This is a genomic window from Salinispora oceanensis (assembly GCF_000383575.1).
Lineage (GTDB): Bacteria > Actinomycetota > Actinomycetes > Mycobacteriales > Micromonosporaceae > Micromonospora > Micromonospora oceanensis.
Map to the genome: position 1 here is coordinate 2,354,900 of NZ_KB911579.1, position 56,504 is coordinate 2,411,403.

Genomic DNA, 56,504 nt, shown 5'->3' on the forward strand with positions numbered 1-56,504 from the left:
CCGCCCCCGGCTGCTGATCGCCGACGAGCCGACCACCGCGCTGGACGTCACCATCCAGGCGCAGATCCTGGAGCTGCTCAAGGAGTTGGTCCACGACTCCGGCACCGCGCTTGTCATGATCACCCACGATCTGGGGGTGGTCGCCGGCATGTGTGACAGCATCAACGTGCTGTACGCGGGCCGGGTGGTCGAGACCGCCCGTCGACGTCCCCTCTTCCGGGAACCACGGCACCCGTACACCTCGGGTCTGCTCGGTTCGGTGCCCCGCCTGGACAGCGGGCGCGGCGAGCCGCTGAACCCGATCCCCGGCTCGGTACGCGACGTGTTGTCCTGGTCGGAGGGCTGTGCGTTCGCTCCGCGCTGCTCCCGGCGGGTGGACGCCTGCCTCGATGAGACGCCGCCGGTGGTGCGCACCCACGACGGCCGTAGCTACCGCTGTGTCGACCCGGTGCCGCTGCCCGGCGCCGTCCCGGCCCAGGCCGGTCCGGCCGACCAGCCCGAGGCGTCGAGCCCGGAGCCCAACGAGGAGAAGACCCGTGACTGACAACGACATCCTCGTTGAGGTCCGTGACCTGAAGGTGCACTTTCCGATCAAGCGGGGGGTGCTCTTCGATCGCACGATCGGCCACGTAAAGGCGGTCGACGGGGTCGACCTACGGATCCCGCGCGGTCAGACGTACGGCCTGGTGGGCGAGTCCGGGTGCGGGAAGTCGACGCTCGGCCGGGCGCTGCTCCAGCTGACCCCGCCCACCGGTGGTGAGGTCGTCTTCGACGATGTCGAGCTGACCACGCTGCCGCCGGCCCGGCTGCGCGCCATGCGCCGTCGGATGCAGATGATTTTCCAGGACCCGATGTCCAGTCTGGATCCCCGGCAGAACGTCGAGTCGATCCTCACCGAGGGTTTGCAGACCCACGGCATCGGCGGCAACCGGGACGAGCGACGCGCGATCATCGGGGAGGCGCTCGACAAGGTGGGGCTGCCCCGGTGGGCGCTGTCCCGCTATCCGCACGAGTTCTCCGGCGGGCAGCGGCAGCGGATCGGTATCGCCCGGGCGGTGGTCCTCGGTCCGGAGCTGATCGTCGCCGACGAGCCGGTGTCCGCCCTGGACGTGTCGATCCAGGCGCAGGTGGTCAACCTCCTCGACGAACTGCAGGAGAGCCTCGGCCTCACCTACCTGGTGATCGCGCACGACCTGGCCGTCGTCCGGCACATCTCCGACATCGTCGGCGTCATGTACCTCGGCGCCTTGGTGGAGGAGGCCCCGAGCGACCGGCTCTACACCGAGCCGCTGCACCCGTACACCCGGGCGCTCATGTCGGCGGTGCCGGTGCCGGACCCGGATGTGGAGGACCGCCGGGAGCGGATCCTGCTCGCCGGTGACCTGCCGTCGCCGGCCAACCCGCCGGCGGGCTGCCGGTTCCACACCCGTTGCCCGTGGGCCCAGCCGACGCGCTGCGCCGACGAACGGCCGGTGCTGCGTGAGATCGGCGGCAGCCGGGTGGCCTGCCACTGGGCCGAGCGGATCGCCAGCGGGGAACTTCGTCCGAACCAGGAAGGGGCGGGAGCCATCCGGGGGTCCGCGGGTGGCGAAGCCCCGGAGCCGGTGTCGATCCCGACCTCGACCGCGAAGGCGGACTCCGCCGACGGCTGAGCCGGCGTAGCCGGGCGCGGACAGCAGCCAGGACCGGCTGCTGTCCGCGCCCGGCTCAGCTTTTCGGGCGGCCGAGCAGTGTCCGCGGCCCGGCTCAGCTCTCGGGCGGTGGAGCGGGTTCTGTGCCCCGGCTCAGCCGTCGGGGCGGTCGAGCAGGGCGACGGCGATCGCGTGTACCGCATCGAGGCCGGCTGGGTCGGGCAGCGTCACCCGCCCGCCGGTCACGACGTACCACTCGTCGGCCTCGCGGTACTGCACCCGCAGGGTGACCTGGCCGTCGAGGTACTCGGTGCGGAGCGTCAGCTCGCCGGTGACCACGCCGACCTCGTCGGTCATCACCCCGCCCGGCCCGGGGACGATCGCCGCGGTACGGACCCCCGACCCGCCGTCAGCTCGCATCCCGGCGCCGGGAGTGCCGCCGGCTGGGGCGCCGGTGGTCTCCGCGCTCATTCCAGCGCCGGGTACCGCGGCGCTGGCGGCGCCGTCGGCCGTCATCCCGGCGCTGCCCGGGATGGGCCCGTCGGTGGCGGCAGTCGCGTCGCGCCCGGCTCCCGGGATTCGGTTCGGGGCCGGGTCCGTCCCGGTGCCGGTCATGATTGGCTCCCCCCGGTGCAGCCCGCCAACATGTCGGCCAGCGCGGTCTTCTCGTCGGTGTTCACCGACAACTGCCAGTGGTGCTTCACCGTGACCCAGCTTTCGGCGTAGCGGCACCAGTACGACCGGTTCGCCGGCCGCCACTGGGATGGATCCTGATCGCCCTTCGACCGGTTGGCGGTGCGGGAAACCGCGAAGAGGTGCGGCAGCCGGGTGTCGTTGGCGAAGTCCCCCCGTTTCGCGTCGGTCCACCGGTCAGCCCCGGATCGCCAGGCGTTAGCCAGCGGCACCATGTGGTCCACATCCACCTCGGAGGGGTCGGTGAGAACCTTCCCGTCGTAGACGCTCTCCCAGCGCCCACCGACCACGTTGCAGCCGGAGAGCTTGATGCCCTCCCCGTCTCGCGCGAGCACGGTGTCCCGGACATCGCAGTTTTTGCCGGTGCCCCGCCAGTGGGGGAAGCGGTCGCGGCTGTAGCCCTTCATCGATCCAGCACTGGCCACGGTCAGCTCGGCCAGCTTCGCCATGACATTCCCGTCGTCGCTGGTGGGCGACGGGTCGGGCGTGGTGGCCGGGACGCAGCCGGTCAGGCCGAGCGCCAGCACTGCCGCGAGCAGCGGTCCGGATCTGGTGCGAAGAGACGACACCTCTTTAGCTTCGCGCTTTCCGGCGGTCTCGCCCAGTACCTCGCCGGGCGGTTTCGGCGTTTCGTAGCCGCTTCGAGATCGAGTCGCGGCAACCTTGGGGCCATGACATCACCCTCCCTTCGGCTGGGTACCCCGGCGGGGGCCGGTACGCTGCTCGCCGCGGTACTCGCCTCCGGCATGGTCTTCCTCGACGGCACCGTGGTCAACGTGGCGCTTCCCCGCCTCGGTGAGGACCTCGACGCCACCGTGTCTGATCTGCAGTGGACGGTCAATGGCTACCTGCTGATGCTCGCCGCGTTCGTGTTGCTCGGTGGCGCACTCGGGGATCGCTTCGGCCGGCGGCGGGTCTTCCTGCTCGGGGTGGTCTGGTTCACCGTGGCCTCGGTGCTGTGCGGGTTGGCCCAGGACACCGGGCAGCTCATCGCGGCCCGGCTCCTGCAGGGTGCCGGAGCGGCCCTGCTCACCCCCGGGTCCCTCTCGGTCCTGCAGGCCAGCTTCCACCCGGATGACCGCGGGCGGGCCATCGGCGCCTGGGCCGGCTTCTCCGGCGTCTCCACCGCGCTCGGCCCCTTCGTCGGCGGCTGGCTGATCGACGAGTTCTCCTGGCGGTGGATCTTCTTCCTCAATGTGCCGCTGGCCGCGGTGGTGCTGCTGGCCGCCCTGCGCTGGGTGCCGGAGAGTCGGGACGAGAACGTCTCGCGTACCAGAACCGCGGGGTCGGGTCGGCGGCGGTTCGACGTGCTCGGCACGGTGCTGGGGGCAGTAGCCCTGGCCGGGATCACGTTTGCGCTGATCGATGCCCCGGCGCGGGGTGCGACGTCGGTTGCGGTCTTGCTCGCCGCCGCGGCCGGGGTGCTCGGTTCGGTGGCCTTCGTGCTGGTCGAACGGCGTCGGGGGGACACCGCGATGCTGCCGACCGGGCTGTTCACCAGCCGGATCTTCTCCGTGCTGAACGTCTTCACCGTGGTGATCTACGCGGCGCTCGGTGGGTTCACCTTCTTCGTCGCCGTCTTTCTCCAGAACGTGGCGGGCTGGTCGGCCCTGGCCACCGGAGTCGCCCTGCTGCCGGTGACCGTGCTGCTGCTGGTCGGCTCACCGATCGCCGGTGACCTGGCGACCCGGATCGGGCCACGGCTGCCGTTGACCGTGGGTCCGGTGGTGTCCGCGGCCGGGCTGCTCCTGCTCCGTGCGGTCGGCGCGGAGGCGTCGTACTGGCGGGACGTGCTGCCGGGGGTGTTTCTCTTCGGGCTTGGCCTGACCCTGGTGGTGGCGCCGTTGACGGCCTCGGTGTTGGCCGCCGTCGCGGACCGCTTCGCCGGCGTGGCGAGTGGCTTCAACAATGCCGCCTCGCGCGCCGGGGGGCTGCTCGCCGTGGCCGCCCTGCCGCTGCTGGTCGGCCTCTCCGGCACCGACTACGAACGGCCGGACGAGTTGACCGCCGCCTACCGGGGAGCGCTGGCCTGGTGTGCCGCGCTGCTGGTGGTGGGGGCGGTGCTGGCTGTGGTCTTCGTACGCCGTCCGCGTCAGGCGCCACCACCGTCGCAGCCTTGCCAGTCGCTGCCGGCCGCGACCGGGCCGGAGCGGGGTACGGGGGCCGCTTCCTGACGGCTCCGGGGGCGGCCGATCGAGGTCGGCCGGTACGGCCGGCAGCCGGTAGGTGTCCGGGTTGACCTCGGGTGGAGGCCAACCCGGACCGGGCCCCGCTGCCTCAGTGGGCGCGGTTGACGGCGCTGGTCACCGCGCTGATGGTGGCGGTGACGATGTTGGCGTCCACCCCGACGCCCCAGACCGTACGGCCATCCACCTCGCACTCCACGTACGCGGCCGCCTGGGCGTCACCGCCGGAGGAGAGGGCGTGTTCGTGGTAGTCGAGGACGCGTACGTTGACGCCGAGGGACTGCAGCGCGTTGACGTACGCGTCCACTGGGCCGTTGCCGATGGCGCTCACGGCGCGTTGCCCGTCGCCGTGCCCGACCAGCGCCTCGAACTCGACCTTGCCGTCCACTGTGCCGAGCGTGTAGTCGCTCAAGGTGACCGTGGGGTTTGCCTGGTGGTCGAGCAGGTACTGCCCGGCGAAGATCTCCCACATGGTCTGCGGGTCGACCTCGCCGCCGTTGTCGTCGGTGACCTGCTGGACCACGCCGGAGAACTCGATCTGGAGCCGGCGGGGCAGGTCGAGCTGGTGCTCGGTCTTCATGACGTACGCGACGCCGCCCTTGCCGGACTGCGAGTTGACCCGGATGACGGCCTCGTAGGTGCGCCCCAGGTCCTTCGGGTCGATCGGCAGGTACGGTACCGCCCACGGGTGCTGCTCGACCGGGATCCCGGCGGTGTTGGCGGAGGCCGTGAGGGCGTCGAATCCCTTGTTGATCGCGTCCTGGTGGGAGCCGGAGAAGGCGGTGTAGACCAGGTCGCCGGCGTACGGGTGGCGCTCGTGCACGGGTAGCTGGTTGCAGTACTCGACGGCGCGTTTGATCTCGTCGATGTTCGAGAAGTCGATCATGGGATCGATGCCCTGGGAGAAGAGGTTCAGGCCCAGGGTGACCAGGTCCACGTTGCCGGTGCGCTCGCCGTTACCGAAGAGGCAGCCCTCGATTCGGTCCGCACCGGCCAGCAGGCCCAGCTCGGCGGCGGCCACTCCGGTGCCCCGGTCGTTGTGCGGGTGCAGGCTGAGCACCAGGCTGTCCCGGCGAGGCAGGTGCCGGTGCATCCACTCGATCGAGTCGGCGTAGACGTTCGGCATCGCCATCTCGACGGTGGCCGGCAGGTTGACGATCAGCCGGTGGTCCGGGGTCGGGTCGAGCACCTCGATCACCTTCGCGCAGATCTCCACGGCGTAGTCCAGCTCCGTGCCGGTGTACGACTCGGGGGAGTACTCGTAGTGGATGTCGGTGTCCGGGGTGTGGATCTCCGCGTACTTCTGGCAGAGCCGGGCACCGGTGGTGGCGATGTCGGTGATGCCGTCGCGGTCCAGCCCGAAGACGACCTGGCGTTGCAGCGTCGAGGTCGAGTTGTAGAAGTGCACGATCGCCCGCTTCGCGCCGCGCAGCGCCGTAAAGGTGCGGTCGATCAGGTGTTCCCGGCACTGGGTCAGCACCTGGATGGTGACATCGTCGGGGATCAGGTCCTGCTCGATGAGCTGCCGGACGAAGTCGTAGTCGGACTGGCTGGCCGAGGGGAAGCCGACCTCGATCTCTTTGTAGCCCAGCTGTACCAGGAGCTGGAACATCCGGCGCTTGCGCTCGGGGGACATCGGGTCGATCAGGGCCTGGTTACCGTCTCGCAGGTCGACGGCGCACCAGCGCGGCGCGGTCTCGACGTGCCGGGTGGGCCAGTGGCGGTCCGGTAGGTCGGTGCGGAACTGACGTTGGTAGGGCTGGTAGCGGTGGTGCGGCATCCGGCTGGGGCGTTGCCGGGCGATGGGGTCGGCCTCAGCGGCGGGGGTGCCGGCAGGGTTGGTCATGCGGAGTGCCTCCGTGGTCATGTGACGTCAGCAGTCGAGGTCGGCGAGGCGCCGAGGATCGGGTCGGAGCGGGCGGCGCGGTTCGACCCCGCGGCGAGGTGCCGGCCGTCAGGCCTCGCCGCGGCGACCAAGGAGAAGCAACGCCTGCCACATGACGACGTCACCCTACGTGGCGGGGGATGGATCTGGGAAGGATCGCCCGGACTGTGAGATGGGGGTCGCAGCCGCGGCGACCAGCAGCAGGTCGGCGACGGGGCGACGCCGCCGGAGGCTGGTCTCTGCCACGACCAGGTCGGCGGGGAGGTCGAGGGGGTTGCCGAGCCGGCCGATCGCGACCACCACGGCGGGCCGGAGGTCGGCGGGAAGCTCGAGTTCGCTGGTGAGGCCGGCCCGGTCCAGCTCGCGTAGCTGGCGGACGTGCAGCCCGAGCGCGGTCGCCTGCGTGGTCAGCTGCGCCACGGCTTGCCCCAGGTCGTAGGCGGGCTCCGCGGCCGGTTCGGTGGCGGGCGCGAGGTGCGCGGCGAGTAGTAGCAGCGAGGCGCGCCCCGCCCACCGCTGGTCCCGCTCCGGCAGGTTGACCATGATCCGCTTCCACGTCTCGTCGTCCCGGTGGCCGAGGGCGAAGCGCCATGGTTGCCGGTTCGCCGCCGAGGGCGCCCACCGGGCTGCCTCCAGGAGGAGGTCGAGCTCAGCCGGGTCGAGCTCGGCGTCGGGGTCGAAGGACCGGGGGCTCCACCGGAAGGCGATCAGCGGGGTGAGGTCGGTCATAGGAAGAACCATCCCCTATGAGGCTTTTGTCCACTTGGTTGGGGGCAGGCAAATGTGGGAAAAGGCACCCGTAACGGCTCGCTGTGCGGAGCGTTACCGCGCTCGGGGCCGGATGCTGGGATCACCCGATCCGATCGAGTGGTCCGCCGGATACCCTGAGGGCGTCTTGACCTGACGCCGCCGGCTCCGTCGGCGGCGTCGGCACGCTCAGGGTCACTGGGAGGGAGTGCGCCGTCGTGGCACTCGTGGTGCAGAAGTACGGCGGATCCTCCGTCGACAACGCCGAGCGGATCAAGCGGGTGGCCGAGCGGATCGTCGCCGCCCGCAAGGCCGGTGACGACGTGGTGGTGGTCGTCTCCGCCATGGGCGACACCACCGACGAGTTGACCGATCTCGCCAACCAGGTCAGTCCGCTGCCGCCCGGTCGGGAGCTGGACATGCTGCTCACCGCCGGGGAGCGCATCTCGATGGCGCTGCTCGCGATGGCGATCCACAACCTGGGGTACGAAGCGCGGTCGTTCACCGGCTCGCAGGCCGGGGTCATCACCACCTCGGTGCATGGTCGGGCGCGGATCATCGATGTCACGCCGGGGCGGCTCAAGGGCGCCCTTGACGAGGGTGCGGTGGTCATCGTCGCCGGCTTCCAGGGCGTGTCGCAGGACACCAAGGACGTCACCACCCTGGGGCGGGGTGGTTCGGACACCACCGCCGTGGCGCTCGCCGCCGCGCTCAACGCCGATGTGTGCGAGATCTACAGCGACGTTGACGGCGTCTTCAGCGCTGATCCGCGGATCGTGCCGGACGCCCGGCACATCCGACAGATCACCTACGAGGAGATGCTGGAGCTCGCCGCCTGCGGCGCCAAGATTCTGGCTCTGCGCGCCGTGGAGTACGCCCGCCGGGCGGAGTTGCCGGTCCACGTCCGTTCGTCATACTCGACCAGCACCGGCACGATGGTCACCGGATCGATGGAGGACCTTCCCGTGGAACAGGCGTTGATCACTGGAGTCGCCCACGACCGCAGCGAAGCCAAGATCACGATAGTCGGGGTGCCCGACGAGCCGGGTGCCGCCGCGCGGATCTTCGACACCGTCGCCGGTGCGGAGATCAACATAGACATGATCGTGCAGAACGTCTCCACCGAGGGCACCGGCCGGACGGACATCTCGTTCACCCTGCCCAAGACCGATGGCCCCACCGCCATGGCCGCCCTCAGCAAGATTCAGGACAGCGTCAAGTTCAAGGGGCTGCTCTACGACGACCACGTGGGCAAGGTCTCGCTGATCGGTGCCGGGATGCGTTCTCACCCGGGCGTGGCGGCCGGCTTCTTCGCCGCCCTCGGCCAGGCCGGCGTGAATATTGAGATGATCTCCACGTCGGAGATCCGGGTGTCGGTGGTGTGCCGCGACACCGACCTGGACAATGCCGTGCGCGCCATCCACGACGCCTTCGAGCTCGGTGGTGACACCGAGGCGGTCGTGTACGCGGGGACGGGGCGGTAGCCCGTGGCGTCGGAGCCCACCCTGGCTGTGGTCGGGGCGACGGGCGCGGTCGGCACCATCCTGTGCGAGCTGCTCACCGGCCGTCGGAACGTCTGGGGTGAGATCCGACTCGTCGCCTCCGCCCGGTCAGTTGGGCAGACGGTGGGTTGCCGAGGCGAGGAGCTGACCGTACAGGCGCTCACCCCGGAGGTCTTCGACGGCGTTGACGTCGCGATATTCGACGTTCCGGACGCGGTCTCGGCCCAGTGGGCGCCGACCGCGGTCGACCGGGGGGCCATCGTGGTGGACAACACCGCCGCGTTTCGCACCGAACGCGACGTTCCGCTGGTCGTCCCCGAGATCAACCCGGAGCAGGTCCGGAACCGGCCGAGGGGCATCGTCGCCAACGCGACCTGCACGACCCTCGCCATGATCGTCGCGGTGGCGCCGCTGCACCGCGAGTACGGCCTGCGGGAGCTGGTGCTCTCGTCCTACCAGGCGGTCTCCGATGTCGGGCCGGCCGGGGTGGACACCCTGTACCGCCAGCTCGTCAAGATCGTCGGAGACCGAGGACTCGGTTCCCGCCCCGGAGATGTCCGGCAGGCGGTCGGGGACGATCTTGGTCCCTTCCCCGCACCCCTCGCGCTGAACGTGGTGCCCTGGGCCGGGGTACCCACCGACGGCGGCTGGTCCTCCGAAGAAGTGACCCTGCGTAATGACTCGCGCAAGATCCTTGACCTGCCCGATCTGAAGGTCACCGCCACCTGCGTCCGGGTACCCGTCGTCACCGGGCACTCGGTGGCGGTGCACGCCGTCTTCGGCACCGAGGTGGACGCCGAAGGGGCCAGTGAGGTGCTGCGCAACGCGCCCGGTGTGATCCTGGTCGACGAACCGGCGGCCGGCGAGTTCCCGATGCCGATCGACGCCGTCGGCACCGACCCGTCCTGGGTCGGCCGCCTCCGCCGGGCCCTGGATGACCCCCGCGCGCTCGACTTCTTCGTGACCGGGGACAACCTCCGCAAGGGTGCCGCCCTGAACGCGGCGCAGATCGCCGAACTCCTGGCCGGCGAGCTGACGCAGCGTTGACGTTCAGGCGGCGGCCAGGCGTACGCCGTCGCGGCCCTCCCGCTTCACCCGGTAGAGCGCCTGGTCGGCGCGGTGCAGGGCGTGGCCGGCGGGCTCGTCCGGGTACGGGAGGGCGACGCCCACGCTGATGGTGCGGCCGATCCGGCGTGCCGCCGCAGTGAGGCGTTCGGCGACCCGGACCGCCTCCTCGGGACGGTTCACCTCGATCACCGCCGCGAATTCGTCGCCACCGGTCCGGTACAGCTCGTCGCCCTGGCGCAGCGCGCCCTCCAACGCCCGTGCTAGCCCCACCAGCAGCCGGTCACCGGCCTGGTGGCCGTACGTGTCGTTGACGGTCTTGAAGCCGTCCACGTCGATCGCGAGCAGGGCGGTACGCCCGGGGGTGGCCGCCGCGATCCGCTCCCCGAACGGCCCGGTGTGCCGCAACCCGGTCAACGGGTCGGAGCTGGCCCGCTCGCGGAGCCGAGTCACGGTCCGGAGCCGGTTCAGGGCGCTTCCGGTCTGGCCGGCGAGCAATTCCAGCAGGTTGACGGTAGTCGGGTCGGGACGGAGCCGCCGCGCGTCGGCGACCAGCAGGAGCCCGGCGTCGTCGGCTGTGCCGACCGGCACCGTCACCAGCGTGCGCACGCCGGCCCGGGTCAGTGGAGTGTGGTCGTCGGTCGCCGACGGTTCGGTCTCACCGAGGGTGTAACCGGCACCGTAGCGGTGGGCCAGGTCGACCATCCGCGCCAGCGCCGCCGGACCGGCCGCGGAGAGCGCGGAGCGGACCCGGGCCTCCAGCTCGTCGGGGCGGGTGGTCGGCGCGCACAGCCGGGGCCCCCGCTGCCCGGCGAGTACCAGAACTGCGGTGGAGAGCGTCGACCCGTCCCGCGCTGCCGTGGTGGCCGCGTGGCGCAGTTCCCGCTCGGTGTCGGCGGCGGCCAGTGCGCTGGCGTGCCGCAACAGCTTCTCGCTGCGGGTCTCCGCCGGCGGACCGCCGAGTGCCACGATCCGCGCGCCGAGCTGTTCCGCGAGGCGTCCGGCGGTGTCCCGCCACGCCGTCAGGTCCGCTGGTTGACTCCAGAGCAGGTCGAGGACGCCGACCGGCCGGCCCGCCGGGCCCGGCACCGGTACGCAGACCTCGCTGGTGGCGTCGGGACGGACCGGGAGGCGATCCGGCTCCGCGCCGAGATCGGTGATGACCGCGGGGTGACCGGTGGTGTGCACCCGACCGACGACGCCGGTAGCCGGCGGGACGGTCGAGAAGACCTGCCACGACCCGGTGGCCGCGAGGCAGCGGAGCCGGTCGTGGACCTCCAACAGCACCGAGATCGTGGCCGGGGTGGACCGGGCCAGGGCGGCGATCGTCGCCTGGCACGCTTCGGTGACGGTCGTCGCCGTTGCCAGGCGGGCCGTGCCGTCACAGATGACTCGATCGTGATCCACTCGTGTGTTGTCCCGGGTCGGAGGTGACCGGCCGCTGCCGGTGCCGCGTTCCAGGGTAGCCAGCCGGTCACGGCGCCCCGGTGCCCTCGGTCCGCCGTGCCGGCGGGCTACCCACTGTTGCCGAAGCTGTGGTGCGCCGCCCGGTCGACTGGGGGCGAGAGCGATGAGAGGCTGTCATCGGTGCTGGTGGCGGTACCCGTCGCCGCCGGTGTCCGAATCCTGCCGATGGCGCGAAATGGTGGGCGCGCCTAGCCCGAATGTTCCGCGCCGGTTCCACGAGGAGTTCCTTTGTCCATCCCTGGGATGCGTCGGGCCGCGATCGGCCTGACCGCACTCGCTGTGGCCGCCTTCGGCGCGGTCGCGACCACCCCCGAAGCGGCGGACGCCGGGCGGAAGCCGGTCGACGTCACGCTGCTCGCGCTGAACGACTTCCATGGTCATCTGGAACCGCCCGGTGGGTCCAGTGGCACGATCGAGGACCAGCCGGCCGGCGGAGTCGAGTACCTGGCGACCCACCTGGCCGAGCTCCGGAAGGCCAGCAAGAAGAAGAACACCATCACGGTCGCCGCCGGGGACCTGATCGGTGCCTCCCCGCTGCTGTCGGCGGCCTTCCACGACGAGCCGACCATTGAGGCGTTGTCGCTGGCCGGGCTCGACTACGCGAGCGTCGGCAACCACGAGTTCGACGAGGGCTCCGACGAGCTGCTGCGGATTCAGCACGGCGGCTGCCACCCGGTCGACGGCTGCGCCGACGGCACCCCGTACCGGGGCGCTGACTTCCAGTACCTCGCCGCGAACTCCTTCGTGACCGAGACCGGCGAGCCGCTGCTGCCCCCGTACGCCATTCACCGGGTGCAGGGCGTCAAGATCGGTTTCATCGGAATGACCCTCGAGGGCACGCCGGACATCGTCAGCCCGGACGGCGTCGCCGGCCTGACCTTCGCCGACGAGGCGCAGACCGCCAACCGGTACGCGCGGGAACTGCGCCGCAAGGGCGTGGAGACCATCGTGGTGCTGCTGCACGAGGGCGGTAACCAGGCCGGTGCCGGTGGCATCAACGACTGCGTCGACTTCACCGGCCCGGTGGTCGACATCGTCAACCGGATGGACCGGTCCATTGACGTGGTCGTCAGCGGGCACACCCACCAGGCGTACAACTGCGAGGTCAACAACAAGCTGGTGACCAGCGCCAGCTCGTACGGCCGGCTGATCACCGACATCGACCTGAAGATCGACCGGCGGACCGGGGACGTGCTGCGGGCCTCCGCCGAGAACCTGGTGGTTACCCGGGACGTCGCCGAGGACCCGGCCCAGACCGCGCTGATCGACCGCTACCAGACCGTCCTCGGCCCGGTCGCCGGCCGGGAGGTCGGCGAGACCACCGAGGCGATCACCCGGACCCAGGAGACCCTCTTCGACACCGTTCGCGGGGAGTCCCCGCTCGGGAACCTGATCGCCGACGCCCAGCTCTGGGCCACCGAGGGGGACCAGAACTCCGTCGCCGCGTTCATGAACCCGGGCGGTGTCCGGGCCGACCTCGACGCCGGCCCGGTCACCTACGAGGAGGCGTTCACCGCGCAGCCGTTCACCAACAACCTGGTGGCCCTCGACCTCACCGGCGAGCAGCTCTACTGCCTGCTGGAGCAGCAGTTCGTTAACGAGCGGGTGCTCTACCCGTCGGCCACGGTCCGGTACGTCGTCGATCCGGCTGGCAGCACCGCCCCGGCGGGTGACCCCTGCGCCGGTACGCGCGTGGTCCGCGGCAGCCTGACCTTCGCCGACGTGCCGGTGGAGACCGACGGCACCTACCGGGTCACGGTGAACAACTTCCTGGCCGGCGGGGGTGACGGCTTCTCCGTCCTCACCGACGGCACCAACCCGGTCACCGGCCAGATCGACCTGGACGCGCTGGTGGCGTACCTGACCGAGACCTCGCCGGTCTCCGCCCCGGCACTGGACCGGATCCGTACCACCGGGGAGCCCGGCCGCTGACGCCCCGCTTTCCCGCGCGGACGGGCCCCGGGAACACCGGGGCCCGTCCTCGTCTCTGCCCTTGGGCCACCCCCGGTCAGGGTGTTGTGGTGGCGAGTCGGTGGTTGAGGGCGGTGTGCCGGCGGCCGGCGCCGACGGTGCGGACCGCGGCGGCGAGGGCCCGGCGGGAGCCGACCAGGACGACGAGCTGTTTGGCGCGGGTGACCGCGGTGTAGAGCAGGTTGCGTTGCAGCATCATCCAGGCACTGGTGGTCAGCGGGATGACGACCGCCGGGTATTCGGAGCCCTGCGAGCGGTGGATGGTCATGGCGTAGGCGTGCGCCAGCTCGTCGAGTTCGTCGAAGTCGTAGTCGATGCTCTCGTCCTCGTCGGTGCGGACCGTCAGGGTCTGCTCCTCGGCCGAGAGCTGGGTGACGATGCCGAGAGTGCCGTTGAAGACACCCGCCTGCCCCTTGTCGTAGTTGTTGCGGATTTGGGTCACTTTGTCGCCGATGCGGAACACCCGGCCGCCGGCACGCCGCTCCGGCTGCCCCTCCCGATGCGGGGTGAGTTGTTGCTGGAGCAGGGTGTTCAGCGCGCCCGAGCCGGCGGGACCGCGGTGCATGGGGGTGAGGACCTGCACGTCCCGGCGGGGGTCGAGGCGGAACTTGGCGGGGATGCGGGAGCAGGCGACATCGACGGTACGGTCGGCGGTGGCCTCCGTGTCGTCGCAGGCGAAGAGGAAGAAGTCCGGCAGGCCCTGGAGCAGGGGCGGGCGGCCGGCGTTGATCCGGTGCGCGTTGGTGACGACGCCGGACTGGGCGGCCTGGCGGAAGATCTGGGTCAACCGCACCCGCGGGACGGTCGCAGCGGCGAGCAGATCGCGCAACACCTCGCCGGCGCCGACCGAGGGGAGCTGGTCGACGTCGCCGACCAGCAGCAGGTGCGCGCCGGGCGGGACGGCCTTGACAAGTTTGTTGGCCAGGATGAGGTCGAGCATGGAGGCCTCGTCCACGACGAGCAGGTCAACGTCGAGGGGGTTGTCCCGGTCGTAGGAGGCGTCCCCGCCCGGGCGCAGCTGCAACAGGCGATGCACCGTGGCGGCGGGATGCCCGGTGAGCTCGGAGAGGCGCTTGGCAGCCCGCCCGGTCGGGGCCACCAGGGTGACCTTGGCTTTCTTGGCGGCGGCCAGCTCGACGATCGAACGGACAGTGAAGCTCTTGCCGCACCCCGGCCCGCCGGTCAGCACCGCGACCTTCGAGGTCAGCGCGAGCCGGACCGCCTGCTCCTGCTCGGCGGCGAGGTCATTGCCGGTACGCGCCTTCAGCCAGGTCAGGGCCTTGTCCCAGTTGACGTCCGCGAAGTGGGGCAGTCGATCGGCCCCATCGCCGAGCAGGCGGAGCAGGCTGGTGGCGAGCGACCGCTCCGCCCGGTGGAACGGCACCAGGTACACCGCCCGCACCGGCTCCGCGTCGCCGCCCGGCAGTGACTCACGAACGACACCCTCCTCGGCGACCAGGTCGTCCAGGCAGCGGGCGACGAGGTCGGCCGGCACGTCGAGGATCTTCGTCGCGTCCGCGACCAGCTCCGCTTCGGGCAGGTAGCAGTGGCCGTTGTCAGTGGCCTCGGAGAGCGTGTACTGCAAGCCGGCCATGACCCGCTGCGGGCTGTCGTGCGGGATACCGACCGACTGGGCGATGGTGTCGGCGGTCTTGAAGCCGATACCCCACACGTCGGCCGCCAGCCGGTAGGGCTCCTTCGTGACCACGTCGGTGGCGGCGTCGCCGTACTGCTTGTAGATCCGTACCGCCAGCGAGGTCGAGACCCCGACGCCCTGGAGGAAGACCATGACCTCCTTGATCGCCTTTTGTTCCTCCCACGCCGCGGTGATCTTCGCCGTGCGCTTCGGGCCCAGCCCCGGCACCTCCACCAGCCGGGCCGGCTCCTCCTCAATGATCCGCAGCGTCTCCAGGCCGAAGTGGGCGACGATCCGTTCGGCGAACACCGGTCCGATGCCCTTCACCAAGCCCGAGCCGAGGTAGCGCTGAATGCCCTGGATCGTGGCCGGCAAGATCGTGGTGTAGGAGTCGACCTCGAACTGCCGACCGTATTTGGGGTGGGAGGACCAGCGCCCGTGCAGCCGTAGGCTCTCCCCCGGCTGCGCGCCCAGCAGGGCACCCACCACCGTCAACAGATCACCACTGCGGTCGGTGGCGACCCGGGCCACGGTGTAGCCGGTCTCCTCGTTGACGTATGTGAGCCGCTCCAGCACCGCCTCGAGCGTCGCCAGGGCGGGACGGGGAGCAGCGGTCACGTCGGCCATCCTGCCGTACCCCAGCGGCAGCGCGGCGTTCCGGTCTGGACTGGTTCGCTGTGCGAGGAGTTCCAGGCGCAGGGTGGTGACGTCACCGGCCTCGAAGGTGACGATCACGGCCCAGCCTGACCCGACGGCCCGACACCGGTCGTCGCTACTGTCGACCCATGCCGATGAGTTCGCACGAGGTCGAGCTGTTCGAGCACTCCAGGACTCGGTTGGAGGCGATCGCCTACCGGCTGCTCGGCTCGGCGAGCGATGCCGAGGACGCGGTCCAGGAGACGTTTCTCCGGTGGCAGGCCGCCGACCGGAGCGTGGTCCGGACGCCCGAGGCGTGGCTGACGAAGGTGCTCACCAACCTCTGTCTCAACCAGCTCACCTCGGCGCGCGCCCGGCGTGAGAGGTATGTGGGCACCTGGCTGCCCGAGCCGTTGCTCCCCGGAGACCCGATGCTCGGCCCGGTCGACACCGTCGAGCAGCGGGAGTCGGTCTCGATGGCGGTGCTTGTCCTGTTGGAGCGGCTCTCGGCCAACGAACGGGTCGTGTACGTGCTCCGTGCGGCGTTCGGCTACTCGCACGGTGAGATCGCCGAGTTCCTCGACCTCACCGAGTCGAACTGCCAACAGATCTACCGGCGGGCGAAGCAGCACATCAGCACCGGCCGGGTCCGCGCGGAGGTGGACGCGACCAGCACGCGGAAGATCGTCGAAGAGTTCCTCATGGCCGCCACCAGTGGGGAGGTTCGGCGGCTGGTCGAGCTCCTGACCGCGGACGCGACGAGCGTCGGCGACGGTGGTGGCAAGGTTCCCGCCCGGACCACGCCGGTCGCCGGTGCGCTGGCGGTGGCGAGGTTCCTGCGCGGTCTCTTCGCTCCCACCCCAGCCAAACGCGACCGGATGGGTGGCCGACCTGCTGTCCATGCCGGCGTTGTCAATGGTGGGCCCGCGGTGGTGGTCGTGCTCGACGACCGGGTCGTCGCCGTCATGTCCCTGCACCTGACCGGGGAGGGCATCGCGGCTATCCACTCCCAGATCAACCCCGACAAGCTTGCCCGCGCCACCCACCGCTGGTTCGCGGTGGAGCCCGGCGAACCGTTCATCGAAGCCTGGTGACCCAGCTCACGGTGGCCTCCTGTCAGCAACCGCGTCGCTGTCCGGTTCAGGAAGCGGACGCATCGAGACAGGAGTGAGATCATGAAGCACCGCATCGTCGTCCTCGGGGCCGGATACGCTGGAGCCGCCGCCGCCGGACGCCTCGCCCGGCGGCTGCACCCTGGCAGCGTCGAGATCACTGTCGTCAACGCCGAGGCCGAGTTCGTCGAGCGGGTCCGGCTGCACCAGCTCGCGGCCGGACAGCGCCTCGCCCGCCGCCGACTGCGCGACATCTACGCGGGTACGGGCGTCCGGCTGCTCCTGGGCCGGGTCACCGCCGTTGACCTCGACCACAAAGTCGTCACGGTGGTGGATCAGCAGGGCGCGGACGAGATCGGCTACGACAGCCTCGTCTACGCCCTCGGTAGCACCGGTACCGACCACGGGGTTCCCGGTGTCGCCGCGCACGCCTACGACATCGCCGGAAGGGAGTCCGCCCTGCGGCTGCGCGATCGCCTGGTCCGCCTCGGCGCCGGCGGGAACGTTCTGGTCGTTGGAGGTGGGCTGACCGGCCTCGAAGCCGCCACCGAGTTCGCCGAGGCGCGGCCGGACCTCGCCGTCGCGATCGCTGCCCGCGGCGGGTTCGGTGACTGGCTGGACGTCGGGGCGCGGCGTCACCTGCGACGCGTCTGCGACCGGCTCGGCATCACCGTGCACGAGCACACGAACATCGTCCGGGTCGACGCGGCCAGCGCGGTTACCGGCGACGGCCGAACCGTTCCGGCTCAGGTGACGGTCTGGACGGCGGGCTTCGCCGTTCACCCCATCGCCGCGGCCACGCCCCTTGAGCTCGCCGACACTGGACAAATTCGGGTGGATGCCACCATGCGGGCGGTCTCGCACCCCGAGGTGTATGCGATCGGGGATGCCGCGTTCGCCGAGGGGCCCGGGGGCAAGCCGCTCCGGATGTCCTGCGCTACCGGGATCCCGATGGGCTGGCAGGCCGCCGACGCGATCGCCGCGCGGCTCACCGGCCGGGAGGTGCCGAAATTCGCGTTCCGCTACTACAACCAGTGCGTCAGTCTCGGCCGGCGGGACGGGCTCATCCAGTTCGTGACCGCCGATGACCGCGCCAAGTCGTCTTTCCTCGCCGGAAGGATGGCAGCCCGGTACAAGGAGGTGTTCTGCAAGGGTGCGGCCTGGAGCGTCCGCCACCCCACGCTGCTGCTGCCGACCCGCCGCTACCGCGCCAGCCCGAGCGGGCAGGACGCGCTGCGGTGAGCCGCGGGGAGCAGACGACCGAAGCCCGGTCGCCCGACTCCCGGTGCGGCGCGTACGGCGTGGTGGGTCGCCGCTGGGCTCGTGGCGCGTGATTACCGGTGCGTCTGCCCGTGGACGTGCTGCATCCCCGTAGCCGTGGGATGGTCCGGTATGGCGGTTTGCTCGGGTACGGCGGCTGGGGGGCCGACCAGCTTGGTCAGCTCGGCGCCGAAGGCGTCGCCCACCGCGCGAATCTGGGCGCTGGCACCATCGAGTTGGCTGGTGGCGCCCGCGACCGCGGCGAGGATGTTCCGCGAGATGGCGGCGAGGCGCTCGACCTGCTCCCGGTCGGCGGAGTACTGCTGCCCGGCACGGACGCGGTAGGCGTGGGCGGCTGCTTCCGCCTCGCGACGTGCCTCGACGACGACGCGTTCGGCCTGGCTACGCGCGTCGGTCTGCATGCTGCGGGCGTGGGCCTTGGCGTCGGCGACGAGTTGGTCGGCCTGCTGCTGGGCGGTGGCCAGAATGTGGATCGCCTCGCCGGAGTAGGTGCGTTGGCGGGCGGGCTCGGTGTCGATGTTCTGGTTGCGGAAGAAGCCGCGTAGCCGGTTGATTTCCGCGAGGTCGCGGGCATGGATGCTGGTCCACCGCTGCACCTCCTCCGCCAGCCGGGCGAGAAAGGCATCGACCTCGTCCGGGCGGTAGCCACGGCGGCCGAGTGCGGTTTCGCGGAACCGGTGTCCCCGGATGTGCTCCGGGGACACCGGTCGCCATCCCCGGAGCGGGGTGTGTTGGCGGCCGAGGTCAGGCTCGTCGCCGGGAAGGTTGGCTGTGTTCATCGTGCGTACACCTCGGCGCGGTCGGCCACCGCGATGGTGGCTGCGGAGTCGGGGCGGTAGGGGTCGTTGGTGCCGTCCTCGCTCCGAATTTGCTGCGGGGCGATACCGGCTTCGGCGAGGCGTTCGCGGCTGGTGGCGACCATCTCGGTTGGACCGCAGACGTAGATGTCGTGCGCGTCCCAGCGGCCCAGGCGCAGCGCGACATCAACGACGTTGCCACGGTGAACGCCAATGGCATGGGTATCGTGGGACAGGGTGGGGACGATGGTCAACCAGGGCATCTGCTGCGCCATGGACTCCAGGGCCGGCAGGTCGTAAAGGTCGCCACCGGTGCGACCGCCGACGACGAGCGTGACTCGTCGCCGGCCACCCTCAGCGGCGAGCTGTTCGGTCAGCGCCTTCAGCGGAGCCAGGCCGGTCCCGCCAGCGAGCAGCAAGAGGTCCCGACCGGAGTCCGGGTCCAGGGTCAGGCTGTGCCCGATGGGCGCACCGACGCGGATCTCGTCACCGTTGCGCAACGACTGCACGATGGCGGTGGAGACCTCACCCCCTGGGACTGCCTTCACATGTAGCTCGACCAGCCCATCGCGGCGCGGGATGTTCGCGGGCGAGTAGTACCGCCAGAGGCGAAGCCGAGTCGGCACCTCGATCGCACAGGACTGGCCCGGCAGGTACCAGTAGGGCACGGGCTGGTCCACCTGCAGTCGGACCACGGCCACGTCCAGGCCCCGGCGCTCGTGTTCGACAACCAGCGCTTTCCAGTACGGAGGCTCGGCGCGGGTGGCCTCCGCCGCGGCATCACACATGACCTGCGCGACCAGGCCGTACGCCTCAGTCCACCCGGACGCCAGGTCGGCGTCCCATTCAGGACCGAGGAACTGGCTGAGGGTGGCCAGTAGCGCCTCCCCAACGGGCGCGTAGTGCTCGGGAACAACGTCAAAGCGTCGGTGGTCGCGGCCGAGTCCGCGTGCGAAGGGCAGCATCAGGTCTGGCTCGCCCACACCGGCGACGATGCGTCCAAGCGCGGCGACCAGTCGATCCCGCTGGCCCGCCATGGAGGCCGGGAAGAGCTGTCGCAGCTGGGGGTTACGCGCGAACAGGGCGGCGTAGAAGTAGGCCGGCACCGCGTCGCCGTGCGCGAGGACTCGTGCCCATGACGCCTGTAGCCGGTCGGGCTCCACGGTCACGTTGACGAGCCGGCTGGTGCGAGAGCGGCGTGGGCGTTTGACGCGCCGCCGGTACGGTCGTGCATCGACTTCACTCGGCCCCCTGGGTCTGGTCCGTGGAGTGACTGGCACAACGGCTGGGTGTAACCGCTGCATCGGTTGCCGTTACTTAACCGGTTTAGTAGGCGCAAATAGGATACCAACTCGGCTCAAAGGGTGCTACTGCCCTGAGCGCGGTGGCACCTACGGGTGTCGGTCAGCCGCGGCGGGCAGCGTCGATCAGCTCGGTGACGGCGGCGGACGCGGCGTCTGGCCGGCCGTGGCGACGGGCGGCCTCCGCCAGGGCGTGTCGCCGCTGCGCGTCGTCGAGCAACGTCAAGAGTTCGGCGCGGAGCGCGGCACCGGTGGCGTCGCCGCCAGTGAGCATCCGCGCCGCGCCGGCCGCGGCGAGATGCCGGGCGGTCTGCCGCTGCTCGTCGCCGGAGGTCGGCACGAGTGGGATCAGGATCGCCGGCCGGCCCAACGCGGTCAGCTCGGCCACTGTCCCGGCGCCACTGCGTGCGACCACGATGTCGGCGGCAGCGAGCACATCGGGCAGTTGTCCATGGATGTAGTCCACGACGCGGTAACGGGCCTGTAAGTGCGGCGGTAGCTGGGCAGCGACCTGTTGCATCTGGTCCAGGCTGTACTCCCCGCACTGGTGCAGCACCTGGCAACGCTGCAGGACCTCGGGGAGGACCTCGGCGACCATCTGGTTCACCTGCACCGCGCCCTGCGCCCCGCCGGTGACGAAGACCAGTGGCAGGTGCGGCTCCAGCCGGTAGGCGGCTCGGCCGGCAATCGGGTCCCCGGCGAGCATGTCGGGGCGGACCGGGTTGCCGGTGACCACCGCCCTCGCCTGCGCCCGCTTCGACAGGTTCGGCAACGAGGAGGTGTGGCTCAGCAGTACCCGGGTGGCGACGAGGGCGAGAATCCGGTTGGCCAGGCCCAGGTTGAGGGTTTGCTCGTGCATGACCAGAGGCCGCCGAGCCAGCCAGGCGGCCAGGCCGATCGGGACGGAGACGTAGCCGCCGGTGGAGAGGACCACGTGCGGCCGGACCCGCAGTACGGTCGCCATGGCCTGCAGTACGCCGATCGGAATCCGGAACGCGTCGGTGATGTTGCGCCACAGCTCCTGGCGAGTCGGGGATCGCCGTAACTTTCCGGTGGTGATGGCGCGGAAGGGTAGGCCCTCCTGCCGGGCGATCTTCGCCTCCAGGCCCTGCTCGACCCCGACCCAGAGGATGTCGGGCGCGGCCCCGGTCTCAGCGAGGCGAGCGCGGAGCGTCTGGATGGTCGTCAATGCCGGGTAGGTGTGCCCTCCGGTGCCGCCGCCGGTGACGATGATCCGTAAGCCGTGGAGCTGCTGAGCACTGTAGACGGCCACACGTTCCCCTGTGCAGGGTCCGTCCGGCTGGCATCCTTGCCGGCGAGCCGGGATGGACTGAGCGAGCGTTCTGACGTAGTTCTAGATCGACTATAAACGTCAGCGAACTCCGTTGCTTCGTCGCCCGCCGCCGCTTTGGTAGCGGTGTTCGGCGCAGACCGTCCCGGTTCGGCGGGGGGGGGGCGACCCCACCGCCGGAGGATTGTCGGGTGCGGCGGCGGGTAGGTAGCCAGGATGCAGACGTTCCTTCCGTACCCGGACTTCCTGGCCAGCGCGGCCGCGCTGGACCAACGTCGGCTCGGTAAGCAGCGGGTGGAGGCGATTCAGGTGCTGCGAGGGCTGACCCGTCCGGGTTACGGCTGGCGGCACCATCCAGCGGTGAAGATGTGGGCCGGCTACGAGGAGGCGCTGACCCGGTACGGGCTGGACGTGTGCGCGGTCTGGTGCGAGGCGGGCCGAGCCGACACCTGCGCAGCGACGCTGATCACCGACTTCACCGCAGCCCGGGGCGTGCGCACCGTTCGTACCCAGGCCGAGTTGGCTGACGCCGGTGAGCTACCGCCCTGGCTGGGCCGCGACGACCTGCACCGGAGCCACCGTTCGTCGCTGCTGCGCAAGGACCCGGAGCACTATCGTCCGCAGTTCGGTGACATCCCGACCGATCTGGAATACGTCTGGCCCCGATCTGATCGCGCCTCCGGTTAGGAACGGCCACCAGACCGTGACCGCCGTCACCTGGACGGGGCGGGGCGGCGGCCGCGTCGATATCGTCACCGCGGCGGAGTGGATCGGAGGGAGAGTTTCGGTGGCGGACGCGGAACTGCTTGTCGAGGTGGCCGCTCCGGTGGCGACCGTGGTGATCCACAATCCGACTCGCCGAAACGCGATGACCGCGGCGATGTGGCGACGCCTGCCGGCGGTGCTCGATCAGCTGGAGGCCGACCCGGCGGTACGGGCCCTGGTGCTCACCGGAGCCGACGGAACCTTCTGCGCCGGCGCTGACCTCGGTGACCTGGACGAGCTGCTGGACGCCGGTGACGCCAGTATCGCCGTCACCGCCGAGGAGCGGCTAGCCGCCTTCGCCAAGCCGACAGTCGCGGCGATTCGGGGTGCCTGCGTCGGCGGTGGGTGCCAACTCGCCGTCGCCTGCGACCTGCGGCTCGCCGCCGACGACGCGCGCTTCGGGGTACCTCCGGCCCGACTCGGACTGGTCTATCCGGCGCCCACCACCCGCCGGCTGGCCGGGCTGGTCGGGCCGTCCACGGCGAAGGCCCTCCTCTTCACGGCGGAGCTGATCGACGCCGGGCGGGCGCTCCGGGTTGGCCTGGTTGACGAGGTGCTGCCCGCCGCCGCGCTCTCGGCCCGGGTCGGTGCGGTCACCGCCGCGGTCACCGCACAGTCTCGACTCAGCGTGATGGCGGCCAAGGAGATCGTTGACGGGCGGGCAGACGACGCTCGGATCGCCTGGTGGTATGGGCAGGCGCGGGCCAGCGGGGAGGCCCGGGAGGGTGTCGCGGCGGCCAACGAGCGCCGAGCGGCCCGCTTCCCGTGGTCCCCGTCCGAGGCGGGGCCGGCCGAAACGGGCAGCATCGGGTAGCGGTTGGATCGCGACCGCTCCCGGTCAGTGCGGTCGGGCGAGCAGGCCCCGGGGGCGGATCGAGTGGATTGGCTCGGTCGCGCCGCCCTCGTCCCGCAGGATGTGGTTGGCCGCGAGGATGCCGGTGGCGGCGGAGCGCTCCATCAAGGCGCTGGGGAAGTCGGTGCGGATGCCGTCGCCGGCCAGGTAGAGCCGGGCGGCATCGGTGCGGACGCCGGGCCGCCCCGCGTGGCTGCCGGGCGGGAACGCGGGCGCCTGGGCCTCGACCCGGGCCCGCAGCTCGCGGACCCGCAGCCGCTCCGCCTCCGGCCAGAGGGGCGTCAGCTCGCGCCACATCCGGTCGGCCAACTCCTCGGCGGGAACGTCCGGTTCGCAGGCGTACGCGTGCAACTCGACCACCGCGCCGCCGTTGCGCGTAGCCCAGCGGCGGGACTCCTCCTCCAACCGGTGGTAGAGCGTCACCGAGTCCAGGGTGGGCTGCCGGGAGACCCCGCTGAAGACCGCCCGCCCGGGATCCACGTCCCCGGCACACCAGTAGCGGGCGACCGCGTACGGCGGACCGGGTCGGCCGAACGCGGGCATTCGCGCCACCAGGTCGGGGGCGGCCCCGGCGAGGACGGGGGAGGCCGCGACCAGCGCGGCGAGAGCCGGTGGGTCGACGGCGAGCACGACGTGTCGGGCCTCGTACGCGCCGGCGGTGCTCACCACCTGCCAGCCGGCGCCGTCGCGGTGCAGCCCGGTCGCCGCGGCCTCGGTGACGATCCGGCCGCCGTGCCGCTCGATGTGCCGGGTGAGGGGCTGCCAGATCGACGCGGCGTAGTCCGCCGTGGGGCAGTCGAAGGCCAGCCCTTCCGGGTTACCCAGCAGGTAGAAGTGGAACTGGGCGATCATTTCCGCGGCGGACATCTCCGCCTCGTGGTTGAAGAACGAGTGGGAGAAGACCTCAAAGAGCATGGCTCGGGCTCGGTCCGGCAGCCGGAGCGAGGTGAGCAGGGCGTCGGCGGTGGTGTCGTCGAACTCGGCGTACGTCTGGATCGGGTCGTAGCTGAGCAACGGCAGCGCGGCGTCCCGGTTCATCGCGCGTAGGTCCCGCAGGCGCAGGCTGGGGCTGCGGAGCAGGAGGGCGAGCAGGTTCGCTGGCGCCGCGGGCGGCAGCTTGCCGAACTCCTCGGTCGGCCACCGCGCGGACAGCACCGGGTAGCGCGGGATCCGCCGGAGGAAGGCCAGCGTCGGGTCGACCCGGCGCAGGATGTTCCGCCAGTTGTAGTACTGGCGGAAGAAGGCGTGGAACCCGTGTTCGTTGGTTCGGAGGCCGTCGGGCGAGACCTCCGGCCACGCGCGGAGCCGTCCGCCGATGGTGGGGGCGGCTTCCAGGACGGTGACCGGAACTCCCCGTTCGGCCAGCACCACCGCGGCCGACATGCCGGCTATTCCGCCACCGACGACCACGGTCGGCGTGGGGTGGGGTACGCGCGGCAAGCCTCCACCGCCCGGCTCCACCACATGCTCACGTACGCCGACGAGTCGACCCACCATTTGCGACAGCGCCATCGCCCCAGTTTGCCGGAGAAATCTCGATGTGAAGAGTGGGCTCGCGCTACCGTCTTGTGCGCGATTCACGGTCGTGGGGCTGCGAGAGCGAAACCAACTGCTTACCATGCGTCGCATGACGGGCCCCTTCGATCGTGCATGGTGGTCCGGGGGCCGGTTCCGAGGCAACAGCGACCCCTGGGTCCACTACGTGGTCTGTGGCCACGACGCCCTGGCGTACTGGGTGGTGAAGTCACTGCTCGGCACCGAGCCGCAGCTGACCCGGATCCGGATCACGTTGGTGGTGCCCAAGCGGCAGCGGACGGACAGCCCGGACGGTCGAGATCTCGACGGCATTGAGGTCATCCAGGCTGACCGGCTCGACGAGGTGACATTTCGCCGAGCCCGGTTGGACCGGGCCGAGGGCCTGGCGCTGCTGCACCAAGACGATGTGGGCAACATGCACGCCGCGCTCTGCGCCCAGGAGGTCCAGCCGAGCCTGCGGTTGGTGGTGCGGATGTTCAACACCAGCCTGGCCAACGGGGTGCGGCAGATCTTCCCCGACTCGGCGGTGCTCTCCGATGCCGCGATGGCGGCTCCTGCCTTCGTCGCCGCCGCGCTGGGCGAGGTCGCGCCGGCTCACTTCCGGCACGGCGGGCGGACGCTCTATGTGGCCCGCCGCGTCGACCTTCGCGACGAGGACGTCGTCTGCCCGGTGGCGGATACCCGCGACCCGCGGGAGGTCCGGGTCCTGCCCACGGACGAGACCGTTGCCGACGTGGTGCTCGCCGAGGCGGCCGGTACGCCACCGGGAACTGAGGTGGCGGCACGCCGACTACGTCGGGCCCGGCGGTGGCGCCGGCCGGTCACGATGCTGCTCCAGGCGGTCCGCGGCTTCGCCACCCGCAGGATCGGCATCGCCGTGTTGGTGCTGCTGGCGGTGATCGTCGTGCTCGGTGGCCTCTACGCCAGCACCGCCGAGGTGAGCTGGGCGGAGGCGCTCTACCTGACCCTGGTCACCGCCCTGAGCGGGCAGGACCCGGACGCCGCCAAGCCGGTCGGCGAACAGGTCCTCCAGGTGGTGCTGAATCTCTCCGGGCTGGCGCTGATCCCGTTGATCACCGCCGTGGTGGTGGACGGCCTCGTCAACGCCCGGCTGGCGCTCCACTCCGGGCGACCCCTGACCGACCGTTCCGGGCATGTGGTCGTGGTCGGCCTCGGCAACATCGGGATGCGGGTGACCGCCCAACTCCGCGATTTCGGCGTTGAGGTGGTCGCCATCGACAAGAACCCGGATGCGCGGGGTGCCGCGCTGGCCCGGCGGCTCGGCGTCCCACTGGTGGTGGGGGACGCCTCCGCCGAGGAGATCCTGCGAGCGGCCTCGGTCGCTACCTGTCAGGCTCTCGTCGTGGTCTCCACCGACGACGGGGTGAACCTGCGGGCCGCGCTGACCGCCCGATCTCTCAACGACGATGTTCAGGTGGTGCTGCGGCTCTTTGACGGGCACTTCGCCGAGCGCGTCCAGCGGTCCTTCGGGATCGGCGTCTCGCGGAGCGTGTCGTACCTGGCGGCGCCGTCGTTCGCCGGCGCCCTGCTGGACCGTGCCGTCATCGCCACCATCTCGGTCGGCCGGCACGCCCTGTTGGTCACCGAGGTCCCGGTCGCCGCCGGCTCCTCGCTCGAAGGCCAGCCGCTCGCCGCCGTCGGCCGCGCGGGGAGCGTCCGGCTCCTCGCCCACGCCCGCTCCGGCCAGCGGTACGAGTGGGAGCTCGACCGCCGGCTAGTGATCATGGCCGGGGACCGGCTGACGGTGGTTGCCCGCCGGGCCGGGCTGAATGCCCTGCTCCGTGCGGCCGGCCCGCCCGATTTAGCGGTATCCGAGCCCCCGGCCCGCTCGTCCCCGGAGGCCGTAACGCCCCTGGCCGGCTCCTCCCCGGGGACCGCAACGCCCCCGGCCCGCTCGTCCCCGGGGACCGCAACGCCCCCGGCCCGCTCGTCCCCGGAGACCGCAACGCCCCCGGCCGGCTCCTCCCCGGAGGCCGCAACGCCCCCGGGGAGCCCGCCACTGCCCCGGTCCGGGGAGCAGGACGGGGCGGTTGGGCCACAACCCGACTCTTCCGACTAGCCCCGGGTCTCGGGAGGCTCCGGCACCTGGGGAGAGGCCCCGGAGTCAATACCTATGCCGCTGGGCCCGGGACCGGTGTTGTCCGGTCACCGTTCGGCTGGTTGGGAGGGTGCGCCGCTGAGGACCTCGACCGCGCCGGTGTCGACGGAGTAGTAGGCGCTGACAATGGCGAGTTGCTGCTTTTCCACGAGCGGGGCGAGCTCCGGGTTGGAACGCAGGTCGTCCGCGGCCAGCTCGACCTGGGCTCGGACCATGGCATCGATCGGGTCGCTACCCCCCGCTGCGGCTACCTGTTCGTACGCCGGCTGCAGGGCGGTGACGATCTCCGGCAGGTGGCCGGGCAGTGTCTCGCCGTCACCAAGGGAGGCGTACGCCGCCTTGACGGCGCCGCAACGTTGATGACCGAGGACCACGATGAGCGGAGTGCCGTTGGCCAGGGGTCCGTATTCGAGAGATGCGGTGACCACTGGGCCAACCGCCTCGCCGCCGGTGCGCGTCACGAAGAGGTCGCCCAGGCCGACGTCGAAGATGAGCTCCGGTGGCACCCGCGAGTCGATGCAGGAGAGGACCGCCGCGAAGGGCTTCTGCTCCTGGGCTACGGACTGACGCCGGGCCGGGTCCCGGTTGGGGGCCTGCGGTTCGCCCTTGACCCACCGCTGGTTGCCCTCCATCAGCCGCTCGAGTGCTGCCTTGGGCGTGGTGGGTGGCGCTTGGGGGGAGGCGCTGGCCGTTGGCGACTGCGCCTCCGTCGAGGAGCAGCCCGCGAGCGTGGCCACGGTGCCGACAAGCGCACCGGAGAGCAGCGCCCGCCGATTCGGGCGTACAACTCTATTCATTGATTTCCCCTGAACTGGTTTATAGCCATACTCTCACCTTGAGCAGGGGAATTATACGTCTAAGCTCTCAGAGTCGGACAAGCAGGCGTATTCTTGGCGATCCGCTGGCGGCGGATGGTGGGTTCGGCGTGCAGGTCCGAGTCAGTCCGCGTGCGCGGAGGTCCGGCTCCGACGGTCCTGATCGATTCTCCGGGGTAGTGGAACATCGTCCCAGGGCACCCGGTGCAGCACCCGGTCCAGCAGGAGGCCGAGCAGCAGCCCGGCGATCGAGTCGGTCAGCCAGTGCCAGCCCAGGTACAGGGTCGTGGCGAACACCACCAGGGGTGGGACGACCCGCACGGCGACGGCGAGCCGGGGCGGCAACGTGCGCCCGGATGTCCTCAGCAACTGGGCGAGGAGCAGGACGATCACGCCCCACCAGATGATCGTGTTGACGACGTGCCCGGACGGGTAGGAGCGGGTGAACTGCAGCGCCAGCTCGTGCTGGAAGAGTGGCAGGGCCTGTTCTGGCGCGAGGAAGGGTTCGCGTGTGCTGGCGCTGGGCGCGGGCCGGGCCGTCGCCACCTTGAGCGCGCCGACGACGACGTTGATCAGCACGAACCCGGCGACCGGTGGTAGCAGCGGGCGGGCGGAGCGGAGTCGTACGGCGAGCAGAACGCCGAGCCCGACGGCGATCAGGGTCAGCGGGCCGCCCTGGCCGAGGTAGTTAAGGATCCGCGCGACCCAGTACGCGGCGGCGGGGCGATGTGCGTCCGACCAGTCGGCCACCGCCTGGTCGAGGCCGAAGAGGTAGCCGGCGGCGAGGGCGGCGGTCAGGGCCACCAGACCGGCGAGGAGCAGCCCATCGAACCACCAGCCAGCCGGGCGGACCGGCCGGAACCGTACCGCTCGCCACCCGGTTGTCGCTTGCCGCATCTCGGCCACGCTACCGGCCCGTTCGGCCCCCGGCCCGGTCCGGGTGGCTGTGTGCCGAACCACGCGGGGAGGCGTTCCGGCGGGGGAGGGCGCAAACTGGAGTGCGTGCGGATCACCTCGGCTCTCGTTGACCCGGCGCTGCTCGACCTGCCCTGGTCGACCCCGCTGGTGGAGTGGCCGGCGCAGCACCTGGTGGCGTTGCCACAGGGCATCTCCCGGCACGTTGTCCGGTTTGTCCGGCTTGGCGGTTACGTGTACGCGGTCAAGGAGACCGGCGAGCGGGTCGCCGAGCGGGAATACGACCTGCTGCGGGCCTTGGAACGGATCGACTTCCCAACGGTGGAGGCGGTGGCGATCGTCGCCGACCGGCAGACCGAAGCCGGGGAACCACTGGACCCGGTGCTGATCACCCGGCACCTCCAGTTCTCCCTGCCCTACCGGGCGCTCTTCTCGCACACGCTGCGGCCGGAGACGATGGAGCGTCTCCTCGACGCGTTGGCCGCGTTGCTGGTCCGGATGCACCTGACCGGCTTCTTCTGGGGCGACTGCTCGCTGTCGAACACGCTCTTCCGTCGGGACGCGGGTGCGTTCGCGGCCTACCTGGTGGACGCGGAGACCGGGGTGCTGCACCGCTCGTTGTCGAACGGGCAGCGCGGTGAGGACCTGGAGATCGCCCGGGTGAACATCTTCGGTGAGGCGTTGGATCTACAGGCGGCCGGGCTGCTGCACGAGTCGATCGACCCGGAGGTGGTGTGCGAGGAGGTCGTGCGGCGGTACGAGCGGCTGTGGCATGAGATCACCTATGAGCAGCAGATCGAGCGGGAGGCTCGGCACGACATCGAGGGCCGGATCCGCGGGCTCAATGAGCTGGGCTTCGACGTGGCCGAGATCGCCGTCTCAACGATCGACGACGGGCGGTATCTGGTGCGGCCGAAGGTGGTGGACGCCGGCTACCACACCCGGCGGCTACTTCGCCTCACCGGTCTGGACGCGGAGGAGAACCAGGCCCGCCGGCTCCTCAACGACCTGGACGCCTACCGGGCCGAGAGCGACCTGGCCGACGAGCAGCAGGCGGCGCACCGTTGGCTGACCGAGGTCTTCGAGCCGGTGGTCCGCGCCGTGCCGGCGCACCTACGCCGCAAGCTGGAACCCCAGGAGATCTTCGCGCAGATCATCGAGCACAAGTGGCTGCTCTCCCAACGGGCCGGCCGTGATGTTGGCATGGCCCCGGCGGTGCAGTCGTATCTTGGGGACGTGCTGGCGCACCGCCCCGACGAGCAGGCGGTGCTCGGGGTGGAGATCCCACCCCCGGGCTGACCAACGGTCCGGGTGGCACCGCCGAGGTCGCCCGGCTGGCCAGCGTCGCGCCCCGGCGGTCAGTCCAGCCAGGTGCCCGCGCGCATCACCCGGACCACGTTCAGGTCGTCGTCGAGTATCACCAGGTCCGCCCGGAGACCGGGCTGGAGGGCGCCGACCCGATCGCCGAGCCCGATCGCGCGGGCGGGCGTGGTGGCCACCATCCGGGCGGCCTCCGGGACGGCGACCCCGGTGGCGACCGCGTTCCGGAACGCGGTATCCATCGTCAGCGTGCTGCCGGCGACCGCGCCGTCGCTGGCGAGCCGGGCCACGCCAGCGGTCACGGTGACCCGCTGCCCGCCCAGCTCGTACTCGCCGTCGGGCTGGCCGGCGGCGGCCATCGCGTCGGTGACCAGGGCGGCCCGCTCCACGCCGGCGGTGGTGGTGGCGAATGCCAGCATGCCGTCGTGCAGGTGCACCCCGTCGGCGACCAGTTCGCAGACCACGGAGGGGGCCTCCAGCAGGGCGATCACCGGCCCCGGTTCCCGGTGGTGCACGGGGCGCATCGCGTTGAACAGGTGGGTGGCGACGCTCGCGCCGGCGGCGATGGCGGCCTGGGTCTGCTCGTACGTGGCATCAGTGTGGCCGATCGCCGCGACCACGCCGTGGGCGGTGAGTAGCTTGATCGCCGCGGTCGCTCCCTCGCGTTCCGGGGCGAGGGTGACCATCCGGATCGTCCCGTGGCCCAGCTTCAGCAGCTCGGTCAGCTCCGCGGTGGAGGGATCGCGCAGGTACGCCGGGTTCTGCGCCCCGCAGCGGGCCGCGGAGAGGTACGGGCCTTCGAAGTGAATCCCGGCGAGCACCCCTTCGGCCACCAGCGGTCGGTAGGCGGTGGTGGCGGCGCGCATCAGCTCGAACGGCGAACTCACCAGGCTGGCCAGCAGGGTGGTGGTGCCGTGCCGGAGGTGGAAGCCGCTGGCGGCACGGGCCTCGTCGGCGTCTCCGGTGGTGAAGGTGTGTCCACCGCCGCCGTGGGTGTGGATGTCCACGAACCCGGGGAGGATCCAGTGCCCGTCCCGCCCGGACGGGTACTCGGCGACCGCGGTGATCTGCTCGTTGTTGATCTCTACGCAGCCCTGGCGGATGACCCCGGCCGGGGTCACCACCCTGCCGGTCACCCGTACCGTCATCGCTGCTCCAGGCTGTCGAGGGCGAGTAGGGCGGCGCCGAGGCAGCCCGCCTCGGCACCGAGGGCCGCCGGGACCAGCCGCGGTTCGCGGTGGAAGGTCATCCGGTCGTGCAGCGCGGCCCGCAGCGGGTCGAGTAGCTGGGCACCGGCGCGGGTCAGCCCCCCGCCGAGCACGATCGTCTCCACGTCGAAGAGGGCCTGACCCGTGGCGAGGCCGTCGGCGAGGGCCTCGACCGCCTCCGTCCAGACCCGCTGGGCCAGCTGGTCGCCGGCGAGGGCGCGAGCGGCCACCTCAGCCGCGCTCGTCTCCGGTGTGCTGTCGGCCAGCTCCGTGTAGCGGCGGGCGACCGCCGAGGCGGACGCGACCGCCTCCAGACAGCCCGCCTGCCCGCAGCCACAGCGCGGTCCACCAGGACGGACCAGAACGTGCCCCAGCTCCCCGGCGGCACCGTGCGCACCGGTGGCGGCCGTTCCGTCGATCACATGGGCGGCGGCGATGCCGGTGCCGATGGCGACGAAGAGGACGTGCCGGTCGGTCCGACCGGCGCCGAGCCGGGCCTCGGCGAGGCCGCCGACGCGGACATCGTGGCCGAGTGCCGCCGGCATCCCGAGCCGCGCGGTGGCCAGGGCCCGCAGGGGTACGTCGCGGAAGCCGATGTTGGCGGACCAGATCGCCACCCCTGCTGCTTCGTCGATGACGCCCGGGACGGCGAGGCCGAGCGCCACCGGGGTGAGCCCTTCGTCGCGGGCGGTGTCCGCCAGGCCGTCAGCCACGTTGAGGATGGTGTCCACCACGGCTGCCGGACCGCGGGCGGCCTGGGTCGGGTGGTGCTCGGTGCGCACGACGGTGCCGTCTCGGTGGACCAGGGCACACTTCATTCCGCTGCCGCCGACATCGATCGCGACCACGACCTGCCGTCGGTCAGGTGCGCCGTCCGGCGAACTCGGCGCTCCGCTGCTCATGCCAGCACCACGGAGCGGGCGAGGTGCCGTGGCGCGTCGGGGTCGAGGCCACGGCTGGTGGCGAGCGTGACGGCGAAGCGCTGCGCCAGGATCAGGTCGGCCATCGGGTCCAGCGGTGTGCGACCGGCGGCCCAGCTTCCGATCACGCTGCGGCACCCGTGGGTGCGGCTGTGCACGAAGGCGGCACCGGTGGCCGCCACATCCTCCGCAAGCCCCTCGGGCAGGTCCCCGAAGGCCCAGACCAGCCGGCCTGGCGCGGCGACGGAGATCGGGCCGTGCCGGTAGTCCATGGCCGGATACGCCTCGGCCCAGAAGGTGGCGGCCTCGCGGCACTTCAGCGCCGCCTCGTGGGCCAGCCCGACGGTCCAGCCCCGGCCCAGGAAGGTGACCTGTTCGATCTGGGCGGGGTCGATCGGTAGGGGGGCGCGCACTGCTACCTCGGCGTCGGCGGAGAGCGCGGGGATGTTGTCGCCCAGGTGGGCGCGGAGCAGGGCCAGCGCGGTCGTCGCGAACCGGGTCTGCACCACCGCGCGTTCGTCGGCGAAGGCCAACGGCACCGTGATGTCGGCCAGATCGGCGGCCGGGGCAGCGGGGTCACCGACCAGGACGGTGGTGGGCAGCACTCCGCGGAGTGCGGCGAGCAACTCGGTCACTTCGGTGGTGGTGCCGGAGCGGGTGATCGCGATCAACCGGTCGTAGCGGCGGCCGGTGGGAAACTCGCTGGCCTGGAAGGCGTCGGTCTCGCCGTGACCGGCGTGCTCGCGGCGGGCGGCGTAGGCCATCGCCATGAACCAGGAGGTGCCACATCCCACAACGGCGACTCGCTCGCCGGGCTGGGGCAGCTGGTCGGCCACCGAGGTGGCCAGCCGTGCCGCGGTCCGCCAGCAGTCGGGTTGACTCGCGATCTCCATGTCGACGTACGACATCAGGCTTCTCCAGAAACGTGCGCAATTTGGCTCGTTAGGCCCGGCTTTCGCGCGCTATTGTGCGCCGATTTGGGTGGTGGTGGCAACCAGGCCGGGGATCGAGCAGAAGCGGCGTTGCCTATACGTAGTTTCGCGCACTAGTGTGCACGCACAATCACCGATCGTGCAGCCGCTGGAGGGCTCGGGGTGGACCGGTACGCGAGATGGAACGCCCTGCTCGAGATGCTGACCGACAGCGGGCGGGTCAGTGTCGAGGGGGCCGCTGAGCGCCTGGCCGTCTCGCAGGCCACCATCCGCCGAGACTTCGACCAGCTCGCCCAGCAACAGATGATCACGCGTACCCGCGGTGGGGCGGTCGCCAACGGCGTCTCGTACGACCTGCCGCTGCGGTACAAGTCCGCGAAGCATTCGGCCGAGAAGCAGCGGATCGGCGCGGCGGCCGCGGCGCTGGTGTCCCCGGGCACGGTGGTCGGCCTCAACGGCGGCACCACCAGCACCGAGGTGGCGCGAGCGCTGGCCGTACGGCCGGATCTGAACACCAGCGCCGAGGGTGCCCAGCTCACCGTGGTCACCAACGCCCTCAACATCGCCAACGAGCTGCTGGTCCGGTCCCGGATGAAGGTCGTGGTGGCCGGTGGGGTGGTGCGACCCAAGTCATTCGAGCTGGTCGGCCCGCTGGGCGGGGCCCTGCTGCGGGAGGTCACCCTGGATGTGGCCCTGCTCGGGGTGGACGCGGTTGACCCCCAGCTCGGCGCCGCCGCCCATCATGAGGGGGAAGCGGCGATGAACAGCCTGATGGTGGCGCGGGCGAAGCGGGTGGTGGTGATCGCCGACTCCTCCAAGCTGGGTGGCCACGCCTTTGCCCGGATCTGCTCGGTGGACCGGATGGAGACCCTGGTCACGGACTCCGGTGCGGCGCCCGAGGTGGTCGCCGCCTTCCGTGCCGCTGACGTGCGGGTCGTCTGCGCCTGAATCGCACGACCAACCCTCCTATCGCCGCTTTCCGACGCGATGCACCGAATGGGTATTGCGCAAAGGGTAGTACCACGTATTGTGTCGGGAGTGCCGCCAACGGGGGAGGTGCAGCTTGACGGCTGTCCTGGAAATAGAAGGTCTCCAAAAGTCCTATCGAAGCCGAAGGCGCGGCACCCGCAACGCGCTCGACGGCTTCGACATGCGGGTGGAGGCGGGCCAGGTGCACGGCTTCCTCGGCCCGAACGGTTCGGGTAAGACGACCACCCTCCGTACGCTGCTCGGGCTCATCCGGCCCGACGGCGGTCGGATGCGACTGCTCGACCACGAGGTCCCGGCAGACCTGTCCGCGGTCGCCGGTCAGGTCGGCGCGATCGTGGAGAGCCCGCAGTTCTTCCCACACTTCACCGCCCGGGAAACCCTGTCCCTGCTGGCCACCGCGGGCCAGGTCCGCTCCACCCGGATCGACGAGGTGCTGGAGCTGGTGGGGCTGCGAGACCGGTCCCGGGAGCGGGTGAAGACCTACTCGCTCGGCATGAAGCAGCGGCTGGCCGTCGCCTCCGCCCTGTTGAAGGACCCACGACTGCTGATCCTGGATGAGCCGGCAAACGGGCTCGACCCGGGTGGCATCCGGGAGATGCGGGCGTTGATGCGGAACCTGGCCGAGGCGGGCACCACGGTGCTGCTCTCCAGCCACATCCTCGCCGAGATCCAACTGATCTGCGACTCGGTCACGATCATCTCGTTGGGGCGCCGGGTCGCGTTCGGCCCGGTGGAGAAGGTGCTGGCGGCCCACTCGGCCGGCACCGTCCGGGTGCGCCTGGAAGCGGTGGCCGACCTGCCGGAGGCGGGTGAGGCGCTGACCCGGGCGGGGTTCCGCGTCACCCGGGAACCGGACCACCTGCTGCTCGAGGGGGTGGAGGAAGCCGCCATGGTGACCCGCCTCCTCGCCGGTCAGGGCCTGTACGTCAGCGAGCTGGTCTGGGTCGATGCCGACCTGGAGAGTGTCTTCCTCGAGCTGACCGCCACCGCTCCGGCCCCCGGCCAGAGCCGGCAGGTCGACCAGTCGGCGCGACCTGCCATGGTGGGTCAGCGCAGCGCAGGAGGGTGGGGCGCGTGAGTCTCTATCGTGCGGAACTACGCCGGCTGGTGCTGCGGCGCCTCACCCGCTGGGCGACGGTGCTGGGCCTGGCGGTGTTGGCAACCGTGGCCGTCGGGGTCTTCCTGTCGAACCAGAAGATCGACGACGCGGCCCGGGCCAAGGCCCAGGTGGCCGCCGAGCAGTACTGGCAGCAGCAGGTGCGGCAGACCGAAGAGTTGCGGGCCGAGTGCGAGCAGGCGGCGGCCCGGGGCGACCAGTCTGATCGCTTCCCCCCGGACTGCTCCCAGATCTCGCCCCCACCCCGGGACGTCTACCCGGCGGAGCAGTACCTACCGACCACCTTCGACTTTCGGGCCAGCTTCGGCCAGACGCTGATGGCGCTCGCGGGGATCCTGGCCCTGGTCGGTTTCGTGGTGGGCTCCTCGTTCGTGGGCGCCGAGTGGAACACCGGCGGCATGATGACCATGCTGTTGTGGCGGCCGAAGCGGGTGACCGTCCTGCTCACCAAGCTGGCCGCCCTGCTCACCGGGCTGCTGGCGTTGGCGGTGACCACGACGGTGCTCTGGTTCGGCAGTTTCTGGCTGATCGCCACCACGCGTGGCAGCACCGAAGGGATGACCGCCGGTGCCTGGCAGTCCTTCGCCCTGGCCGGCCTGCGTGGCGTGGTGCTCGCCCTGGTCGCCGCCGCTCTCGGCTTCGGTCTGGCCTCGCTCGGCCGGCACACCGCGATGGCGCTGGGTGGCGCGGTCGGGGTGGTGGTGGTCGGGCAGGTCGGCCTGGGAGTGTTGCTCGACCTGATCGAAGCGAAGTTCATCGCGGCATGGTTGCTCCCCACCTACGTGCAGGCCTGGGTGGAGAAGGAGGTTGTCCTCCAGGACTGGCAGCTGTGCCAGCGCAACCCCTTCGGTCCATGTGAACCGGAGACGCTGACCCTCACCTGGCAACATTCTTCCGGGCTGCTCGTGGTGGGGCTGGTGCTCATTCTCGGCGGTGCGTGCTGGGCGATACGTCGGCGAGACATCTCCTGACGCCAGGGCAACCACCCCGGGCCCGTCGGACCGGCTCGCCGTCCGGTGAGCCCCCCACCAGGCCCGCTCGCCTCGCCGCTTGGCCAGCCGTCTCGTGCGGCTGGCCGAGCGGCGGACTAGGCTGAGGCACCCCCGGGTCGGCCGTACCGAGCCGACCGCCCCCGCGAGGAGGGTCATGCCGCCCGACACCGCCCCGACCGCCGCCGAGCCCTCCGGCGACGGGCGACCTGGCGAAGGACGCGGGCGCTCCGTCGTACCACCGCCCCGGCCGGTGCCCGAGGTCGAGGCCGTCGCGTCGGCCAACCCTGAGTCGGACGTCGTGGGGGCCGACGGCGGTGCGCTGTCCGACGCCGACGGCGGTGCGCCGTTGGGCGACGCCGCGCCGGGAGACGCCCTCGACTCGACCGCCGGCCTGACCGAGCGAGAGCGGGACATCCTCGACTTCGAGCAGCAGTGGTGGCGGCATCCGGGCGCCAAGGAACAGGCCATCCGGGACCGGTTCGGCTGCACCGCCACCCGCTACTACCAGCTGTTGAACGGGTTGCTGGACAATCCGGCGGCCCTGGCTGCCGAGCCGCTCCTGGTGGGGCGGCTGCGTCGCCTGCGCTCGGCCCGAGCCCGCGACCGACGTCGCTGAGGGGTCGGCAGCGCCGACCCCCTCGGTCGGATCAGCGTTTTTCGTGCATGCGTAGGCCGTTACCGATGGCGAAGAAGGTCGGAGCCCACTCGCCGATGAAGATCCCCCAACGGTCGGCGCGGGCCATGCCCGCCCGCTCCAGATGCTTCGAGAGGAACCAACTGCCGAAAGACAGGCCAATGCTTATGAAACCCGCGAGATAGGCGTGCTCGGCTCGGAGGCCGGTCTCGTGTAGGCGCTGCAACATCCGCGATCCCCCTGTCGCAAAAGTCGGCTCGTGCCACGGAAGCCCGGCGGGCCACCAGTGCTGACGCTACCTGCTGCCGCGGCGCGGGACGGAGAAACCAGCAACGGAGGGTGAGGAGGATTCGGGTAGGGCCGACTGGCCGATCTCTTCGTCCGGATCGTCAGTCCGCCCCGTTTGAGCTGGACGCTCGCCGATGAGCCCGGCAGACTGCCGGACGTGGCGGGTGACGTGCGGTTGGAGCCGGTGAGTGAACGCAACCTTGAATCGTTGCTCTCCGTAGCTGCTGCTGAGGCGGATCCGGCCGATGTCATGCCGCCGGTCGAGGCCCCGGCCGGCTGGTCGCAGGCCCGGCGAGAGGCGTTCCGCGAGTTCCACCGGGCCAGCTTCGCCGGGTTGCCGGGCCCGACCCGCACCCGAATGTACGCCGTCCTGGCCGCCGGCGAGGTCGTCGGGGTGATCCGGATGACCCGCTGCGCCGAGCCGGAGGCGGTGGAGACCGGGCTGTGGCTGGGGCGTTCGGCGCGGGGCCGGGGGATCGGAGCGGCCGCGCTCCGGGAACTGCTCAACAAGGCCGCCGCGGCCGGCATGCGCCGGGTGGTCGCGGCGACCACCCCCGACAACCGGGGTGCGCTCTCCGTGCTCACCAACTGCGGCGCGCGGTTGCGCGAAGCGAACGGCCAGGTCCACGCCGAGCTGTCGCTGGACGTTACGCCGAAGGATTACTGACGTTTCTTCGCGTACTCGGCCAGCCAGGCGACCTGGGCCGGGTCCAGGGAGGGGCGTACGCGGGTGCGGGCGACCGCGACGTGGGCGGTGGTCACCGTCGCCGCGGCGAGTGATTCGCGCATCGCGGCGAGCGCCGCCTCCCGGACCAGGGCCGCGCAGTCCGCGGCGGAGAAGCCGTCCAGGTCCCCGGCGAGCGCACCGAGGTCTACCTCCGGAGCGAGCGGCACGGTGCGCGACGCCGCCCGCAGGATCTCCGCGCGGCCCGCCTCGTCCGGCGGTGGGACGTAGACCAGCCGCTCCATCCGGCCCGGGCGCAGGAGAGCCGGGTCGACCAGATCCGGACGGTTGGTCGCACCCACCACAACCACGTTGCGTAAGGACTCCACTCCGTCCAGTTCGGTGAGGAGGGCGGCCACCACCCGGTCGGCCGTACCGCCGTCGGTGGCCTGACCGCGTACCGGCGCCAGCGCGTCCACCTCGTCCAGGAAGACCAGCGTCGGCGCGGCCTCGCGGGCCCGACGGAACAGCTCGCGCACCGCGCGCTCGCTCTCGCCCACCCACTTCGACAGCAGCTCGGCGCCCTTCACCGAGAGCACGTTCGCCCGGCCGGAACCGGCCAACGCGGCCACCAGGTACGTCTTGCCGCAGCCTGGCGGGCCGTAGAGCAGAACCCCGCGGGGCGGCTGCACCCCCAGCCGGGTGAAGGTGTCCGGATAGGTGAGGGGCCACAACACCGACTCGGTAAGGGTCTGCTTGACCTCGGCCAGGTCCCCCACGTCGTCGAGGGTCACCGACGCCAGCTCCAGGGTCGACGCGGCCATAGTGGTCGGGCGGACCACCGTCAGCGCCGCGTGCAGGTCGGCCATCGTCATGCGGGGCTGCTCCACCGTCTTCTGCCGCAGGGCGGCCCGGACCCCCGCCTCGCGGACCAGCGCGGCCAGGTCGGCGGCGACGAAACCGGGCGTACGCGCCGCGACCTCGTCCAGCCGTACGTCCTCGGCGAGCGGCACCGGTCGGGTCAGCACCGCGAGCTGCTCCCGGCGCAGGGCGGCGTCCGGCAGCGGGACGCTGACCCGCAGCGAGAGCAGGTCCGGGGTACGCAGGACGGGGTCCACGGCGTCGAGGCGGCTGGTGGTGCAGACCACGGCGGCCCCGGCCGCGACGGTCTCGGCCACCACCTGGCGGAAGACGGTGGCCATCGGGCCGGGCGCGGCGGCCGGGGCGAGCGCCTCCACGTCGGTGACCAGCAGGACGGCCGGTTCGTCGGTGCGTACCGCGGCGGCCGCGGCCCGCAGCCGCTCGGCGGCGGCCGGGTTGGTCAACGCGGCGAGTTCCGGCCCCCAGAGCGGCCGAACCCGCGCACCGACCCGGGCGGCGACCGCGCGCACCAGCGCGGACTTGCCGGACCCGGCCGGGCCGTCCAGGAGTACGCCGAGCGTCACCGTGGTGCCGAGTCGGCGCAGCACCGCACCGCGGTGGAAGCCGAGGTCGAGCAGCTCGGTCAGCTCCTCGGCCTGGGCGCGCAGCCCGGGTAGCTCCTCCACCGTGGGCGCCGGGTCGGTCGTCTCCGCAGGCTCGGTCGTCTCCGCCGGCTCGGCGTCCCGTGCCCCGGTGGCCGAGGCAGCCCGGGGCAGGGCCTCGGCGGGGGAGAGTGCCCGGAACGCCGCCAGGTCTCGGGCTGCCGGGGCGTGGGCGGTGAGGTCTCGGGCTGCGGGGTCGTGGGCGGTGAGGTCATGGGTGGCGGGGCCGTGCTCCCACCCGACGGTGGTCTTCATCGTGACCAGCGCCGCCGATGCCGGTGCGGCGGTGGTGACGGTGAGTAGGGTGCTGGTCCAGGCGTAGCCGACCCGGTTGGCCAGGCTCTGCCGGGCCGCCGTTAGGAGGCCACGTAACGCCGGGTCGGGCAGCGCCGCCGGGGGCAGCGCCGCCGGGGGCGGCAGCTCCTGCGGCAGCAGCGAGACATCGTCGCCGGTGGTGACCACCTTGCCGAGTAACGCGAGCCGGAGCAGCTCCGGGGAGACGGCCGCGACCACCTGCGGTGCGCCGGTGAGCACCACCCGGGCGGCGGCGGTGACCGGGGTGGGGCCGACGGTGACCTCACCGCCGTCGCGCAGGCCAAGGTTGCCCAGGGTCAGGTCATCGGCGTAAAGCAGCCCGGGGGTGGCCTCCGGCTCACTCGCCTCGGCCCGGGCGGCGGTGACCCGCCGACCGGCCAGCCGGACCGGATCGCCGGGGCGGATCCCGAGCGCGGTGAGCACCTCCGGGTGCAGCCGCACGACGCCCCGTCGGGCGTCCAGCGCGGCCGGCTGTCGGCTGGCGGTGAGTACGAGCTCCGGTCCCCCCACCCACCGAACCCTAGCCGGTACGCGGAAGGGGTCTCGGTAGCCGCCGCGGCCCGCCACCTCCCGATTTGCCGTCCTGGCAAAGGTGTTTGCGTTCCCGCGTCGTGCTGCCGGAGGGTGGGACTTCCGCGTGATCCGGTAATCGGCAGAGGAACCTGTGATGACTGACTTCGACGCCCTCTTCAACGTTGACTACTGGGACCAGCGATACAGCGAGGCCGGGCCGGTGTGGAGCGGCGACCCCAACCCCGTGCTCGTCGAGGAGACCGCCCCCCTTGCCCCCGGTACGGCCCTGGAGGTGGGCTGCGGCGAGGGCGCGGACGCCATGTGGCTGGCCGGACACGGCTGGCAGGTCACCGGCGTGGACTTCTCCGCGCAGGCCCTCGCCCGCGCCGCCGAGCGCGTACCCGCTTCCCTGGCGGGGCGACTGCGGTGGGAGCGGGCGGACATTCGCGACTGGCAGCCCGACGACGGCCCCCGTTATGACCTGGTGGCTACGTCCTACCTGCACTTCTCCGGGGCGCTGCGACGACAGGTGTTCGCCACTCTCGCCACCCGGGTGGCCCCAGGCGGCCACCTGCTGATCGTCGGGCACCACCCCAGCGACCTGGACACCGGTGTGCGCCGACCGCCGGAGCCCGACCTGTTCTACACGGCCGACGAGTTGGCACAGGAGCTGCCCGCCGGGGACTGGGAGGTGCGTACCCTGGCGGCCCGCCCGCGCGCCGCCACCACACCGGACGGCACGCCGGTGACCATCCACGACACCGTGCTCACCGCCCGCCGCATCCGCTGACGCCGACAGCACCGGACCGGCGCCCCCGGCGCCCGACCCGGCAACCCAGCCCGACCCCGGCACTCAGCCCGGCGACGGCCCGGTGCTCTCCGCCGACAGTGGTGCGTTCTCTGTTCACTCAGGCGATCCTCAGCTCTCCCCCCGTAGCGTGTGCCGCATGAGATCGCCGTCACCGGCCGCGTGGATCCGGCGCGCCCTGCCCACCCGTCGGCGTGCGCTGGCCGCGGCGGCAGCGGTGGTCGTCGTCGTCCTGCTCGCCGCCGGAGTCGCCGGGACCCTCCGGCCCGCCGAGCCGGACCTGCGCACCGAGGCGGCGCTGATTACCGTCCGGTCCGGGCCGACCGGCGACGAGCCGGTCGAGCTGGACACCACGCTGTACCTGCCCCCTGCCGCGGCCGCCGACGCCCCGGTGCCGGCCGTGCTGCTCGGGCACGGCTTCGGCGGTACCAAGGAGTCGGTCCGCGCCGACGCCGAGGAGTTCGCCGACCGCGGGTACGCGGTGCTGACCTGGACCGCGCGGGGCTTCGGCCGCAGCGGCGGCCAGATCCACCTGGACCACCCGGACTACGAGGTCCGCGACGCGCAGCGCCTGCTGGACTGGCTGGCCGCCCGCCCGGAGGTCGTCACCGACGCCACCGGGGACCCCCGGGTGGGCGTGGTCGGCGGCTCCTACGGCGGCGCGCTGGCGCTGCTGCTCGCCGCGCAGGACCAGCGGGTCGACGCGATCGTGCCGATGATCACCTGGAACGACCTCGCCCGCTCCTTCCTGCCCGAGCAGAGCGGCGAGGGGCCGGAACAGGGGGTGTTCAAGAAGGGCTGGGCCGGGCTCTTCTTCGGCAGCGGCGGCAACCCCGGTCCCGCCCCCCTCGGCGGCTCCGGCCCGGCCGGCGGCCTCGCCCCCGGTGGCGGTTCCGTGCCGGGCGGCTCCCTCCCGGAGAACGCGGCCACCACGGCCGGCGCCGTTGACCCGTCCTGCGGGCGGTTCGCCCCCGACGTGTGCGCCGCGTACCTGCGGATCGCCACCACCGGGCGGGCCGACCCGGACGCCGTCGCACTGCTGCGCCGCTCCAGCCCGGCCGGGAAGCTCGACCGGGTCGAGGCGCCGACGCTGCTGGTGCAGGGGGCGGCCGACACCCTCTTCCCGCTCACCGAGGCGGACGCGAACGCCCGGGAAATCGCCGCGACCGGCACCCCCGTCCAGGTGGCCTGGTTCACCGGCGGGCACGACGGCGGCGACGGCCCGAAGACCGACCGGGACCGGGTACGGCACCTGACCGCGCGGTGGCTCGACCACTACGTCAAGGGCGAGGGCCCGGCCCCCGCCGACGACTTCACCTTCTCCCGGATCGCCGGATTCGACGCCCTCAACCGGGGGCTGGTCGCCAGTGGCTTCCGCGCCACCGGCTACCCGGGCGTCGGCGGCACCGGCCGGCAGCCGGTGTCGGTGAGCGGTCCGGCCCAAGCCATCGCCAACCCGCCGGCCGGCAACCCGGCCGCGATCTCGTCGGTGCCCTTCGCCGGGGAGCTCTCGTCGCTGCTCGACGGGGTCGCCGGGGACATCCCCGGCCAGCACGCCCGGTTCGAGTCCGCACCGCTGCCGGCGGCGGTGGACGTGGTCGGTGCGCCGACCGTCTCCATCCGGGCCGCGTCCCCGACCGGCACGGCCGTGCTCTTCGTCAAGCTCTACGACGTCGCCGGTGACGGGGCGGCGACCCTACCGAACGGGCTGGTCGCGCCGATCCGGCTGGAAGGGCTACCGGCGGCCGTTGAGGACGCCGAACCGGTCACCGTCACCCTGCCGGCGATCGTCCGCCGGATCGAGGCCGGGCACCGGCTGCGGGTCGTGGTGGCGACCTCCGACCAGGCGTACGCCACCCCGGTCGAACCGGCCGTCTACAGCGTGGCCCTGGCGAGCGGGGCGGTCACCCTGCCCACAGTCGCCAGCGAGCCGATCCCCACCGACGCCGTCGTCTGGCGCTGGGTCCTCGCCGGGCTGATCGCCACGATCGTGGTCGGGCTCGTCGTGGTCGTCGCCGTCCTCCGCCGCCGGCACCAACGTCGCGAGAGCCGGGTCCACCCGGAGTACGCGGGCGTCCCGCTCGCCGTCCGGGAACTGCGCAAGGAGTACGCGGACGGCTTCGTCGCCGTCTCCAACGTCGACTTCGAGGTGCACCCCGGGCAGGTGGTGGGCCTGCTTGGCCCGAACGGCGCGGGCAAGACCACCACGCTGCGGGTACTGATGGGGCTGACCCAGCCGACCGCCGGCGAGGTCTACGTCTTCGGGCACCGGCTGGTGCCGGGCGCCCCGGTGCTGTCCCGGATCGGTGCCCTGGTGGAGGGCCCCGGCTTCCTGCCGCACCTGTCCGGGCAGGACAACCTGACGGCGTACTGGCGGGCGACCGGGCGGCCGTGGGCCGACGCGCACTTCGACGAGGCGTTGGAGATCGCCGGGCTGGGCACCTCGGTGCACCGGAAGGTGCGGACCTACAGCCACGGCATGCGGCAGCGCCTGGCGATCGCGCAGGCGATGCTCGGCCTGCCGCAGCTGCTGGTGCTCGACGAGCCGACCGACGGCCTGGACCCGCCGCAGATCGCCGAGATGCGCCGGGTCCTGCGGCGGTACGCCACCGACGGCCGGGCGGTGCTGGTCTCCAGTCACCTGCTCGCCGAGGTGGAGCAGACCTGCACCCACGCGGTGGTGGTGACCAAGGGGCAGATCGTCGCGTCCGGCCCGGTCGAGGAGATCGTTGGCGAGTCGCCGAGCGTCCTGCTGGAGGTCACCGACCCGGTGGCCGCGCGGGAGGTGCTGGACCGGCTGGCGGGCGTCTCGGTGCTGCCCGACGGCGACGGGCAGCTCGTGGTGGACACCAACGGCACCGCCCGCAGCGAGGTGGTCGCCGAGCTGGTGCGGGCCGGCATCGGGGTGGACCGGGTGGTGCCCCGGCGGCGCCTGGAGGACGCGTTCCTGGCCCTGGTCGGCGAGAACTCTCGGGGAAGCGGGGATCGATGATGGCGCAGACGACGGTCGAGCCCAACGCGGGCGACTCCGGCGGCACCCCGTCCGGCGCGGCGGCGGGCTACCGGCCCTTCGCCACGCTGCCGTTGCGGGCCGAGTTCCGGCGGCAGGCGTCGCGGCGACGGACCCAGCTCGCGCTGGGCTTCATGGTGCTGCTGCCGCTGATCATCCTGATCGCGTTCCAGTTCGGCTCCGGCGACGACGACAACGGGCGCGGCGAGTTCGGCAGCCTGGTCGAGTTCGCCACCTCCGGCGGACTGAACTTCACCCTCTTCACCCTCTTCGTCTCCGCGTCGTTCCTGCTGGTGGTCGTGGTGGCGCTCTTCTGCGGGGATACTGTGGCCAGTGAGGCGAGCTGGGGCAGCCTGCGCTACCTGCTCGCCGTGCCGGTGCCACGGGCCCGACTGCTCGCGGTGAAACTACTGGTGGCGCTCACCTATTCGGCGCTGGCGCTGCTCCTGCTCGCCGGCACCGCGTTGCTGCTCGGCACCCTGCGGTACGGGTGGGAGCCGCTGCGCAGCACGGTCGCCGCCCAGCTGGAGCCGGGGGAGGGGCTGCTGCGGCTGCTGGCGGTGCTCGGCTACCTGGCCGTCGTACTGCTGGTGGTGGCGGGCCTGGCCGTGCTGCTGTCGGTGTCGACGGACGCCGCGTTGGGCGCGGTCGGTGGAGCGGTGCTGCTCTGGATCCTGTCCAGCATCCTCGACCAGATCACCGCCCTCGGCGTGCTGCGGGCCTTCCTGCCGACCCACTACAGCACCGCCTGGCTGGGGCTGCTGTCGACACCGATCCAGACCGACGACGTGGTCCGGGGAGCGATCTCCGCGATCAGCTACGCAACGCTCTTCTGGGGCTTGGCCTTCTGGCGCTTCACCCGCAAGGACGTCGTGTCCTAACGGCACTTGGGTGCGGTCGGTCCACCGCGCTCAGCGCCTGGCGGCAGGCAGTTGCGGTCGGTCCACCGCGTTCAGCGGCGCCATCGGCTGTTCGGGGTGGTGGCGGGTTGGCAGTCGGCGTGTCGGGACTGCCACTGCCGCAACGCCTGCCGGATCAGCTCACCCTCGGTGTGGGCGGTGGTCGCCTCCCGGGTGAGTCGTTCCAGCTCGTCGGCGACGCGGTCAAGGTAGGCGTACACCTGCTCGGGGTCCAGACCGCCGCGCCAACGACGCCGGGCGAAGGTCGCGGCGCGAACCTGGGATGAGAACAGGCGTCGGGCCCGGTAGATCATGGCGGTCACGTCCTCTCGGTCGGGGTTGGGCGGGGCGGCGCCGAGGCGGGCGGGGGCGACCGGCACGTCTGCGCGTGGCGTACCGGCCGGAGCCCGGCACCCGCCCCGGGCCCTTTCCCACCTCGCGCACGTTCGCGAGCGGGCGTCGGGTGGTTCGGGTGTCGGCACCCAGATCCAGCACGCCTGCGCTACCTCGCCGCTCCGCCCCAGCAGCGCGGTGACGGAAGCAATACGGGGGTATGTCTCGCACGGGTGCGCTGTCACCTGCTCGGTCGCCCAGGCCACGCCGGCCGCCGAGGCCTTCGAGGCCCTCATGTGGATCTCCCCCTTCTTTGCTGAATGCCGGGGCAGCGCGTTACCCAACACGAAAGGCTGCGGGGTTGGCGCAAGCTGCCCCGGCAAAAGCCGGTCTTGATCCCGGCAGGGAGCGGCGCACCTAGCTGCCGAGCGAGGAGCACCACCCGTCAGACAGTAAGTGTCTAAGGTGTCTAAGTCAACGTCGAGGTTGTAGGTGTTGAAGCTGGCATGTTGGAATGGGTGGGCCGAGCGAGGAGTGCCCCATCATGCCCAACCGCACCGCTGACTACATTCGTGTCGTGGATTCGATCACTGCTCAGATTCGAGCGGGTGAGCTTGCGCCGGGAGACAAGCTGCCGACGTACGCGCAGCTCGCCGACCACTTCAAGATCAGTGTTACCACTGCCCAAACCGCGCTGCGCATACTTCGGGAACGTGGATTGGTTGAGGGCCACCAGGGCAAGGGAACGTACGTCTCGGAACGTCCAGAGCTGAGGTAGTACGTCAGGTAGCACGTGGGATGTGGCCTGCCTCGTACTTGGGGTGAGTGCGGCTGCCACTGCCGAAAGCCCTGCCGGATCAGCTTGCCCTCGGTGTGGGTGGCCTTCGCATCTCGAGTGGGTCGTCCCAGCTCCTAGGCGAAAGGACTCTGACGTGCCTGCACTGCCGCTCAGCTATGCTGACATCGCTGCGGATATCACCGTCCGGATCGAAGCTGGTGAGTATGAGCCAGGTGCCAAGTTGCCGTCCTACGCCCAGCTCGCCGATCTCTACTCCGTCTCAATCTCCACGGCCGCCCGCGCCGTGGCGCTGCTGCGTGACCGGGGAGTCGCTGTCGGCGCACCGGGACGAGGGGTGTATATCCGGCAGCCGAACGGCTGAAGCTCGGTCTTGCCCGTCGCGCACTGCGCGCTACTCCGGTGTGCCAAGCCGCGAGGCGCATTCGGAGGGGCTCCAGCGGGCGTCGTCATGGCCTGGCAAATGCCAATGGTTGGATGAGGCTATGCCTCATGCCGTCCCGCTCTGGAGAGTCATCCGGGATGACCTTCGCGCTCGGATCAAGGTGGGCATCCTCAAGCCTGGTGACAAGTTGCCCAGCACGCGGGAACTTGCGGACCAGTATGAGACGAGTTCAGTCACAGTGCGCAAAGCAGTCGATATCCTTATTGAGTCTGGCGAGTTACTGGGTAGGCAGGGGATGGGCGTCTTCGTGGCCATTCCGCCAGCGAGTGATCGTTGAGGCGCTAGATGCCGGCGGCGGACCTCGCGACCGTCCGTGGCGAGCCTTGTTGACACCGGTCGCCGCAGGGGAGTGCAATCTAGGTCGCCGGTCGAGGGTGTAGTTGCTGACATAGCGCGTTCCCAGGCCGAGTCGGTGTCCAGGGTTGCATGAAATTTGCTAGCGGAGAGTTACCACGCGAGGAGTGCACCGTCATGTCCCGCCGTACCGCTGACTACATTCGGGTCGTGGACTCGATCACTGCTCAGATTCGAGCGGGTGAGCTTGCGCCTGGAGACAAGCTGCCGACCTACGCGCAGCTTGCCGACCACTTCAAGATCAGTGTCACCACCGCCCAAACCGCGCTGCGCATACTTCGGGAGCGTGGATTGGTCGAGGGGCAGCAGGGCAAGTAAACGTACGTCTCGGAACGCCCAGCTCTGGGGTAATGGGGTCCGGTAGCGGCCGGCTGGGGTGGGCAACGAACCCAAGCCGGCGGCCGTCTAGACCCTGGCCATCTCCGCCGACAGCACCCGGCGCAGGATCTTCACGACCTCGCCGGGTGCGAACCTTTCCCCAGCAGCCCGCTCCAGCTGAGCCACCGTGCTGAAGATCCGATCCGAATCGGTGGTCCGCAGCTGCGCCACCATCCACGCACTCAGATCATCCAGCGAATCGGGCAGCACCAGCGCCTCCTCCGGTGGCTCAAAGACCTGCAAATTTGCCAGGTCGGGCACCGGCTCACCAGCCGACGCGTACGCCCCGGGTGGCATCCCCACCCGGTACGGGTGCACGCACACCGGGGTCCCCGAGGGGGTTGCCCGCCAGCCGAGCTGCCGATTGAACGCCAATTCGGTCGCTGGCCGGGCGACGACATCGAACCGACCGGGCGCGAGCATCTGCGCGGGGCAGATCCCGCACGTCTCCTCGCACCAGCGCCCCAGCGGACCGTCCAACTCCACCCCCATATAGTGCGGCCGCCGTATCTAACCCGGTAGCGGGTGGTCTGGAACGCCCGCCCGCCGTTGCCTGGGCGGACAAACGGGCCACCTGCCCCGGCGTACCGGAGACGAGTGGCCCGTTGTCAACCAGCTTCACCTGGTCGTGTGGCTCGCTGATCACGGCTACCCGACGCAATATCGAGCCGGGTGTCGCGAAGCGCCTGGGTCAGGAAGCGAAGCGGGTACGACGCCGGCGTCCGATCAGGTAGCCCGCGCCGCCGAGGAGCAGAAGCGCACCGCCGATGCCGGCCACGGTCGCGGTGTTGGCGCCGGTCACGGGAAGTCCACCTCCCTCGCCGCCGGAGGCGCCCAGGCTGGCGGAGGGGGCAGGGGTCGGCGTGTCAGTAGCGGAGGCCGTCGGCGAAGCAGTCGCCGTGGGCGAAGCAGTAGCCGTGGCGCTCGGGGTCGGTGCGGCGGTCGTGGCGCTCGGTGTCGGTGTGGCCTGAGCTGCGCAGTCAAGCTCACGTGCGGCGTACAGGCCGTCGTTCAGGAAAGCCAGGTGGGCGTCCATGCTCGAGGTGTTCAACACCTCTTGCGCGGCCTCATCCACGTTGGTGCCACCGGCCGCCAGGGCCTGGCTGATCTTGATCCTCAGGTCAGTCAACCAGACTTCCTCGATGTCTGTCGTGAGGAATGTGCGGAGATCGTCTTCGCTGCCGCTCAGCGCCGTCTGCAGTGCGCGAGGCGTGGCGACAAACGAGTGGTCGTTTGCCGCTGACCGGAGTTGGGCTACCAAGATCCGCACCTTGATGTATTCGGCGGTGTCCGGGTCAATGGTGATGAGCTCGCGGACGTCCTTGTACACCTTGCGCTCGACCATCTGGCAGGACTCGTCCAGCCCAAGCGGTGGGGTCTCAGCCGCCGCCGGTGTTGCCGGAATAAAGAAAGCCAACGCCATTAGGGCGCCAGCCAGGATCTTCCCACGCATGTGGTTCCCTCCCGTGAAGTAGAAGGAGGGACATTACCCCAATGGATGAGAAGGGTCGGGGGTGGGATGCCGTGCCGATCGCTTTGTTGGACTGGTGTCGGTTGGTGGCATTTGGGACGCAATTTGGGCCTGCTGCGGCATTCGCTATGCGTGGTCACGGTTGGGTGTGAGGTCGAGGCGAACTACTGGCCGGACGTTGACGACGTGGAGCGCGAGGATGGCGGGCCGTGCCGCCTCGCCCGGTGACGCAACCGTTGCATCGCATCCGGGACGACCAAGCGCGGGCCCGTGGGTGGACTATCCCGGTGGGGCATCAATCCGAGTCTGGGCGCAAGCCTCTCCAACCTGCGCGCTGCACGATTGCGCAGTTGCGGAAAATGTCATTCCGGACCAGTAGATGGGGTAAAGGCTGATCGCCTCTCCGCCGTCCGCCCGTACCACCGGAAAGTCGGTTTCGTAGGTCGCGCCATCGACTAGCCGGCCCTGAACGCGTAACACCAGGTGCTCCGCGCTTGTGTCGGTGGCCGGTACCGCTTGACGCCCACCACAAGCGGCCACTCGTCGTTCGGTAGCCGTCCCTCAGACGTGGTGAACTCGAGAATCGACCGGCAATTCGACCGACTGCCGGCAGTCTGGCACAGGTCGGCAAACTTGCCGGCCTGCGCCAGAGCCACGGCTTCCGAAAGTAGCTCCTCGGCTTCGCTTGGCTGAACTTGGCGCGGGCTTTCCTGGTTCGTTTTTGTCGTGCACGCGATGATGGATGAGAGCGTCAGGAGGGCTACGGTGCCGCCTAGTACTAACGAACCGGCGCTTGTTCTCCCCATCTTGGCTCCTCCGCTGGTAGTTCCATCGACTATTGGCCGGGATTTCGAGGCTGGCGGGCGGCGAACGCTGCCGATGTCGCGGCGGCGGAGAGGCACAGTAGTGGGACGGTGATTCTCCCAGCGAGGGTCGAGTTCGGGTAGGGGTCCGCTGCCGGCGGGGATGGCCAGCGGGGTGAGCCCCGCGAGCGCGGCGAGGAGGTCGAGCAGGATGGACGGTCAGCAGGGCCGCCGCGGTCAGGGTCGCCACGCCCGGACCGCTGGCCCGCACGGCGGGAGCGTTCGCGGGCAGAATCCCGGTGTGGATCAGCGCCGTCCTGATCAGCCATAGTGGTGGACGCGATTCAGAAACCCTGCTGTCCTGATTCCGCGTGGTCCCGTCCCCAGGCCCGCGCCGTCGAGATCGACCGCTGTGCTCGGCGCGCTGCAGGGCCACCATGAGCGCTGCCGCCACCTTCGGGCACAGGGGGCGGCGAGCTGACCTCGTCAACCGGGCGCAACGGGCACACAGGTGGGGCAGCTCGACAGTGGGCGGAGCGGACTAGTCGCCGCGCGCCACCGCCAGCCGCCCGCGAGCGTCCGGAAACCTCCCCCGGCCCGTCAACCGCCCGGGAAGGAAACCTCCCCGGCCCTCACCGGGAGTAACGGGTGGCCGTTGTGGCAGTGGACCGGGTCGAGCGGTGGCTCGGTGCCGTTGCGGGGTGAATCACATTTCGCCACAGGATGGGACCGGGCGGTCATCGGCCGTCATCGCCGGCTTACACTCGGCGGCACAACTGAATGCCTCATCCAGAGGGGCTGAGGGACACGGCCCGAAGACGCCCCGGCAACCACCCCACGTGATCACCCAGAGTGACCGGCGGGGCAGGTGCCAATTCCGGCCCCGCCGCAGAGTGCGACGCGGGGGCAGATGAGAGGAATCTCGAGATGACGTCCACCCTCGCCCCGTCCGGGATCGACCCCGCCGCCAGCCCGGCCCGCGCCCTGGTCTGCCGCGCCTGCTCGGCCCGCTACCCGCTCATCGCCCAGCACGCCTGTTACGAGTGCTTCGGCCCGCTGGAGGTCGACCACGACCCCGCCGCGCTGGCCGCCGTCACCCGCGAGCAGATCGAGGCCGGCCCGCGCAACATCTGGCGGTACGCGCCGCTGCTGCCCGTCGGCCAGGACCCGGCCACCCGGGTCACCCTCGACCCGGGCTTCACTCCGCTGGTCGCGGCCCCGCGGCTGGCCGCCGAGTTGGGCCTCACCGCGCCGCTCTGGGTCAAGGACGACAGCGCCAACCCGACCCACTCGTTCAAAGACCGGGTGGTGTCGGTGGCGCTGACCGCCGCCCGGTCGTTGGGCTTCACCCGGTTCGCCTGCGCCTCCACCGGGAACCTGGCCAACTCGGTCGCCGCGCACGCCGCCCGCGCCGGCGCCCCGTCTGTGGTGTTCATCCCCAGCGACCTGGAGCAGGGCAAGGTGCTCACCACCGCCGTGTACGGCGGGGACCTGGTCGCGATCGACGGGTCGTACGACGACGTGAACCGGCTCTGCGGCGAACTGGTGGAGACCGACGAGTTCGAGGACACCGCCTTCGTCAACGTCAACGTGCGGCCCTACTACGCCGAGGGGTCGAAGACGCTCGGCTACGAGGTGGCCGAGCAGCTCGGCTGGCGGATCCCCGCCCAGGTGGTGATTCCGATGGCCTCCGGTGAGCTGCTCACAAAGGTCGACAAGGCGTTCGCCGAGTTGGTCGAGATCGGCCTGGTCGAGGCGCCGGCCGGCGGCTGGCGGGTGTTCGGGGCGCAGTCGGCGGGTTGCAGCCCGATCGCCGCGGCCCTGCACGCCGACAGTGACACCATCAACCCGGTCAAGCCGACCGGCATCGCCAAGTCGCTGAACATCGGTGACCCGGCCGCCGGCCCGTACGCCCTGGAGTCGGTCCGCCGTACCGGCGGTTGGATGGCGGCGGCCGACGACGACGAGATCCGGGCCGGGATCCGGCTGCTCGCCCGTACCGCCGGGGTCTTCGCCGAGACCGCCGGCGGGGTGACCGTGGCGGTGCTGCGGAAGCTCGTCGAGTCCGGCCGGCTCGACCCGACCGCCGAGACGGTGATCTTTAATACCGGTGAGGGGCTCAAGACCCTGGATGCGGTGGCGGATCAGGCGGGCCCGAGCCACCGGATCAAGGCGTCGCTGCGCGCGGCCCGGGACGCCGGTCTGATGGGTTGATCGGCCGATTGATGATCGGTACGGCCGTACTGCGTGAAAACTGCCCGTGCGGGCTTGACGTCCGGTTTTTCTTGACGAAGAATAGCTAACGCGGGAGGGCTCTCGCCGGAGACTTTGTTCTTTCGACCCAGCGCCAGCGGCGTTGTGTGGGAGTCCCTCCCGACCACCCCAGATTTTCCTGCTGCCGCCGCACTGATTTCCTGCCCGGTGGCAAGCCGGGGTCGTCGATAATGACTGGACCGGCCAGCGCCTCGTGGCGCAGGCTGCGGGTATGGGCATCACCATCACCCCCTTCGGCCCCGCCGACGACCACGCGATCGACGCGGCCATTCAGGTCGAGGCGGCAGCCGCCGCCGTTGATCTGCCTGACTTTCCGCTCTTCTGCCCGCAGCGGTTCATCGGGTCCGTGCGGCACCCGATGCCCGGCGACGCGCCGGTGCACCTGCTGGCCCACCTCGACGGTGCGGCCGCCGGCCTGGTCACCCTGGAGTTGCCGCAGCTGGACAACACCGAGAACGTCTTCGTCGACCTGACGGTGCATCCGGCCGCTCGGCGCCGGGGCGTCGGGCGGGCGCTCTTCGACCGCACGGTTGAGCTGGCCCGGGAACACCGGCGCAAGCGGCTGACCGCGATGACCCTGGACACGGTGGCGGCCGGTGCCGCCTTCGCCCGGACCCTCGGGGCGGACTCCGTGCTGGCCGACGTCCGCCGCCGGTTGGACCTCGACCAGCTCGACCCCGCGGCGCTGGCCCGCCTGCTGGCTGAGGCCCAGGACCGGGCCACCGACTACCAGCTGGTGTTCTGGCAGGGCCACACCCCGGAGGAGTACCAGGCCGACGTCGCCTACCTCGAGGGGCGCCTCATCGCCGACGCGCCGATGGGGGACCTGGCGTGGGAGCCGGAGCGGTACGACGCCGAACGGGTCCGGGCCACCGACGTCGCCCTGGACGCGCGCGGCCGACGTCGCTACCACACCGGAGTACGCCATCGGGCTTCCGGCCGGCTCGTTGGGTGGACCATGCTCGACGTGGCGGCCACCGTCGACTGGCACGCCCTCCAGCAGATCACGATCGTGGACCCGGAGCACCGGGGGCACCGTCTCGGCCTGCTCGTCAAGCTCGAGAACCTGCGGTACCTGCGGTCCCACGAACCGGCGGTGCGGGTCATCAACACCTTCAACGCCGCCGCCAACGATCACATGATCGCCATCAACGAGCAGCTCGGGTTCCGGGTCGCGGACCGCTGGTCCAACTGGCAGTTGACGATCTGATCTGTGACGCGGCCCTACTGATCGTGCTGGCATCTGTTGCATGATGTCGGGCATGACGGAGACCCCGCACCCCCTGTACGACAGGCACGCCGAGACCCTCGACCGGGCGCTGACCGCCATCTCGCAGCGCGGATACTGGTCGGCCTACCCGGAGTCGCCCAGCCCGCGGGTGTACGGCGAGACCGCCGCCGACGACGGCAAGGCGGCCTTCCAGGCGTACCTCGGTCGTGACTTTCCCCTTGACCAAGCCGGCGACGGGAGCACGGTCCGGACCGAGGTCAGCCCCTTCGGCGTCGACCTGGGCGTCGGCTACCCGCACGCGAGCGCCGACCACCTCACCACGGCCGCCGCCACGGCACTGCCGTCGTGGCGGGACGCCGGCCCCCGGGCGCGGGTCGGCGTCTGCCTGGAGATCCTGGATCGGCTGCACCGCAACGTCTTCGAGCTGGCCAACGCGGTGCAGTTCACCAGTGGGCAGGCGTTCGTGATGGCCTTCCAGGCGGGTGGGGCGCACGCGTTGGACCGGGCGTTGGAGGCGCTCGCCTACGCGTACGCGGAGATGACCCGGCACCCGGGCACGGCCGGCTGGGAGAAGGCGGCGGGCAAGGGCGACCCGCTGCGGATGACCAAGACCTTCCACGTGGTGCCGCGCGGCGTCGCGCTGGTGATCGGCTGCAACACCTTCCCGACCTGGAACTCGTACCCGGGGCTCTTCGCCTCGCTGGTCACCGGCAACCCGGTGATCGTCAAGCCGCACCCGCGCGCGGTGCTGCCGCTCGCGATTACGGTGCGGTACGCGCGCCAGGTGCTCGCCGAGGCCGGCTTCGACCCGAACCTGGTGCAGCTCGCCGCCGAAGCGCCAGGCGAGAAGCTCGCCTCCACGCTGGCCCAGCATCCGGCGGTACGGATCGTCGACTTCACCGGCTCCTCCGAGTACGGCGACTGGCTGGAGGCCAACGCTCGGCAGGCGCAGGTCTACACCGAGAAGGCCGGCCTGAACGCGGTGGTGATCGACTCCACCGACGACTTCGGCGGGATGTGCCGCAACCTGGGTTTCACGCTGACCCTCTACAGCGGCCAGATGTGCACCACCTCGCAGAACATCCTGATTCCCCGGGACGGCATCGAGACCGACCAGGGGCACAAGAGCTTCGCCGAGGTGGCGGCCGGCATCGCGGCGGCGGTAGGCAAGCTCACCGCCGATCCGGCGCGCGGCGTGGAGTTGACCGGTGCGATCGTCAACGACGGGGTGTTGGAGCGGCTGGACGAGGTGACCAAGGTCGGTGAGTCGGTGCTGGATTCCCGTACCGTCACCCACCCGGCCTTCCCCGGCGCGGTGGTCCGGACGCCGACCATCGTCCGGCTGAACGCCGACGACACCGCCACCTACACCCGGGAGTGGTTTGGCCCGATCTCGTTCGTGATCGGGACCGACTCGACCGAGCACAGCCTGGAGCTCCTGCGCGCCACGGTGGGTGAGCAGGGTGCGTTGACCGCGGCGGTCTACTCCACCGAGGACGCGGTGCTGGACGCGGCCGAGACGGCGGCGGTTGAGGTCGGGGTGCACCTTTCGGCGAACCTGACCGGAGGTGTCTTCGTGAACCAGTCGGCGGCCTTCTCCGACTTCCATGGCAGCGGCGCTAACCCGGCGGCGAACGCGGCTCTCACCGATGGCGCCTACGTCGCCAACCGGTTCCGCATCGTGCAGAGCCGTCGCCACGTCTGAGCAGACCCAGCCCCGCGCGGCTGCGGGCGCGCGAACGCGGCTCACGCCTCGCGTTCATGCTCTGCGCCGTGGTCGGTTCCGGGCGGACGACTCCTTCGCGGTGTTGTCCGCCCGGTGCCAGGCTGCTGGCAAAACGAAGACGAGCTAGGGCTTGCGAGCGATGCCGGCCCAGTAGTAGGCGGCGTGCGGGTCGGTGGGCGCGCCGTCGTCGGGCTGCCAGGCCGCCACCGGGACGATTCCCGGCTCCACCAGTTCCCAACCCTCGAAGAACCGGGCGACCTCGTCGCGGCTGCGGGGCACGAGGGTCATGCCGCTGCCAACGGCAGCGTCCACGGCCGTCTTGACGGCCTCGGGGTTGAAGTCGCCGGTCGGATGGGTAATCGCCACGTAGCTACCGGACGGCAGGGCGTCCATCAGTACCCGAATCTTGCGCCACGGGTCGTCGGCGTCCTCGAGCAGCATCAGGGTCGCGATTATCGTCAGCGCGACCGGCTGGTCAAGGTCAAGCACCTCGCGCAGTTTCCGGTGGTTGACAATCAACCCCGGCTCCCGCAGGTCAGCGTGGAGGTACTCGCTGCGCCCCTGCTCGGTACTGATCATCAGGGCCCGGGCGTGGGCTAGGACAATGGGGTCATTGTCGACATAGACCACTCGGGTCTCCGGGGCGATCTGCTGGGCTACCTCGTGCAGATTCGGCCTGGTGGGGATGCCGGTGCCGACGTCCAGGAACTGCCGCACGCCGGCCTGCCCGACCAGGTAGCGGGCCACGCGGTGGACAAATCGACGGTTCTCGGCGGCCATGGACCGCACCGTCGGGATCGCCGCTATCAGGGCCTCGGCGACGGCCCGGTCAGCGGCGAAGTTGTCCTTACCCCCGAGCCAGTAGTCGTAGATCCGCGCGGAATGTGGCACACCGTTATCTATCGTGGACGATTCGGTCCGCTGCTGATCTGCCGTAGCCGGGTTGCTGCTGGGCACGGTCACCTCCTACTAAGGATGCTCGTGGAGCGGGCGGCATTCAGCCTAGCCGGACATCGACACCGACGGCATTCCCAGTGATCAGTGCGGGCCCAGCCGGGCGGCACCGGGTACGCCCCCCGGCTGGGCCCGCCGGTCGGGGTTCGTGTCGGTGGTCCGAACCTGGTCGGCGTCGTACCGCGTCGTTCAGGCCGGGCGACGCATCTGTAGCTCGGTGAGCGTCGGGATCGTCGGGTGTGGAAGGCGGCGGCCGGTGTCGATGAACCCCAACCGACGGTACGCCCGGTAGGCCCGCTCGTTACCGACCACGACCTCCAGCATCAGCTCCGGACGACCGCAGGCGCGGGACCAGCCGGCCACCGCGTCGATCAGGTCGGGGAGCAGCCCGCTGCCCCGCCAGGACGGGGTGATGTAGACGGCGAAGATGACGGTGAGCCCCGGTTCATCCGGAGTCGTCGCGCCCCCGGCATGTCCGACCAGGCGGCCGCTCGGGTCCGCGACGAACTGCGCGTTGGTGATGCCCGCCGAGGTGTACGCGATGCGCGCCGCGTAGTCGGCGTGGGGGCGGGCTGCCGCGTCGGCCAGCGTCTCCAGGAAGGCCAGCGGTGCGTCGGCGAGCATCTCCAGCCGCAGCGCCCGCATCCTGGCGGCGTCGGCTGGCTGGACCCGACGGACCCGCGCCCGCCGGGTCGATGCCGGCCCCGGGGTGGGATCGCTCGTCATGTCGGTTATTTATCACAACGATGCCTGACGATGTGGGTCCACTCGGCGTATGTCCGATTTGTGGCCGTGCGCCGTCGTCACGCCTCGTGTAGCGTGCGATTTCGGTCACCGGTTCAGCGGCCGTCGCCGATCGTCGAACCGGTACCACCCGTCGGCCGGTGTGCCGGCTCGGCCGGGGTGAGTGGAGTCGCGCAGAGTTAGGAAGTGCACCGTGGCACAGGGCACCGTGAAGTGGTTCAACGCCGAAAAGGGCTACGGCTTCATCGCCGTTGACGGGGGGCAGGACGTCTTCGTCCACTTCTCTGCTATCGAGATGGACGGCTACAAGGCGCTGGACGATGGCCAGCGGGTGGAGTTCGAGATCGCCCAAGGTCAGAAGGGCCCGCAGGCCGAACGGGTGCGCGTCGTCGCCTGAGCGAGCGGCGCTGCCTTGGGGGCGACCGGCGTGACGGTCGTCCCCAAAATCGTCGCCGCCCAGCCGACCGGCTCGGGCTGGCGCGCGGTCGGGATCACGCGGCTTCCCGCACCGCTCCTCGTTCGTGATCCGGCTCTCGCCGGGTAGCTGCTCCCGCGTTTGGCCGCGGCTAACGACATGTACTGCCGTGTCCCTGTTTGCGCGGCCACCGCTGCGCTGTTGTTCCGGCGCCGCAGCGGTCTCGGTGCCGCACTGTCATCC

Annotated in this window: 50 protein-coding genes and 1 riboswitch (1 of these 51 cut by a window edge); of the genes, 28 read left to right on the forward strand and 22 right to left on the reverse strand. The window is 71.0% G+C overall.

The annotated features are described in order from the left end of the window. Together SALPAC4_RS0111060 and SALPAC4_RS0111065 are read left to right on the forward strand one after the other, a co-directional pair. A protein-coding gene (locus SALPAC4_RS0111060; RefSeq protein ID WP_019870370.1) for an ABC transporter ATP-binding protein crosses the window boundary here: on the forward strand, positions 1-544 show its 3' portion. Its footprint begins 515 nt before the window's first position; 544 of the gene's 1,059 nt are visible here — the last part of the coding sequence; its start codon lies beyond the left edge, outside the window; it ends in the stop codon at positions 542-544. Then, entirely contained in the window at positions 537-1,652 is a 1,116-nt protein-coding gene (locus SALPAC4_RS0111065) for an ABC transporter ATP-binding protein (protein WP_019870371.1), read from the forward strand. Before SALPAC4_RS0111060 ends, SALPAC4_RS0111065 begins: the two co-directional genes overlap by 8 nt. 132 nt (positions 1,653-1,784) lie before the next feature. On the opposite strand, the gene SALPAC4_RS0111070 is transcribed toward SALPAC4_RS0111065, so the two are convergent. Then, positions 1,785-2,246, reverse strand: coding sequence for a hypothetical protein (locus SALPAC4_RS0111070; RefSeq protein ID WP_019870372.1), 462 nt, complete (start codon positions 2,244-2,246; stop codon positions 1,785-1,787). Then, complete coding sequence (locus SALPAC4_RS0111075; RefSeq protein WP_019870373.1) at positions 2,243-2,851, reverse strand: HNH endonuclease family protein; 609 nt, start codon at positions 2,849-2,851, stop codon at positions 2,243-2,245. Before SALPAC4_RS0111075 ends, SALPAC4_RS0111070 begins: the two co-directional genes overlap by 4 nt. A 144-nt stretch (positions 2,852-2,995) precedes the next feature. Between SALPAC4_RS0111075 and SALPAC4_RS0111080 the strand changes: the two genes are divergently transcribed. Further along, a complete protein-coding gene (locus tag SALPAC4_RS0111080) occupies positions 2,996-4,498 on the forward strand; it encodes an MFS transporter (RefSeq protein ID WP_019870374.1) in 1,503 nt (500 codons plus the stop codon). A 103-nt stretch (positions 4,499-4,601) separates the two neighbouring features. Here the strand turns inward: SALPAC4_RS0111080 and leuA are convergent, their stop codons facing one another. Both leuA and SALPAC4_RS0111090 read right to left on the reverse strand, forming a co-directional pair. Beyond that, entirely contained in the window at positions 4,602-6,377 is a 1,776-nt protein-coding gene (leuA, locus tag SALPAC4_RS0111085; protein ID WP_019870375.1) for a 2-isopropylmalate synthase, read from the reverse strand. Between the two features lie 144 nt (positions 6,378-6,521). Beyond that, on the reverse strand, positions 6,522-7,124 hold the full coding sequence (locus tag SALPAC4_RS0111090; protein WP_019870376.1) for a nitroreductase family protein: 603 nt from the start codon (positions 7,122-7,124) through the stop codon (positions 6,522-6,524). A gap of 236 nt (positions 7,125-7,360) precedes the next feature. On the opposite strand from SALPAC4_RS0111090, the gene SALPAC4_RS0111095 reads away from it, so the two are divergent. Continuing rightward, positions 7,361-8,626, forward strand: a complete 1,266-nt coding sequence (locus SALPAC4_RS0111095; RefSeq protein ID WP_019870377.1) for an aspartate kinase — start codon at positions 7,361-7,363, stop codon at positions 8,624-8,626. Positions 8,627-8,629: 3 nt separating this feature from the next. Further along, positions 8,630-9,691: an aspartate-semialdehyde dehydrogenase gene (locus SALPAC4_RS0111100; RefSeq protein WP_018730350.1), complete on the forward strand. Its 1,062-nt coding sequence runs from the start codon at positions 8,630-8,632 to the stop codon at positions 9,689-9,691. Between the two features lie 3 nt (positions 9,692-9,694). On the opposite strand, the gene SALPAC4_RS0111105 is transcribed toward SALPAC4_RS0111100, so the two are convergent. Then, the gene (locus SALPAC4_RS0111105) at positions 9,695-11,116 is read right to left on the reverse strand and encodes a sensor domain-containing diguanylate cyclase (protein ID WP_019870378.1); all 1,422 of its coding nucleotides are present in this window, start codon (positions 11,114-11,116) and stop codon (positions 9,695-9,697) included. A 303-nt stretch (positions 11,117-11,419) separates the two neighbouring features. Here SALPAC4_RS0111105 and SALPAC4_RS0111110 point away from each other — a divergent pair, with 303 nt between their 5' ends. Further along, positions 11,420-13,108 (forward strand): bifunctional metallophosphatase/5'-nucleotidase, encoded by a 1,689-nt coding sequence (locus SALPAC4_RS0111110; protein ID WP_019870379.1) that lies wholly within the window; start codon positions 11,420-11,422, stop codon positions 13,106-13,108. A 76-nt stretch (positions 13,109-13,184) separates the two neighbouring features. Here SALPAC4_RS0111110 and recD2 read toward each other — a convergent pair whose 3' ends face one another. Then, positions 13,185-15,410: an SF1B family DNA helicase RecD2 gene (recD2, locus tag SALPAC4_RS0111115; RefSeq protein WP_027644653.1), complete on the reverse strand. Its 2,226-nt coding sequence runs from the start codon at positions 15,408-15,410 to the stop codon at positions 13,185-13,187. A 158-nt stretch (positions 15,411-15,568) separates the two neighbouring features. Here recD2 and SALPAC4_RS0111120 point away from each other — a divergent pair, with 158 nt between their 5' ends. Both SALPAC4_RS0111120 and SALPAC4_RS0111125 read left to right on the forward strand, forming a co-directional pair. Then, positions 15,569-16,513, forward strand: a complete 945-nt coding sequence (locus SALPAC4_RS0111120) for an RNA polymerase sigma-70 factor (protein WP_019870381.1) — start codon at positions 15,569-15,571, stop codon at positions 16,511-16,513. 81 nt (positions 16,514-16,594) lie between these two features. Continuing rightward, positions 16,595-17,773, forward strand: coding sequence for an NAD(P)/FAD-dependent oxidoreductase (locus SALPAC4_RS0111125; protein ID WP_019870382.1), 1,179 nt, complete (start codon positions 16,595-16,597; stop codon positions 17,771-17,773). Between the two features lie 92 nt (positions 17,774-17,865). On the opposite strand, the gene SALPAC4_RS0111130 is transcribed toward SALPAC4_RS0111125, so the two are convergent. The 3 genes from SALPAC4_RS0111130 to SALPAC4_RS0111140 all read right to left on the reverse strand — a co-directional run bounded on the left by SALPAC4_RS0111130 (position 17,866) and on the right by SALPAC4_RS0111140 (position 21,183). Next, positions 17,866-18,591, reverse strand: a complete 726-nt coding sequence (locus SALPAC4_RS0111130; protein WP_019870383.1) for a DivIVA domain-containing protein — start codon at positions 18,589-18,591, stop codon at positions 17,866-17,868. Next, entirely contained in the window at positions 18,588-19,778 is a 1,191-nt protein-coding gene (locus SALPAC4_RS0111135; protein ID WP_019870384.1) for an FAD-binding oxidoreductase, read from the reverse strand. The genes SALPAC4_RS0111130 and SALPAC4_RS0111135 overlap by 4 nt, the downstream gene beginning before the upstream one ends. Positions 19,779-20,013: 235 nt before the next feature. Next, positions 20,014-21,183 carry a UDP-N-acetylglucosamine--N-acetylmuramyl-(pentapeptide) pyrophosphoryl-undecaprenol N-acetylglucosamine transferase gene (locus SALPAC4_RS0111140; RefSeq protein ID WP_019870385.1) on the reverse strand — a complete coding sequence of 390 codons (1,170 nt, stop codon included), beginning with the start codon at positions 21,181-21,183 and terminating at the stop codon, positions 20,014-20,016. 234 nt (positions 21,184-21,417) lie between these two features. Between SALPAC4_RS0111140 and SALPAC4_RS0111145 the strand changes: the two genes are divergently transcribed. After that, positions 21,418-21,888: an MSMEG_6728 family protein gene (locus SALPAC4_RS0111145; protein WP_018730343.1), complete on the forward strand. Its 471-nt coding sequence runs from the start codon at positions 21,418-21,420 to the stop codon at positions 21,886-21,888. A 61-nt stretch (positions 21,889-21,949) separates the two neighbouring features. Then, positions 21,950-22,780, forward strand: coding sequence for an enoyl-CoA hydratase/isomerase family protein (locus tag SALPAC4_RS0111150; protein WP_050565024.1), 831 nt, complete (start codon positions 21,950-21,952; stop codon positions 22,778-22,780). A 24-nt stretch (positions 22,781-22,804) separates the two neighbouring features. Here SALPAC4_RS0111150 and SALPAC4_RS0111155 read toward each other — a convergent pair whose 3' ends face one another. After that, positions 22,805-24,331, reverse strand: coding sequence for an FAD-dependent oxidoreductase (locus tag SALPAC4_RS0111155; RefSeq protein WP_027644651.1), 1,527 nt, complete (start codon positions 24,329-24,331; stop codon positions 22,805-22,807). 115 nt (positions 24,332-24,446) lie between these two features. Here SALPAC4_RS0111155 and SALPAC4_RS0111160 point away from each other — a divergent pair, with 115 nt between their 5' ends. Next, positions 24,447-26,435, forward strand: a complete 1,989-nt coding sequence (locus tag SALPAC4_RS0111160) for an NAD-binding protein (RefSeq protein ID WP_019870388.1) — start codon at positions 24,447-24,449, stop codon at positions 26,433-26,435. An 86-nt stretch (positions 26,436-26,521) separates the two neighbouring features. On the opposite strand, the gene SALPAC4_RS0111165 is transcribed toward SALPAC4_RS0111160, so the two are convergent. Together SALPAC4_RS0111165 and SALPAC4_RS0111170 are read right to left on the reverse strand one after the other, a co-directional pair. Beyond that, positions 26,522-27,106, reverse strand: a complete 585-nt coding sequence (locus tag SALPAC4_RS0111165; RefSeq protein WP_027644649.1) for a carbonic anhydrase — start codon at positions 27,104-27,106, stop codon at positions 26,522-26,524. A 306-nt stretch (positions 27,107-27,412) separates the two neighbouring features. Beyond that, positions 27,413-28,249 (reverse strand): phosphatase PAP2 family protein, encoded by an 837-nt coding sequence (locus SALPAC4_RS0111170; RefSeq protein ID WP_019870390.1) that lies wholly within the window; start codon positions 28,247-28,249, stop codon positions 27,413-27,415. A gap of 42 nt (positions 28,250-28,291) precedes the next feature. Between SALPAC4_RS0111170 and SALPAC4_RS0111175 the strand changes: the two genes are divergently transcribed. Next, positions 28,292-29,503 (forward strand): DUF4032 domain-containing protein, encoded by a 1,212-nt coding sequence (locus SALPAC4_RS0111175; protein ID WP_019870391.1) that lies wholly within the window; start codon positions 28,292-28,294, stop codon positions 29,501-29,503. Between the two features lie 59 nt (positions 29,504-29,562). Here SALPAC4_RS0111175 and nagA read toward each other — a convergent pair whose 3' ends face one another. From nagA to SALPAC4_RS0111190, 3 genes are read right to left on the reverse strand one after another with little or no spacing between them, the layout of a single operon-like run. Next, positions 29,563-30,672: an N-acetylglucosamine-6-phosphate deacetylase gene (gene nagA / locus SALPAC4_RS0111180; protein ID WP_019870392.1), complete on the reverse strand. Its 1,110-nt coding sequence runs from the start codon at positions 30,670-30,672 to the stop codon at positions 29,563-29,565. Continuing rightward, entirely contained in the window at positions 30,669-31,634 is a 966-nt protein-coding gene (locus SALPAC4_RS0111185) for an ROK family protein (RefSeq protein ID WP_027644648.1), read from the reverse strand. The genes nagA and SALPAC4_RS0111185 overlap by 4 nt, the downstream gene beginning before the upstream one ends. Continuing rightward, positions 31,631-32,560 (reverse strand): SIS domain-containing protein, encoded by a 930-nt coding sequence (locus SALPAC4_RS0111190; RefSeq protein ID WP_019870394.1) that lies wholly within the window; start codon positions 32,558-32,560, stop codon positions 31,631-31,633. Before SALPAC4_RS0111190 ends, SALPAC4_RS0111185 begins: the two co-directional genes overlap by 4 nt. Before the next feature lie 186 nt (positions 32,561-32,746). On the opposite strand from SALPAC4_RS0111190, the gene SALPAC4_RS0111195 reads away from it, so the two are divergent. The 4 genes from SALPAC4_RS0111195 (at position 32,747) to SALPAC4_RS0111210 (ending at position 36,299) form a co-directional block, all read left to right on the forward strand. Continuing rightward, entirely contained in the window at positions 32,747-33,532 is a 786-nt protein-coding gene (locus SALPAC4_RS0111195) for a DeoR/GlpR family DNA-binding transcription regulator (RefSeq protein ID WP_019870395.1), read from the forward strand. A gap of 115 nt (positions 33,533-33,647) precedes the next feature. Then, on the forward strand, positions 33,648-34,652 hold the full coding sequence (locus SALPAC4_RS0111200) for an ATP-binding cassette domain-containing protein (protein ID WP_033664955.1): 1,005 nt from the start codon (positions 33,648-33,650) through the stop codon (positions 34,650-34,652). Next, positions 34,649-35,662: an ABC transporter permease subunit gene (locus SALPAC4_RS0111205; protein ID WP_027644647.1), complete on the forward strand. Its 1,014-nt coding sequence runs from the start codon at positions 34,649-34,651 to the stop codon at positions 35,660-35,662. The genes SALPAC4_RS0111200 and SALPAC4_RS0111205 overlap by 4 nt, the downstream gene beginning before the upstream one ends. A 175-nt stretch (positions 35,663-35,837) precedes the next feature. Beyond that, complete coding sequence (locus tag SALPAC4_RS0111210) at positions 35,838-36,299, forward strand: DUF3263 domain-containing protein (RefSeq protein ID WP_019870398.1); 462 nt, start codon at positions 35,838-35,840, stop codon at positions 36,297-36,299. 31 nt (positions 36,300-36,330) lie between these two features. On the opposite strand, the gene SALPAC4_RS0111215 is transcribed toward SALPAC4_RS0111210, so the two are convergent. Then, a complete protein-coding gene (locus SALPAC4_RS0111215) occupies positions 36,331-36,546 on the reverse strand; it encodes a hypothetical protein (RefSeq protein ID WP_018218042.1) in 216 nt (71 codons plus the stop codon). A gap of 216 nt (positions 36,547-36,762) precedes the next feature. On the opposite strand from SALPAC4_RS0111215, the gene SALPAC4_RS0111220 reads away from it, so the two are divergent. Then, complete coding sequence (locus SALPAC4_RS0111220; RefSeq protein ID WP_027644646.1) at positions 36,763-37,272, forward strand: GNAT family N-acetyltransferase; 510 nt, start codon at positions 36,763-36,765, stop codon at positions 37,270-37,272. Here SALPAC4_RS0111220 and SALPAC4_RS0111225 read toward each other — a convergent pair. After that, a complete protein-coding gene (locus SALPAC4_RS0111225; RefSeq protein WP_019870400.1) occupies positions 37,266-39,617 on the reverse strand; it encodes an AAA family ATPase in 2,352 nt (783 codons plus the stop codon). The two genes, SALPAC4_RS0111220 and SALPAC4_RS0111225, sit on opposite strands and share 7 nt — an antisense overlap. A 157-nt stretch (positions 39,618-39,774) precedes the next feature. Between SALPAC4_RS0111225 and SALPAC4_RS0111230 the strand changes: the two genes are divergently transcribed. The 3 genes from SALPAC4_RS0111230 to SALPAC4_RS0111240 all read left to right on the forward strand — a co-directional run bounded on the left by SALPAC4_RS0111230 (position 39,775) and on the right by SALPAC4_RS0111240 (position 44,319). Continuing rightward, on the forward strand, positions 39,775-40,410 hold the full coding sequence (locus tag SALPAC4_RS0111230; RefSeq protein ID WP_019870401.1) for a class I SAM-dependent methyltransferase: 636 nt from the start codon (positions 39,775-39,777) through the stop codon (positions 40,408-40,410). 157 nt (positions 40,411-40,567) lie between these two features. After that, entirely contained in the window at positions 40,568-43,420 is a 2,853-nt protein-coding gene (locus tag SALPAC4_RS0111235; RefSeq protein ID WP_019870402.1) for an alpha/beta fold hydrolase, read from the forward strand. Beyond that, positions 43,420-44,319 carry an ABC transporter permease gene (locus SALPAC4_RS0111240; RefSeq protein ID WP_019870403.1) on the forward strand — a complete coding sequence of 300 codons (900 nt, stop codon included), beginning with the start codon at positions 43,420-43,422 and terminating at the stop codon, positions 44,317-44,319. Before SALPAC4_RS0111235 ends, SALPAC4_RS0111240 begins: the two co-directional genes overlap by 1 nt. Positions 44,320-44,390: 71 nt before the next feature. On the opposite strand, the gene SALPAC4_RS28950 is transcribed toward SALPAC4_RS0111240, so the two are convergent. Beyond that, positions 44,391-44,660 carry a DivIVA domain-containing protein gene (locus SALPAC4_RS28950; protein WP_027644645.1) on the reverse strand — a complete coding sequence of 90 codons (270 nt, stop codon included), beginning with the start codon at positions 44,658-44,660 and terminating at the stop codon, positions 44,391-44,393. Positions 44,661-45,247: 587 nt separating this feature from the next. Between SALPAC4_RS28950 and SALPAC4_RS0111250 the strand changes: the two genes are divergently transcribed. The 4 genes from SALPAC4_RS0111250 to SALPAC4_RS0111265 all read left to right on the forward strand — a co-directional run bounded on the left by SALPAC4_RS0111250 (position 45,248) and on the right by SALPAC4_RS0111265 (position 46,583). Beyond that, positions 45,248-45,448, forward strand: coding sequence for a winged helix-turn-helix domain-containing protein (locus SALPAC4_RS0111250; protein WP_239061300.1), 201 nt, complete (start codon positions 45,248-45,250; stop codon positions 45,446-45,448). A 154-nt stretch (positions 45,449-45,602) separates the two neighbouring features. After that, positions 45,603-45,830 carry a winged helix-turn-helix domain-containing protein gene (locus tag SALPAC4_RS0111255; RefSeq protein WP_019870406.1) on the forward strand — a complete coding sequence of 76 codons (228 nt, stop codon included), beginning with the start codon at positions 45,603-45,605 and terminating at the stop codon, positions 45,828-45,830. A 121-nt stretch (positions 45,831-45,951) separates the two neighbouring features. After that, positions 45,952-46,188 (forward strand): GntR family transcriptional regulator, encoded by a 237-nt coding sequence (locus SALPAC4_RS26450; RefSeq protein ID WP_027644643.1) that lies wholly within the window; start codon positions 45,952-45,954, stop codon positions 46,186-46,188. 194 nt (positions 46,189-46,382) lie between these two features. Continuing rightward, entirely contained in the window at positions 46,383-46,583 is a 201-nt protein-coding gene (locus SALPAC4_RS0111265) for a winged helix-turn-helix domain-containing protein (protein ID WP_019870407.1), read from the forward strand. 87 nt (positions 46,584-46,670) lie between these two features. Here SALPAC4_RS0111265 and SALPAC4_RS0111270 read toward each other — a convergent pair whose 3' ends face one another. Further along, complete coding sequence (locus tag SALPAC4_RS0111270; RefSeq protein WP_019870408.1) at positions 46,671-47,135, reverse strand: hypothetical protein; 465 nt, start codon at positions 47,133-47,135, stop codon at positions 46,671-46,673. 199 nt (positions 47,136-47,334) lie between these two features. Continuing rightward, positions 47,335-48,096 (reverse strand): LPXTG cell wall anchor domain-containing protein, encoded by a 762-nt coding sequence (locus tag SALPAC4_RS0111275; RefSeq protein WP_019870409.1) that lies wholly within the window; start codon positions 48,094-48,096, stop codon positions 47,335-47,337. A 1,603-nt stretch (positions 48,097-49,699) separates the two neighbouring features. Next, a riboswitch (SAM riboswitch) is annotated at positions 49,700-49,834 on the forward strand. A 10-nt stretch (positions 49,835-49,844) separates the two neighbouring features. Between SALPAC4_RS0111275 and thrC the strand changes: the two genes are divergently transcribed. The 3 genes from thrC to paaN all read left to right on the forward strand — a co-directional run bounded on the left by thrC (position 49,845) and on the right by paaN (position 54,127). After that, positions 49,845-51,131, forward strand: a complete 1,287-nt coding sequence (gene thrC, locus SALPAC4_RS0111285) for a threonine synthase (RefSeq protein WP_018730321.1) — start codon at positions 49,845-49,847, stop codon at positions 51,129-51,131. Between the two features lie 271 nt (positions 51,132-51,402). Beyond that, complete coding sequence (locus tag SALPAC4_RS0111290) at positions 51,403-52,401, forward strand: GNAT family N-acetyltransferase (RefSeq protein ID WP_019870410.1); 999 nt, start codon at positions 51,403-51,405, stop codon at positions 52,399-52,401. A gap of 52 nt (positions 52,402-52,453) precedes the next feature. Continuing rightward, on the forward strand, positions 52,454-54,127 hold the full coding sequence (paaN, locus tag SALPAC4_RS0111295; protein ID WP_019870411.1) for a phenylacetic acid degradation protein PaaN: 1,674 nt from the start codon (positions 52,454-52,456) through the stop codon (positions 54,125-54,127). A 144-nt stretch (positions 54,128-54,271) separates the two neighbouring features. On the opposite strand, the gene SALPAC4_RS0111300 is transcribed toward paaN, so the two are convergent. Then, entirely contained in the window at positions 54,272-55,111 is an 840-nt protein-coding gene (locus tag SALPAC4_RS0111300; RefSeq protein WP_033664106.1) for an SAM-dependent methyltransferase, read from the reverse strand. A gap of 180 nt (positions 55,112-55,291) precedes the next feature. Then, positions 55,292-55,828, reverse strand: a complete 537-nt coding sequence (locus SALPAC4_RS0111305) for a GNAT family N-acetyltransferase (protein WP_019870413.1) — start codon at positions 55,826-55,828, stop codon at positions 55,292-55,294. Between the two features lie 211 nt (positions 55,829-56,039). Here SALPAC4_RS0111305 and SALPAC4_RS0111310 point away from each other — a divergent pair, with 211 nt between their 5' ends. After that, positions 56,040-56,243: a cold-shock protein gene (locus tag SALPAC4_RS0111310; protein WP_007073263.1), complete on the forward strand. Its 204-nt coding sequence runs from the start codon at positions 56,040-56,042 to the stop codon at positions 56,241-56,243. Positions 56,244-56,504: the final 261 nt, after the last annotated feature.

Excerpts from the sequence above, each read along its gene's own strand:
- SALPAC4_RS0111070 (WP_019870372.1), bottom strand. The coding sequence starts at position 2,246 with ATGACCGGCACCGGGACGGACCCGGCCCCGAACCGAATCCCGGGAGCC.
- SALPAC4_RS0111080 (WP_019870374.1), top strand. The coding sequence starts at position 2,996 with ATGACATCACCCTCCCTTCGGCTGGGTACCCCGGCGGGGGCCGGTACG.
- leuA (WP_019870375.1), bottom strand. The coding sequence starts at position 6,377 with ATGACCACGGAGGCACTCCGCATGACCAACCCTGCCGGCACCCCCGCC.
- SALPAC4_RS0111090 (WP_019870376.1), bottom strand. The coding sequence starts at position 7,124 with ATGACCGACCTCACCCCGCTGATCGCCTTCCGGTGGAGCCCCCGGTCC.
- SALPAC4_RS0111110 (WP_019870379.1), top strand. The coding sequence starts at position 11,420 with ATGCGTCGGGCCGCGATCGGCCTGACCGCACTCGCTGTGGCCGCCTTC.
- recD2 (WP_027644653.1), bottom strand. The coding sequence starts at position 15,410 with ATGGCCGACGTGACCGCTGCTCCCCGTCCCGCCCTGGCGACGCTCGAG.
- SALPAC4_RS0111120 (WP_019870381.1), top strand. The coding sequence starts at position 15,569 with ATGCCGATGAGTTCGCACGAGGTCGAGCTGTTCGAGCACTCCAGGACT.
- SALPAC4_RS0111125 (WP_019870382.1), top strand. The coding sequence starts at position 16,595 with ATGAAGCACCGCATCGTCGTCCTCGGGGCCGGATACGCTGGAGCCGCC.
- SALPAC4_RS0111130 (WP_019870383.1), bottom strand. The coding sequence starts at position 18,591 with ATGAACACAGCCAACCTTCCCGGCGACGAGCCTGACCTCGGCCGCCAA.
- SALPAC4_RS0111145 (WP_018730343.1), top strand. The coding sequence starts at position 21,418 with ATGCAGACGTTCCTTCCGTACCCGGACTTCCTGGCCAGCGCGGCCGCG.
- SALPAC4_RS0111155 (WP_027644651.1), bottom strand. The coding sequence starts at position 24,331 with ATGGCGCTGTCGCAAATGGTGGGTCGACTCGTCGGCGTACGTGAGCAT.
- SALPAC4_RS0111160 (WP_019870388.1), top strand. The coding sequence starts at position 24,447 with ATGACGGGCCCCTTCGATCGTGCATGGTGGTCCGGGGGCCGGTTCCGA.
- SALPAC4_RS0111165 (WP_027644649.1), bottom strand. The coding sequence starts at position 27,106 with ATGGAGGGCAACCAGCGGTGGGTCAAGGGCGAACCGCAGGCCCCCAAC.
- nagA (WP_019870392.1), bottom strand. The coding sequence starts at position 30,672 with ATGACGGTACGGGTGACCGGCAGGGTGGTGACCCCGGCCGGGGTCATC.
- SALPAC4_RS0111185 (WP_027644648.1), bottom strand. The coding sequence starts at position 31,634 with ATGAGCAGCGGAGCGCCGAGTTCGCCGGACGGCGCACCTGACCGACGG.
- SALPAC4_RS0111190 (WP_019870394.1), bottom strand. The coding sequence starts at position 32,560 with ATGTCGTACGTCGACATGGAGATCGCGAGTCAACCCGACTGCTGGCGG.
- SALPAC4_RS0111210 (WP_019870398.1), top strand. The coding sequence starts at position 35,838 with ATGCCGCCCGACACCGCCCCGACCGCCGCCGAGCCCTCCGGCGACGGG.
- SALPAC4_RS0111215 (WP_018218042.1), bottom strand. The coding sequence starts at position 36,546 with ATGTTGCAGCGCCTACACGAGACCGGCCTCCGAGCCGAGCACGCCTAT.
- SALPAC4_RS0111230 (WP_019870401.1), top strand. The coding sequence starts at position 39,775 with ATGACTGACTTCGACGCCCTCTTCAACGTTGACTACTGGGACCAGCGA.
- SALPAC4_RS0111235 (WP_019870402.1), top strand. The coding sequence starts at position 40,568 with ATGAGATCGCCGTCACCGGCCGCGTGGATCCGGCGCGCCCTGCCCACC.
- SALPAC4_RS0111240 (WP_019870403.1), top strand. The coding sequence starts at position 43,420 with ATGGCGCAGACGACGGTCGAGCCCAACGCGGGCGACTCCGGCGGCACC.
- SALPAC4_RS26450 (WP_027644643.1), top strand. The coding sequence starts at position 45,952 with ATGCCTCATGCCGTCCCGCTCTGGAGAGTCATCCGGGATGACCTTCGC.
- SALPAC4_RS0111265 (WP_019870407.1), top strand. The coding sequence starts at position 46,383 with ATGTCCCGCCGTACCGCTGACTACATTCGGGTCGTGGACTCGATCACT.
- SALPAC4_RS0111270 (WP_019870408.1), bottom strand. The coding sequence starts at position 47,135 with ATGGGGGTGGAGTTGGACGGTCCGCTGGGGCGCTGGTGCGAGGAGACG.
- SALPAC4_RS0111275 (WP_019870409.1), bottom strand. The coding sequence starts at position 48,096 with ATGCGTGGGAAGATCCTGGCTGGCGCCCTAATGGCGTTGGCTTTCTTT.
- thrC (WP_018730321.1), top strand. The coding sequence starts at position 49,845 with ATGACGTCCACCCTCGCCCCGTCCGGGATCGACCCCGCCGCCAGCCCG.
- SALPAC4_RS0111290 (WP_019870410.1), top strand. The coding sequence starts at position 51,403 with ATGGGCATCACCATCACCCCCTTCGGCCCCGCCGACGACCACGCGATC.
- paaN (WP_019870411.1), top strand. The coding sequence starts at position 52,454 with ATGACGGAGACCCCGCACCCCCTGTACGACAGGCACGCCGAGACCCTC.
- SALPAC4_RS0111305 (WP_019870413.1), bottom strand. The coding sequence starts at position 55,828 with ATGACGAGCGATCCCACCCCGGGGCCGGCATCGACCCGGCGGGCGCGG.